At 70.9% G+C, this 56,245-nt stretch carries 52 protein-coding genes, 3 pseudogenes and 1 riboswitch (1 of these 56 cut by a window edge); of the genes and pseudogenes, 23 read left to right on the forward strand and 32 right to left on the reverse strand.

All coding sequences use genetic code 11. The features are described from left to right. Positions 1–249: 249 nt before the first annotated feature. Positions 250–1,281 carry a BMP family lipoprotein gene (locus AAW14_RS31130; protein WP_265567772.1) on the reverse strand — a complete coding sequence of 344 codons (1,032 nt, stop codon included), beginning with the start codon at positions 1,279–1,281 and terminating at the stop codon, positions 250–252. A 285-nt stretch (positions 1,282–1,566) separates the two neighbouring features. Next, on the reverse strand, positions 1,567–2,787 hold the full coding sequence (locus AAW14_RS31135; protein WP_265567773.1) for a M20 family metallopeptidase: 1,221 nt from the start codon (positions 2,785–2,787) through the stop codon (positions 1,567–1,569). Between the two features lie 447 nt (positions 2,788–3,234). On the opposite strand from AAW14_RS31135, the gene AAW14_RS31140 reads away from it, so the two are divergent. Continuing rightward, positions 3,235–3,900: a class I SAM-dependent DNA methyltransferase gene (locus AAW14_RS31140; protein WP_265567774.1), complete on the forward strand. Its 666-nt coding sequence runs from the start codon at positions 3,235–3,237 to the stop codon at positions 3,898–3,900. 32 nt (positions 3,901–3,932) lie between these two features. Here the strand turns inward: AAW14_RS31140 and AAW14_RS31145 are convergent, their stop codons facing one another. Genes AAW14_RS31145 through AAW14_RS31160 form a run of 4 tightly spaced genes read right to left on the reverse strand, consistent with a single transcriptional unit; the run spans position 3,933 to position 8,833 of the window. Beyond that, positions 3,933–5,105: a hypothetical protein gene (locus AAW14_RS31145; protein ID WP_265567775.1), complete on the reverse strand. Its 1,173-nt coding sequence runs from the start codon at positions 5,103–5,105 to the stop codon at positions 3,933–3,935. Between the two features lie 26 nt (positions 5,106–5,131). Continuing rightward, entirely contained in the window at positions 5,132–6,070 is a 939-nt protein-coding gene (locus AAW14_RS31150) for an N-acetylneuraminate synthase family protein (RefSeq protein WP_265567776.1), read from the reverse strand. 13 nt (positions 6,071–6,083) lie between these two features. Next, positions 6,084–7,448 carry an N-acylneuraminate cytidylyltransferase gene (locus AAW14_RS31155; RefSeq protein WP_265567777.1) on the reverse strand — a complete coding sequence of 455 codons (1,365 nt, stop codon included), beginning with the start codon at positions 7,446–7,448 and terminating at the stop codon, positions 6,084–6,086. A 41-nt stretch (positions 7,449–7,489) separates the two neighbouring features. Next, positions 7,490–8,833, reverse strand: a complete 1,344-nt coding sequence (locus AAW14_RS31160) for a DUF6716 putative glycosyltransferase (protein WP_265567778.1) — start codon at positions 8,831–8,833, stop codon at positions 7,490–7,492. A gap of 198 nt (positions 8,834–9,031) precedes the next feature. Here AAW14_RS31160 and AAW14_RS31165 point away from each other — a divergent pair, with 198 nt between their 5' ends. From AAW14_RS31165 to AAW14_RS31180, 4 genes are all read left to right on the forward strand, one after another. Beyond that, entirely contained in the window at positions 9,032–10,009 is a 978-nt protein-coding gene (locus tag AAW14_RS31165; RefSeq protein ID WP_265567779.1) for a glycosyltransferase family 2 protein, read from the forward strand. Next, a complete protein-coding gene (locus tag AAW14_RS31170) occupies positions 10,006–11,340 on the forward strand; it encodes a polysialyltransferase family glycosyltransferase (RefSeq protein WP_265567780.1) in 1,335 nt (444 codons plus the stop codon). Before AAW14_RS31165 ends, AAW14_RS31170 begins: the two co-directional genes overlap by 4 nt. After that, entirely contained in the window at positions 11,337–12,479 is a 1,143-nt protein-coding gene (locus tag AAW14_RS31175; protein ID WP_265567781.1) for an acyltransferase family protein, read from the forward strand. Before AAW14_RS31170 ends, AAW14_RS31175 begins: the two co-directional genes overlap by 4 nt. 95 nt (positions 12,480–12,574) lie before the next feature. Further along, a complete protein-coding gene (locus tag AAW14_RS31180) occupies positions 12,575–13,492 on the forward strand; it encodes a class I SAM-dependent methyltransferase (protein ID WP_265567782.1) in 918 nt (305 codons plus the stop codon). A gap of 34 nt (positions 13,493–13,526) precedes the next feature. On the opposite strand, the pseudogene AAW14_RS39895 reads toward AAW14_RS31180, so the two are convergent. Together AAW14_RS39895 and AAW14_RS31185 are read right to left on the reverse strand one after the other, a co-directional pair. After that, a pseudogene (locus AAW14_RS39895) lies at positions 13,527–13,652 on the reverse strand (leucine efflux protein LeuE); the annotation flags it as partial. A 42-nt stretch (positions 13,653–13,694) separates the two neighbouring features. Then, a complete protein-coding gene (locus tag AAW14_RS31185) occupies positions 13,695–15,275 on the reverse strand; it encodes an acyl-CoA mutase large subunit family protein (RefSeq protein ID WP_265567783.1) in 1,581 nt (526 codons plus the stop codon). A gap of 252 nt (positions 15,276–15,527) precedes the next feature. Here AAW14_RS31185 and AAW14_RS31190 point away from each other — a divergent pair, with 252 nt between their 5' ends. Further along, on the forward strand, positions 15,528–16,358 hold the full coding sequence (locus AAW14_RS31190) for a L,D-transpeptidase family protein (protein WP_265567784.1): 831 nt from the start codon (positions 15,528–15,530) through the stop codon (positions 16,356–16,358). Positions 16,359–16,627: 269 nt separating this feature from the next. On the opposite strand, the gene AAW14_RS31195 is transcribed toward AAW14_RS31190, so the two are convergent. From AAW14_RS31195 to AAW14_RS31215, 5 genes are all read right to left on the reverse strand, one after another. Further along, the gene (locus AAW14_RS31195) at positions 16,628–17,662 is read right to left on the reverse strand and encodes a hypothetical protein (RefSeq protein WP_265567785.1); all 1,035 of its coding nucleotides are present in this window, start codon (positions 17,660–17,662) and stop codon (positions 16,628–16,630) included. Further along, a complete protein-coding gene (locus AAW14_RS31200) occupies positions 17,662–18,336 on the reverse strand; it encodes an RNA polymerase sigma factor (RefSeq protein WP_265567786.1) in 675 nt (224 codons plus the stop codon). Before AAW14_RS31200 ends, AAW14_RS31195 begins: the two co-directional genes overlap by 1 nt. A 964-nt stretch (positions 18,337–19,300) precedes the next feature. Next, positions 19,301–20,104 (reverse strand): hypothetical protein, encoded by an 804-nt coding sequence (locus AAW14_RS31205; protein WP_265567787.1) that lies wholly within the window; start codon positions 20,102–20,104, stop codon positions 19,301–19,303. 86 nt (positions 20,105–20,190) lie between these two features. Further along, a complete protein-coding gene (locus tag AAW14_RS31210) occupies positions 20,191–20,823 on the reverse strand; it encodes an RNA polymerase sigma factor (RefSeq protein ID WP_265567788.1) in 633 nt (210 codons plus the stop codon). Positions 20,824–21,304: 481 nt separating this feature from the next. Continuing rightward, positions 21,305–21,709, reverse strand: coding sequence for a hypothetical protein (locus AAW14_RS31215; protein ID WP_265567789.1), 405 nt, complete (start codon positions 21,707–21,709; stop codon positions 21,305–21,307). A 167-nt stretch (positions 21,710–21,876) separates the two neighbouring features. On the opposite strand from AAW14_RS31215, the gene AAW14_RS31220 reads away from it, so the two are divergent. Continuing rightward, on the forward strand, positions 21,877–22,371 hold the full coding sequence (locus tag AAW14_RS31220) for a DUF1877 family protein (RefSeq protein ID WP_265567790.1): 495 nt from the start codon (positions 21,877–21,879) through the stop codon (positions 22,369–22,371). A gap of 106 nt (positions 22,372–22,477) precedes the next feature. Here AAW14_RS31220 and AAW14_RS31225 read toward each other — a convergent pair whose 3' ends face one another. Together AAW14_RS31225 and AAW14_RS31230 are read right to left on the reverse strand one after the other, a co-directional pair. Beyond that, entirely contained in the window at positions 22,478–23,068 is a 591-nt protein-coding gene (locus tag AAW14_RS31225) for a hypothetical protein (RefSeq protein ID WP_265567791.1), read from the reverse strand. A gap of 248 nt (positions 23,069–23,316) precedes the next feature. Further along, positions 23,317–24,933 (reverse strand): beta-N-acetylhexosaminidase, encoded by a 1,617-nt coding sequence (locus AAW14_RS31230; RefSeq protein WP_265567792.1) that lies wholly within the window; start codon positions 24,931–24,933, stop codon positions 23,317–23,319. A 308-nt stretch (positions 24,934–25,241) separates the two neighbouring features. Here AAW14_RS31230 and AAW14_RS31235 point away from each other — a divergent pair, with 308 nt between their 5' ends. The 5 genes from AAW14_RS31235 (at position 25,242) to AAW14_RS31255 (ending at position 29,427) form a co-directional block, all read left to right on the forward strand. After that, on the forward strand, positions 25,242–25,856 hold the full coding sequence (locus tag AAW14_RS31235) for a 2-oxo-4-hydroxy-4-carboxy-5-ureidoimidazoline decarboxylase (RefSeq protein ID WP_416223403.1): 615 nt from the start codon (positions 25,242–25,244) through the stop codon (positions 25,854–25,856). A gap of 167 nt (positions 25,857–26,023) precedes the next feature. Continuing rightward, the gene (sdhC, locus tag AAW14_RS31240; RefSeq protein ID WP_265567793.1) at positions 26,024–26,404 is read left to right on the forward strand and encodes a succinate dehydrogenase, cytochrome b556 subunit; all 381 of its coding nucleotides are present in this window, start codon (positions 26,024–26,026) and stop codon (positions 26,402–26,404) included. A 5-nt stretch (positions 26,405–26,409) separates the two neighbouring features. After that, complete coding sequence (locus AAW14_RS31245) at positions 26,410–26,892, forward strand: succinate dehydrogenase hydrophobic membrane anchor subunit (RefSeq protein WP_265567794.1); 483 nt, start codon at positions 26,410–26,412, stop codon at positions 26,890–26,892. 19 nt (positions 26,893–26,911) lie between these two features. Further along, positions 26,912–28,666: a succinate dehydrogenase flavoprotein subunit gene (sdhA, locus tag AAW14_RS31250; RefSeq protein ID WP_265567795.1), complete on the forward strand. Its 1,755-nt coding sequence runs from the start codon at positions 26,912–26,914 to the stop codon at positions 28,664–28,666. Continuing rightward, complete coding sequence (locus AAW14_RS31255) at positions 28,666–29,427, forward strand: succinate dehydrogenase iron-sulfur subunit (RefSeq protein ID WP_265567796.1); 762 nt, start codon at positions 28,666–28,668, stop codon at positions 29,425–29,427. The genes sdhA and AAW14_RS31255 overlap by 1 nt, the downstream gene beginning before the upstream one ends. A gap of 72 nt (positions 29,428–29,499) precedes the next feature. Here the strand turns inward: AAW14_RS31255 and AAW14_RS31260 are convergent, their stop codons facing one another. Then, positions 29,500–30,129: a Uma2 family endonuclease gene (locus AAW14_RS31260; RefSeq protein WP_265567797.1), complete on the reverse strand. Its 630-nt coding sequence runs from the start codon at positions 30,127–30,129 to the stop codon at positions 29,500–29,502. Between the two features lie 182 nt (positions 30,130–30,311). On the opposite strand from AAW14_RS31260, the gene AAW14_RS31265 reads away from it, so the two are divergent. The 3 genes from AAW14_RS31265 to AAW14_RS31275 are packed head-to-tail and all read left to right on the forward strand — an operon-like array spanning position 30,312 to position 32,022. Further along, on the forward strand, positions 30,312–30,719 hold the full coding sequence (locus AAW14_RS31265; RefSeq protein ID WP_265567798.1) for a hypothetical protein: 408 nt from the start codon (positions 30,312–30,314) through the stop codon (positions 30,717–30,719). A gap of 5 nt (positions 30,720–30,724) precedes the next feature. Next, complete coding sequence (locus AAW14_RS31270) at positions 30,725–31,210, forward strand: thiol-disulfide oxidoreductase DCC family protein (RefSeq protein ID WP_265567822.1); 486 nt, start codon at positions 30,725–30,727, stop codon at positions 31,208–31,210. 11 nt (positions 31,211–31,221) lie between these two features. Next, positions 31,222–32,022, forward strand: coding sequence for a TetR family transcriptional regulator (locus tag AAW14_RS31275; RefSeq protein WP_265567799.1), 801 nt, complete (start codon positions 31,222–31,224; stop codon positions 32,020–32,022). 9 nt (positions 32,023–32,031) lie between these two features. Here AAW14_RS31275 and AAW14_RS31280 read toward each other — a convergent pair whose 3' ends face one another. From AAW14_RS31280 to AAW14_RS31290, 3 genes are all read right to left on the reverse strand, one after another. Beyond that, positions 32,032–33,588, reverse strand: coding sequence for an ABC transporter substrate-binding protein (locus tag AAW14_RS31280; protein WP_265567800.1), 1,557 nt, complete (start codon positions 33,586–33,588; stop codon positions 32,032–32,034). Between the two features lie 153 nt (positions 33,589–33,741). After that, on the reverse strand, positions 33,742–34,005 hold the full coding sequence (locus AAW14_RS31285; RefSeq protein ID WP_416223404.1) for a hypothetical protein: 264 nt from the start codon (positions 34,003–34,005) through the stop codon (positions 33,742–33,744). Between the two features lie 65 nt (positions 34,006–34,070). Beyond that, positions 34,071–34,313, reverse strand: coding sequence for an SCO4848 family membrane protein (locus AAW14_RS31290; protein WP_265567801.1), 243 nt, complete (start codon positions 34,311–34,313; stop codon positions 34,071–34,073). Between the two features lie 88 nt (positions 34,314–34,401). Between AAW14_RS31290 and AAW14_RS31295 the strand changes: the two genes are divergently transcribed. Then, a complete protein-coding gene (locus tag AAW14_RS31295; RefSeq protein ID WP_416223405.1) occupies positions 34,402–35,613 on the forward strand; it encodes a D-alanyl-D-alanine carboxypeptidase family protein in 1,212 nt (403 codons plus the stop codon). Here the strand turns inward: AAW14_RS31295 and AAW14_RS31300 are convergent. Then, the gene (locus tag AAW14_RS31300) at positions 35,561–36,472 is read right to left on the reverse strand and encodes a YihY/virulence factor BrkB family protein (RefSeq protein WP_265567803.1); all 912 of its coding nucleotides are present in this window, start codon (positions 36,470–36,472) and stop codon (positions 35,561–35,563) included. The two genes, AAW14_RS31295 and AAW14_RS31300, sit on opposite strands and share 53 nt — an antisense overlap. Positions 36,473–36,613: 141 nt before the next feature. Here AAW14_RS31300 and AAW14_RS31305 point away from each other — a divergent pair, with 141 nt between their 5' ends. Further along, positions 36,614–37,393: an SDR family NAD(P)-dependent oxidoreductase gene (locus AAW14_RS31305; protein WP_265567804.1), complete on the forward strand. Its 780-nt coding sequence runs from the start codon at positions 36,614–36,616 to the stop codon at positions 37,391–37,393. A gap of 29 nt (positions 37,394–37,422) precedes the next feature. Here AAW14_RS31305 and AAW14_RS31310 read toward each other — a convergent pair whose 3' ends face one another. After that, positions 37,423–38,025, reverse strand: coding sequence for a 2'-5' RNA ligase family protein (locus AAW14_RS31310; RefSeq protein WP_265567805.1), 603 nt, complete (start codon positions 38,023–38,025; stop codon positions 37,423–37,425). Between the two features lie 155 nt (positions 38,026–38,180). Next, complete coding sequence (trpS, locus tag AAW14_RS31315; RefSeq protein ID WP_265567806.1) at positions 38,181–39,194, reverse strand: tryptophan--tRNA ligase; 1,014 nt, start codon at positions 39,192–39,194, stop codon at positions 38,181–38,183. A 155-nt stretch (positions 39,195–39,349) separates the two neighbouring features. On the opposite strand from trpS, the gene AAW14_RS31320 reads away from it, so the two are divergent. Next, a complete protein-coding gene (locus tag AAW14_RS31320; RefSeq protein WP_265567823.1) occupies positions 39,350–39,970 on the forward strand; it encodes a hypothetical protein in 621 nt (206 codons plus the stop codon). 31 nt (positions 39,971–40,001) lie between these two features. Here AAW14_RS31320 and AAW14_RS31325 read toward each other — a convergent pair whose 3' ends face one another. Beyond that, positions 40,002–41,450: a glycine hydroxymethyltransferase gene (locus AAW14_RS31325; RefSeq protein WP_265567807.1), complete on the reverse strand. Its 1,449-nt coding sequence runs from the start codon at positions 41,448–41,450 to the stop codon at positions 40,002–40,004. A 35-nt stretch (positions 41,451–41,485) separates the two neighbouring features. Continuing rightward, positions 41,486–41,579, reverse strand: a riboswitch (ZMP/ZTP riboswitch). A 123-nt stretch (positions 41,580–41,702) separates the two neighbouring features. Here AAW14_RS31325 and rocD point away from each other — a divergent pair. Continuing rightward, on the forward strand, positions 41,703–42,908 hold the full coding sequence (gene rocD, locus AAW14_RS31330; RefSeq protein WP_265567808.1) for an ornithine--oxo-acid transaminase: 1,206 nt from the start codon (positions 41,703–41,705) through the stop codon (positions 42,906–42,908). An 8-nt stretch (positions 42,909–42,916) separates the two neighbouring features. Here rocD and AAW14_RS31335 read toward each other — a convergent pair whose 3' ends face one another. After that, a complete protein-coding gene (locus tag AAW14_RS31335; RefSeq protein ID WP_265567809.1) occupies positions 42,917–44,101 on the reverse strand; it encodes a glutathionylspermidine synthase family protein in 1,185 nt (394 codons plus the stop codon). Between the two features lie 6 nt (positions 44,102–44,107). Beyond that, a complete protein-coding gene (locus tag AAW14_RS31340; protein WP_265567810.1) occupies positions 44,108–44,464 on the reverse strand; it encodes a hypothetical protein in 357 nt (118 codons plus the stop codon). A gap of 156 nt (positions 44,465–44,620) precedes the next feature. Here AAW14_RS31340 and AAW14_RS31345 point away from each other — a divergent pair, with 156 nt between their 5' ends. Then, positions 44,621–45,442, forward strand: a complete 822-nt coding sequence (locus AAW14_RS31345) for a hypothetical protein (protein WP_265567824.1) — start codon at positions 44,621–44,623, stop codon at positions 45,440–45,442. Between the two features lie 15 nt (positions 45,443–45,457). Here the strand turns inward: AAW14_RS31345 and AAW14_RS31350 are convergent. Continuing rightward, a pseudogene (locus AAW14_RS31350) lies at positions 45,458–45,765 on the reverse strand (PLP-dependent aminotransferase family protein); the annotation flags it as partial. Between the two features lie 26 nt (positions 45,766–45,791). Between AAW14_RS31350 and AAW14_RS31355 the strand changes: the two are divergent. Continuing rightward, a pseudogene (locus AAW14_RS31355) lies at positions 45,792–46,507 on the forward strand (isocitrate lyase/PEP mutase family protein). On the opposite strand, the gene AAW14_RS31360 reads toward AAW14_RS31355, so the two are convergent. The 5 genes from AAW14_RS31360 to AAW14_RS31380 form a co-directional block, all read right to left on the reverse strand. After that, entirely contained in the window at positions 46,508–47,464 is a 957-nt protein-coding gene (locus tag AAW14_RS31360) for an ABC transporter substrate-binding protein (protein ID WP_265567811.1), read from the reverse strand. It lies immediately after the preceding pseudogene. Position 47,465: 1 nt separating this feature from the next. Then, positions 47,466–49,403 (reverse strand): ABC transporter permease, encoded by a 1,938-nt coding sequence (locus tag AAW14_RS31365; protein WP_265567812.1) that lies wholly within the window; start codon positions 49,401–49,403, stop codon positions 47,466–47,468. Further along, a complete protein-coding gene (locus AAW14_RS31370; protein ID WP_265567813.1) occupies positions 49,403–50,491 on the reverse strand; it encodes a quaternary amine ABC transporter ATP-binding protein in 1,089 nt (362 codons plus the stop codon). The genes AAW14_RS31365 and AAW14_RS31370 overlap by 1 nt, the downstream gene beginning before the upstream one ends. Further along, positions 50,491–52,017 carry a GMC family oxidoreductase gene (locus AAW14_RS31375; RefSeq protein ID WP_265567814.1) on the reverse strand — a complete coding sequence of 509 codons (1,527 nt, stop codon included), beginning with the start codon at positions 52,015–52,017 and terminating at the stop codon, positions 50,491–50,493. Before AAW14_RS31375 ends, AAW14_RS31370 begins: the two co-directional genes overlap by 1 nt. 79 nt (positions 52,018–52,096) lie before the next feature. Continuing rightward, a complete protein-coding gene (locus AAW14_RS31380) occupies positions 52,097–53,617 on the reverse strand; it encodes an aldehyde dehydrogenase family protein (RefSeq protein WP_265567815.1) in 1,521 nt (506 codons plus the stop codon). Between the two features lie 214 nt (positions 53,618–53,831). On the opposite strand from AAW14_RS31380, the gene AAW14_RS31385 reads away from it, so the two are divergent. After that, positions 53,832–54,614 (forward strand): hypothetical protein, encoded by a 783-nt coding sequence (locus AAW14_RS31385; protein ID WP_265567816.1) that lies wholly within the window; start codon positions 53,832–53,834, stop codon positions 54,612–54,614. A 112-nt stretch (positions 54,615–54,726) separates the two neighbouring features. Here AAW14_RS31385 and AAW14_RS31390 read toward each other — a convergent pair whose 3' ends face one another. Beyond that, positions 54,727–55,659: a LysR family transcriptional regulator gene (locus tag AAW14_RS31390; RefSeq protein WP_265567817.1), complete on the reverse strand. Its 933-nt coding sequence runs from the start codon at positions 55,657–55,659 to the stop codon at positions 54,727–54,729. Between the two features lie 93 nt (positions 55,660–55,752). Between AAW14_RS31390 and AAW14_RS31395 the strand changes: the two genes are divergently transcribed. After that, positions 55,753–56,245, forward strand: partial view of an MFS transporter gene (locus AAW14_RS31395; RefSeq protein WP_265567818.1) — the 5' end (the start) only. Its footprint extends 923 nt past the window's final position; only the first 493 of its 1,416 coding nucleotides appear in the window; the start codon lies at positions 55,753–55,755; its stop codon lies off the right edge, out of view.

Below are 56,245 nucleotides of genomic sequence, written 5' to 3' on the forward strand. Positions count from 1 at the left end.
GCCCCCGACCGGTTCTCCCGGTCGGGGGCGCCCCTGCGTGCTCGACGTGGTCGTCCAGGCCGACGGCTTCACTTGGTGACCGCCGGAGCGACGGCGGTGGGGGCGACGCCGGTGAGCCGGTCCGACGGTGTCGCTCCGGGCTCGGCCGACCCGACGACATCACCTCTCGCCCCGCCGACCCGACGACATCACCCGATCCCCGTCGGCCGACCCGACGACATCACCCCTCGCCCGGCCGCCCCGACGGCGTCACTTCGTGTTGACCGCGATCTTGCCCGCGATGATGTCCTGCTTGGCCTTCTCGACCGCCGCCACGACGTCCTTCATCGCCTGGTACTTCGGGTTGGAGTCCGCGAAGCCGACGCCGCCCGACTTGAGGTCACCGCGCTGCTCGCCGGTCAGCGGCTTGCCCTCGACGACCGACTTGACCAGTTCGTACACCGCGCCGCCGACGTTCTTCAGGGCCGAGCCGAGGATGTAGTCCTTGTAGGCCGCAAGCGCGCTCTGCTGGTACTGGTCCGAGTCGACGCCGATCGCCCACACCTTGTGCGCGGCGGCCGCCTGGATCACTCCCTGACCGGACAGTCCGGCCGCGTGGTAGATCACGTCGGCACCTGCTGCGATCTGGCCGTTCGTCGCCTCCTTGCCCTTGTCGGGGCTGGAGAAGCCGCCCTCCTGGGGCGTCTGGGTCAGGTACTGAGACTCGATCTTGATCTTGGGGTCGACGGACCGGGCGCCCTGGTCGAAGCCGGCCTCGAACTTGTGGATGAGCGGGATGTCCACACCGCCGATGAAGCCGATGTGGTTCTTCTTCGTCGTCTTGGCCGCGGCGACACCCGCCAGGTACGAGGACTGCTCCTCGTGGAAGACCAGGTCGGCGACGTTGCTCGCCTGGACCGTGTTGTCGTCGATGATGCCGAAGGTGATCTTCGGGTACTTGGCCGCGACCTCCTTGACGGCGGGCGCGTAGACGAAGCCGACGCCGATGATCGGGTTGTAGCCGGACTTCGCCAACTGCTCCAGACGCTGCACCTTGTCGGCGTCGGACTCGTTGTCCTGCGGCTCGACGTCACGGCCGCCGATCTTGAACTCCTTCTCGGCCCTCTGGAAGCCGGAGAAGGCGGCGTCGTTGAAGGACTGGTCGCCCTTGCCGCCGATGTCGTACGCCAGGCCGATGCCCTTGCCCGTGTAGCCGGACGAACTCTTGTCCGAGCCGCCGGCGGACTCCGTGCTGGACTTGCCGCACCCGACGGCCGCGAGGGCGATGACCGTGACGGCCACCGCAGCTTGGGAGAATCTCGTCCTCCGAGAGATCAGACGCACAGCAGTACCCCTTCATCCCCACGGCACCGTCACCGGTCCGTATCCCCAATGCGCCGCCACCGCAGCGATTCGGCGCACAGTAACGCGCGTAGACGGGGAGGGGAACGGGGTTCCTCGCGGCCGTTATCGATTCGTGCCGCCACCCGGTTACTTTTGCCCGCCGCCCATGACGACGGGGTAACACAAGCGGACGAAGGGGTACCGAACGGGGCACCCCTTCCGGCCAACCCCGCGCCGCCCGGGCTATCGTTCCGCGTCGAGCAGCGCCGCCGCCGTGAACAGCTCCACGCCGACCGTGATGGCGTGCTCGTCCACGTCGAAGTCGCCTTGGTGGAGGTCACGGACGCCGCGCTCACCCGGTCGGCGGACACCGAGGCGGGCCATGGCGCCGGGCACGTGCTCCAGGTACCAGGAGAAGTCCTCGCCACCGAGGCTCTGTTCGGTGTCCTCGACGGAGTCGGCCCCGCGGCGCGCGGTCATGGCGTCGTGCAGCAGCTCGGTGACGACGAGGTCGTTGACGACGGGCGGCACGCCGCGGATGTAGTTGATCTCCGACTTCGCCCGGTACAGGTTCGCGATCTCGTCGATCGCCGCGTGCACGAGGTCGGGCGCCTGCCGCCAGGCGTCCAGGTCCAGGCAGCGTACGGTCCCGGAGAGTTCGGCGTGCTGCGGGATGACATTGGGTGCGTGCCCGGACTCGATACGCCCCCAGGTGACCCCGAGCCCGCTGCGCGCGTCGATGCGGCGCGCGACCAGTGCCGGCACCTCGGTGGCGACGCGCGCGGCGGCCGTGACGAGGTCGGTGGTGAGGTGGGGGCGCGCGGTGTGGCCGCCCGGGCCGTTGAGCGCGACCTCCAGCCGGTCGCAGGCGGAGGTGATGGGACCGTGCCGCAGCCCGATACGCCCCGCGTCGACCTTCGGGTCGCAGTGCACGGCGATGATCCGCCCTACGCCGTCGAGGACACCGGACTCGATGGCATCGGCGGCACCGCCCGGGAGGATCTCCTCGGCCGGCTGGAAGATCAGCCGCACCGGCTGCGGCAGCCGTCCCTCACGATGCAGCTCGGCGAGGACAAGCCCGGCGCCGAGGACGACCGTGGTGTGCACGTCGTGGCCGCAGGCGTGGGCCCGGTCGGGCACGGTGGAGCGGTAGGGGCAGTCCGTCTTGGTGTCCGGGATGGGGAGCGCATCGATGTCGGCGCGCAGCGCGAGCATGGGGCGTACGCCGTCCCCGTCGCCGATGTCGCAGAGAAGCCCGGTGCCGCTGTCGAGCACGCGTGGAGCGAGTCCCGCCTGCTCGAGGCGCGCCTTGATCGCCGCGGTCGTACGGAACTCCTGGTTGCCCAGTTCCGGGTGCATGTGCACGTCGCGGCGGAAGGCGACGAGTTCGGCGCGCAGCGCCTCGGGCAGCGCGCCGGGGAGCGCCGCTTCCCCGGGGTTGTCGGCCTCGGACTCTCGGGACATCAATTGGTTCACCCTTTGAAGGGTAAGGCGATCGGGCGGCCAATCTCCCGCCGATCAACAAAACTTCAGCCCGTCAGGGGAGAAAAGTTGGCCGCACGCCGCATAGCGGGCAGTGGAGGTGGGTAAACTCGCCCGTTTTCGGGTCGACGGGATCTTGAGGCAGTCGCGAGCGCTTCCGCCGGGGTCACCGCGGAGCCCTCCGCGCGCCGCCGAGGCACCCGGTGATCCCTGCACGGGACCGCTGCCGTGTCCGAGGGCCCCGCCGTGGCAACGCCCGGAGGTCCCGGGCCATTCCCGTGCCCCACGGATACCACGCCGCACCGCCGCCGTGGGCCCGGCGCGTCACCCGGCCCGCCCGGCCGCCCCGGCCGACGCTCATATGGCGCACGGATGAACCCTTGGAAGCCGCCCCCGTCCCGCTCGCCCGGACGGGTAACGTGCGCGAGCGTGAACGCCGAGGACCCGGACTTCATACGTACCGCCAGGGCGTCGTACGACGCCCTGGCCACCGACTACGCCGCGCACGTCCCCGACGGCCTGGCGACCCGCCCCGTGGACCGCGCCCTGGTCACCGCCTTCGCGGACCTGGTGCGGGCGAACGGCACCGCACCCGTCGCCGACCTCGGCTGCGGCACCGGCCACGTCACGGCGAGACTGCACGAACTCGGCGTACCGGTGTTCGGTGTGGACCTGTCCCCGCGGATGGTTGCCCTGGCCCGCCGCACGTACCTCGAACTCCGTTTCCACGTCGGCACGATGACGGCCCTGGATCTGCCGCCGGAGACGCTGGGCGGCATCGCGGCGCTGCACTCGGTCGTCCATGTGCCGCGAGAGCATCTGCCCGCGCTGTTCCAGGAGTTCCACCGGGTCCTGGTCCCGGGCGGACACGCTCTCCTGGCCTTCGGGACCGGCGACGACGACCATCTGCACATGGCGGAACGCTTCGGGCACGAGATCGCCCTGGACCACCACTGGCACAGCACGGCGACGGTCGGCTCGCTCCTCGAGGGGGCGGGCCTGCATCTCGTCGCCCGGACGCTGCTGGAGCCGGAGGGGAACGGGAAACGGCAGCGGGCGGTGCTGCTGGCCCGCAAACCGGCGAAGGAGGACTGAGAGGACTGAGAAGGAGGACTGGGGCGGCCGGGCTATCCCGGCGCCGCCGACGGCAGCCGGTCCACGTCCCGTGCGGTGCCCGTCACCCCGGAGAGGAAGCCCTGGGCCCGTGGTGAGGCATGGTCCGTCAGCCAGGCCGGGTCGATGTCGCAGACCGCGACACGGACCTCCGTGCCGGCCAGCGCCAGAGGGAGGGTGTGGACGACGGTGGAGGGGAAGCTGAGGATCGTACGGCCGATCGGACCACGCCGGGCGATCAGTTCCAGGGGCAGGTCCGGACGCACCACCTCCAGGCCGGTCCGGGCCGCCAGATGGCGGAGTTTCTCCGGGCTTTCGCGGCGGTGGGCGAAGTAGCGCAGCGCTCCGTGCGCCCTGGCGAGTGACCGGACCGCCTCCAGATAGCGCTCGCCGTCCACCACTCCCGTCTCGACCAGCGAGGTGCCCACCAGGTCCGCGCCCGTCCTCAGGCGCGGCGGGCCGAAGCGGGAGCGGGTCCAGGCGAAGTCGTTGGCCGTGACCGTTATGCCCTCCGGGACCTCGTCGATCGGCATCGACGAGAAGACCTCGACCGACCGCCGCTCACCCGGTGTCAGCCGTCGGCGCGCCCACGAGGACACGGGGGCGAAGAGCAGGTCACGGGGCCCGGGGCGGCCGCCTTTGCGGTGCCAGCGCACCAGGCGTTCGCCGCGGGCCAGCTGGGCGACGAACTCCATCGTCGCCGTGCCGTCGTCCACCACCACCAGCTCACGGGCCCGGGTGATCGTCAGCAGCAGCTGGACGTAGCGGGAGAAAGGGTCGCCCATCACCACCCGGTGGGCCCGGCGCAGCAGCGGGGCGAGGCCGCCGACCGTCTGGAAGGGCGCGGCCGTCCCGCCCCGTGCCTCCTCCCAGCGGACCGCATAGCCCTCGTCGCGGGCCAGTTCCGCCATGCGGCGCAGTTGGCCGCGGGTCATCGGGTCGGTGGGGGACAGCACCACGAAGGTGAGCCCCTCGGGCGCCGCACGCCCCGCACCGTCCGCCGCCGCACGCCCCGCACCGGATCGCCGGCCACCCTGCGCGGGAATCGCCGCCACGCGCGCGGGCGCAACGCTCTCCGTGCCGCGGAGGGCGTGCGTGTGCGCCCACTCCAGCACGTTCAGGAGCTGTACCGGGCTCTCGACGAAGGCGAGCGTGTGGTGGCCGGCTGATCCGGCGCGGGGGCTCATCGGCGTACGACCGTCCCGTAAGGCGCTCAGACCGAAACCGGCTCACCGGCGGCTGCGGCGATCTCCGCCTCGGCGACCACGCCGGCCACTCGGCGCAGCTTCTTCATCGGGCCGAGCTCGGAGTCGTAGACCTTCTTCACACCGTCGCCCAGCGACGCCTCGATGGTGCGGATGTCACGGACGAGGCGCTGCAGGCCCCCCGGCTCCACCGACGCGGCCTGGTCTGAGCCCCACATGGCGCGGTCGAGGGTGATGTGGCGCTCGACGAAGGTCGCCCCGAGCGCGACCGCGGCGAGGGTGGTCTGCAGACCGGTCTCGTGGCCGGAGTAGCCGATCGGGACGTTCGGGTACTCCATCTCCAGCGTGTTGATCACACGCAGGTTCAGCTCCCCGGCCTTAGCCGGGTACGTCGACGTGGCGTGGCACAGGAGGATGTTCTCCGAACCGAGGACCTCGACCGCGTGGCGGATCTGCTTCGGGGTCGACATGCCGGTGGACAGGATGATCGTGCGTCCGGTGGCACGCAGCGCGCGCAGCAGCTCGTCGTCGGTCAGGGAGGCGGAGGCCACCTTGTGCGCCGGGACGTCGAACTTCTCCAGGAATGCGACCGCCTCGGTGTCCCACGGGGACGCGAACCAGTCGATGCCCTTGGTCCTGCAGTACTCGTCGATCTGGCGGTACTCGTCCTCGCCGAACTCCACGCGGTGGCGGTAGTCGATGTAGGTCATCCGGCCCCAGGGGGTGTCTCGCTCGATGTCCCACTGGTCGCGCGGGGTGCAGATCTCGGGGGTGCGCTTCTGGAACTTGACGGCGTCGCAGCCGGCCTCGGCGGCCACGTCGATCAGCTTGAAGGCATTCTCCAGCTCACCGTTGTGGTTGATGCCGATCTCGCCGCAGATGTAGACGGGCTGACCGGGACCGGCGGTACGTGTACCGAACTGACGCAGACGGGAGTTGGTGCTCATGGGAGGGGATTCCTTAACTGTCGAGGGAGTCGAGAGAGGGGCCGAGGATCCAGCTGGCGATCTCTCGGATCGCGCCGTCACCGCCGGGGACGGTGGTGACCGCGCGTGCGGCGCCGCGCACGACGTCGTGGGCGCTGGCGACCGCCACGGGCCAGCCGACGAGGCCGAAGCACGGGAGGTCGTTGACGTCGTTGCCGACGTAGAGCACGCGCTCAGGCGCGATGCCCTGCTCCTCGCACCACTGCTTCAGCGCGAGGTCCTTCCGGTCGATGCCGTGCAGGACCGGGATCCGCAGCTTCCGGGCTCTGGCGGCGACGACCGGGTTCTGCTCCGTGGACAGGATGAGCATCGTCAGGCCGCTCCTGCGCAGCGCGGCGATGCCGAGGCCGTCCCCGCGGTGCACGGAGACGAACTCGCGTCCGTCGGAGTCGATCAGCACCCTGTCGTCGGTCTGGGTGCCGTCGAAGTCGAGTACGACCGCGTCGATGTCCGCACGGGTCGGGAGGTGGGTGGGAGGAAAATCTGCGGGGGTGCCGGGCCTCGACGCGTCGAAGAGGGGTGCGAGGGCGCGGGCGCGGGCCAGGTCGTGCGGGTCGTCGATCTCCAGCACCCGGGCCGGGTCGGTGCGCACGACTTCGGTACGGCCGAAGAAGCGGTGGCGGTGCTTACGCAGCCCGGCCGCGTCCATGGCGTAGGCGGCGCCGGTCTCCAGCAGGTCCTGGGGACGGTCCTGACGACGCGGCCGGAACGACTTGTCGTGGTTGACGCCGTAACCGCCGTCCGTGGCCGTGGGGTCGGCGACACGGGTGCCGCCTGAGCCGGCCTGCGGCCGGGGGGTCCCCCATGTCGCGTCGCTCGCCTCGCCGGTGCGCTGCGCTCCGATGACCGGCGCGGGCTCGTCCGCCGCGTCGCGCCAGACGAAACCGTGGAAGGGCGCCACGGTCAGAGCCGTGTCCGCGCCGTTCTCGACGACCGCCGCGGCCACCCCGTCCACGTCCTCGCGGACCAGGAACGGGCTGGTGCACTGGACCAGCAGCACCACGTCCACCGGCGCGCCGTGCAGCGCCTCGTGGGTGTCCAGGGCGTGCAGCACCGCGGCCTCGGAAGTGGCGGTGTCGCCGGCGATGGCGGCGGGGCGCAGCACGACCTCGGCACCGGCCTCACGGGCGGCAGCGGCGATCGCCTGGTCGTCGGTGGAGACCACGACATCGGTGACGAGCCGCGCGGCCCGGCACTCGCGCACCGCACGGGCGACCAGCGGCACCCCGCCGACCGGGGCGAGGTTCTTCGCGGGCACGCCCTTGGAGCCGCCGCGCGCGGGGATCACCGCGAGCACACGGCGCACGGAGTCCGCCTGCCGGGCTTCCGGGTTGGACATGGGATGCACTCCTTGGGGTCCTTGGCCTGGGGTCCGCTCGCTCACAGCTCCCCCATCCGCCGGATCACGGGCGCCACGCGCTGCACTCCGTGGCGGTAGGCGCCGCGGGCCGCACGGCGGACGATCTGGCGCACCGGGCCGGCCGCCTTGTCGGCGGAGGGCGCGCCGGGCAGCGGGCTGCCGTCCGGGGCGAGGTGGTGACGGGCGAGGACGCCGGGCAGATAGCCGGGCGCGGTGACGGGGGTGTAGTAGGGCTTGAGCGGCGGGAGTTCGCCGGTGGCGAGAAGCTCGGTGATGCGCCGGCGCGCCTCGTCGAAGGCCGTCGCGTACGAGCCGTCGGGGGCGACGCCCTGCCGGGCCACCCACTCGGCGTCCGGTGTGGGCACGTGCCCGGCGTCGAGCTGGTCCCAGGAGGCGAGGCAGCCGGAGCCGACGAAGTGGTGGTTGCCGAGGGCCTCGCGCACCCCGAGGTCGGTCAGGACGACGGTGGGGATACGACGGTGCAGGGATTCCAGGGCGGCCGTCGAACTGACGGTGACCAGCAGGTCGGCTTCGTCGAGGACCTCGCCCATGTTCCCGTAGACCAGGCGGAAGTTGGCCGGCAGGCCCTGCTTCCGGACCAGCTTCTGGTAAGGCAGCTCCTCGATGTGCGTGGTGTGCTCGCCGGGCTTGGAGCGGAGCTTGAGCAGCACCTCGCGCCCGGGGTGCCTGCGCGCGTGCCGGATCAGCCGGTCCAGCAGGTAGGCGCGGTCGGTGCGGCTCTCCGGCACGGACGGTTGCGCGGCGAAGACGACCGTGCAGGGGTCCTTCTTCTCGTAGGGGGCGCCGCCGAGGAAGGGCAGCGCGACTTCGGTCACCGACGAGGCGTCGGCGCCCACCCCCTCGTACACGGCCCGGAAACGCTCGGCGTCCTGGCGGGAGTTGGCGAGGACGAGGTCCGCCCCGTGCCGCAGCAGCAGGCCGTCGGCGAGCTTCTCGTAGACGACGCCGACATAGCCGGTGACGACCACGGGCCGCCGCGTGCGTCCCTGCCAGGCGTGGGCGAGCCCGTGCAGTATCGCCTGGACCCCGCCGCCGACGAGGGCGAGCACGAGGACGTCGTACGTCTCCTTCGACATCTCGCGCAGGAACTCGACTGCGGTGACCTCGCGGAGGGAGTGCGCGCGGACGCCGACCTCTTCGAGCTGGCGGGCGGTGGGGGTGGCACGGCCCCGCAGGAGGAAGCCGTCGAGCCGAATGCCCGAATCCGCCGCTTCGGGCGATTCGCCGGACTCCGTGAATTCCGTCGGCGAAATACGGTTCGCGGTGAGCGCACCCCATTTCCACCGGGTATCGGAATCGGCTAGGACGGCAACCCGCAGGGGCTTCACGCTACTTACTGGCACACCGAAGACGCTAGGAAGCGATTCCGATGCCCGGCCCAACCGGAATGCAACAAAGGGTTAACAGCACTTCGCCGAACGGCGAATCGAGCCGGGAAACGCATGCGAAACAGCTGGGTTCACTATTCCGCCACGCTTCGTTCACCGCGCATCAAGCCGACGGTCAAGACGAATGCCGGGCCTCCGCCTAACGTCACTCGTGTGGTCAAGCTCTCCGTCATCGTGCCGTTCTACAACGTGCAGCAATACGCGCCCGACACCCTGAAGAGCCTGCGTGCGAACGCGCGCGGGGACTTCGAATTCATTCTCGTCGACGACTGCTCGCGCGACGAGACCCCGGACATTCTCGCGCGCGCGGAGCGCGAGCTGCCAGGCGCGGTGTATGTCCGGCACGAGAAGAACGGAGGACTGGCGACCGCACGCAACACCGGGATCGACAAGGCGCGCGGCGAGTACCTCACGTTCCTGGACGGGGACGACTGGCTCGCACCCGGCTATTACCCCCAACTCCTCTCCGCCATCGAGGAGTTGGGGTGCGACTTCGTGCGCACCGACCACGTCCAGTGCACCGCGCGGACCCGCGCCGTCCACCGGGTGCCGCACGGCCGGCGCGGCGTGGTGATGAACCCGCGCGACGCGATCCTGCCCGCCAGCCGCTCCACCTCCGTCGACTACGCGTACGCATGGGCGGGCATCTATCACCGCCGGCTGATCGACCGCGGTCTTCTTCACTTCACCGACGGGCTGCGCACGGCCGAGGACCGGCCGTGGATCTGGAAGCTGCACCGGGAGGCCGAATCCTTCGCCGCGGTGGGGCTCATGGGGGTCTTCTACCGACGCGGCGTCGCCTCCTCGCTCACCCAGATCGGCGATGTACGACAACTGGACTTCATTCGTGCGTTCGATCAGGTCGTGGCGGAAACCGCCGAGGACCGGGACGCGGCCGAACTCCTCCCCAAAGCCGTCCGCACCTATTGCGCGATCATTTCTCATCATCTGGGATCCATCGAAAGGTTCGAACCGGCGGTGGCACGGAAACTGAAGTCGATGAGTGCTGTCGCACTGCGGCGCATGCCGAAGGAACTGCTCGAGGACGCCCTCGAGTCCATGGACATCGACCGGGCCTCCCGGCTGCGCCGCCTGCGCCGCCGTCCGGTCTCCGCGGGGGTGGCCGCGTGACGACTCAGATCTTCCTTGCCTCGACGCTGTACGGCACGGCGACCCTGGCCGCGGCGCTGGACAGCGAGTGCTTCGCGCCCGCCGACCGACGCATACTCCTCGTGTCCAACAACGCGGCGACGCCCGAGACCACGCCCGCCCTGGACGAGATGCCCGGCTTCGAGCATCTGCGCGGCCGGTTCGACGAGGTGATCTCCTGGAACGAGACCATCACCCCCTTCCACCCGGGCGGCTGGGCTCCGCGTCCGGACGACGCCCCGCTGTGGGAGCGGCACCTCAGGCTCGCCTGGGACCTCGGCGACGACGACATCGAGCTGGCCGTCGAGTCGATCCAGGTCAATCCCGCGCTCGGGGTCTGCCAGATCTTCACCGGGGCGCCCGTCACCGTGTACGCGGACGGCCTGATGAGCTACGGCCCCACCCGCAACAAGATCGACCCGCTGGTCGGCACCCGGGTGGACCGTCTGCTCCACCTCGACCTGGTGCCGGGCCTCACACCGCTGCTGCTCACCGAGTTCGGCGTGGAGCCGGAGATCGTGCCCACGGACGCGTTCGCCAAGGTGCTCGCGGAGCTCGAGGACACCGGCGGCACATTGCCGTCCGTCGACGCCCCCGCGGTGCTGCTCGGCCAGTACCTCTCGGCGCTCGACATCCTCACCGCCGAGGCGGAGGAAAAGCTCCACGTACGGATGCTGAAGGGCGCGGTCGCGCTCGGCCACACCCACGTGGTGTTCAAGCCGCATCCGACGGCCCCGGCCCGCTGGTCGCGCATATTGGAGAAGGAGGCGCAGAAGCTCGGCGCCGATCTGACGGTGCTCGACACCCCCGTCCTCGCCGAGGTCCTCTATCAGCGCATGCGTCCGGCGCTGGTCGTGGGCTGCTTCTCCACCGCCCTGCTCACCGCGTCCGCGCTCTACGGCCTCCCGGTCGCCCGTATCGGCACCGAGGCCCTGTTGGACCATCTGACCCCGTTCGAGAACAGCAACCGCGTCCCCGTCACGATCGTGGACGCGCTGCTGCCCGAACTGACGGCCCGCAAGGCCGTCACCGACCAGCGCCCCGGCATGGACGTCGAGGGCCTCAACGCACTCGTCCGGGCGGTGGGCTTCGCGATGCAGCCGAAGATCTATCCGAGCCTGCGCCCGGACGCGGAGGACTATCTGATGAAGCATCTGAGTCCGGGGACCTGGCGGTACTTCAAACGGCGCCGCCTCACCTCGCTGGCCCTGCCGGGCGGGATCCCCGTCCAGCTCGCATTCATCCCGCGCAACGCGACCGTCCGCAGGGTCGCCCGCCGGGCCCGGTCCCTCAAGCGCGCCACGCTCGGATGACCGCCGCGAGCACGGAGCTCCCGAAGCTCGCACCGGGAGTCGGCACCCCTCGCACCCCGCCCGAGGCGCGCGACAATCGCCCCGCGCCCCGGCTCCGCGCCCTCGACGGGCTGCGCCTGGTCTGCGCCCTGATGGTCGCCGCCTACCACTACGGCGGCCGGGACGGCGAGGTCGCCCGTGCCTGGGGGGCCTCCCCGAGGGTGCAGTTCCCGACCACGCACACCTGGTTCGCGTTCGGCTGTCTGGGCGTCGAGACCTTCTTCGTGATCAGCGGCTTCGTGATCTGCATGAGCGGCTGGGGCCGCCCCCTGAAGGCGTTCGTGATCTCACGGGCGGCGAGGCTGCTGCCCGCCTACTGGGCGGCCGTGCTCCTGGTGGCGGCCGTCTTCGCGCTGCCCTGGGTCCCGTACAAGGGGACGTCCTTCAGCGAATTCCTGGTCAATCTGACGATGCTGCAGACCCCGCTCGGCGTGAACCGGGTCCTCGGCGTGTGCTGGACCCTGTGGGCGGAGGTCCGCTTCTACGCGCTGTTCGCGCTGTGCGTCGTCATGCCGGGTGCGAGCCGCCGGCGCGTCCTGATGTTCTGCGGCGGCTGGATGCTCGTCTCGTCCATCGCGGCGACCGCGCACCAGCCGTTCCTCGACGCGGTGCTGATGCCGGGCTACGCGTCGTTGTTCATCGGCGGTATCGGCCTCTATCTGCTTCACCGCGACCGCCGCGACGCGGCGGCCTGGTTCGTGGTCGTCCTCAGCTGGCTGATCAGCCAGCACTTCGCGGTCGCCCGGCTCTGGCACCCGGTGAACCCGCACTTCTTCTCCTACCGCCCGCAGTACGGGATCATCCTCGCCGTCACGTTCGGCTTCGTCGCCGTGGGTGCCGTCGCCCTCGGCGCCTTCGGCTGGGCGAACTGGCGCTGGCTGACCGTCGCCGGGGCCCTGACGTACCCGTTCTACCTCGTGCACGAGCATCTGGGCTGGATCGTGATCGCCGTCCTGCACCGCCGGCTCGGCCTGCCCTCGTACGCCACCGTCGCCCTGACCGTCGGGGTGATGCTCCTGCTCGCCTGGGTCCTGTACAGCTTCGTCGAACAGCGCCTGGCACCCGTGCTGAAACGGCTGCTCACCGCCCCCACACCCTGAACCCAGGGGCCTGCCCCGCACCCGGGCCGGACCCCTCCCCATCCCCCCACAGGCCAGATCGTCCCCGCAACCGCAGAAAAGAGTGACCCTTCCTCATGACTGCCGCGCACGACACCGTCCGGACCCCGTACGAACTGGCCGACGTCCCCGGCTGGTTCCCCCACCTCGACCAGGTCCTCTTCGACTGGTTCCTCACCCGTCAGGAAACCCATGACATGCGGGGTGACCTGCTGGAGGTCGGGGTGTACATGGGCAAGTCGGCCATATTCCTCGGCCGTCACCTCCAGGAGAGCGAGGCGTACACGGTCTGCGACCTGTTCGAGGGCGAGGCCCCGGACGGGGCCAACCGGGCCGAGACGGCCAAGTCCTACGCGGAGCTGACACGGGAGGCTTTCGAGAGGAACTACCTCTCCTTCCACGACAGGCTGCCGCGAGTCCTCCAGGGCCCCAGCTCCCTGGTCCCGGCCCATGTGGCCTCGCGCTCCTGCCGGTTTGTGCATGTGGACGGCTCACATCTGTACGAGCACGTGCGCGACGACATAGGCGCGGCGTGCGAGGCCCTGCGGCCCGGCGGCATCGTCGCCCTCGACGACTTCCGTTCGGAGCACACACCGGGTGTCTCCATAGCCGCCTGGGAGGCCGTGCTCAACCGGGGTCTGAACCCGGTCTGCCTGAGCGGCCAGAAGCTCTACGGCACCTGGGACGACCCGAAGGACCTCCAGGAGGACCTGCTGGAGATGGTGCGGGAGCGCACGGACTGCTCGCTGAGCGTGCAGGACGCGGCGGGCCACCGGATCATACGGCTGAAGGGCAGAGGGATGGCGGCGCCGGAGTTTCCGCGCTCGCGGCACGTCAGGCCGGTGGCGCCCGAGCCGGAGCCGTCGGCGGAACGGATGCACGCACCCGCCGCCTCCCCGCGCGCCAGACTGGCCCGCCGACTCGCCGTGGACCTGCTGCCGCCCGTCGTCACCCGCGGCGTGAGAGCGGTGCGAAGCCGCAGGCGTACCGGCTGAGCGGCGCCGCTACGGACCCGGCGGGCGCCCACGGCTACGTGCCGGCCGGCGACAGCTTCACCGCGAAGCCCGGGAAGAGGACGCCCGCGGCCGAGGTGGCTCCCGCCGACATCCGCTTGCGTCGGCGGAAAGCCGCCGCGAGACGCGTACCGCTGCATATCGGAGTCCGCCCCCGATCACCCATTCGGAGGAATCACCCAGCTCAGAACGCATCCGACGGCACGTACGTCCCCCAAACCTCCCTCAGCGCGTTGCACACCTCGCCCACCGTCGCGCGGGCCTTGAGGGCGTCCTTCATCGGGTACAGGACGTTGTCCGTGCCCTCCGCCGCCTTCTTCAGGTCCGCGAGCGCCGCGTCCACCGCAGCCTGGTCCCGCTCCGCGCGCAGCCCGGCGAGGCGTTCGGCCTGCTGGGCCTCGATCGCCGGGTCGACGCGGAGGGGCTCGTAGGGCTCCTCCTCATCGAGCTGGAAGCGGTTGACGCCGACGACGACGCGCTCGCTCGCGTCCGTCTCCTGCGCGATCCGGTACGCGTTGCGTTCGATCTCGCTCTTCTGGAAGCCGTGCTCGATCGCGGAGACCGCGCCGCCGAGGTCCTCGACCTTGTGCATCAGCTCCAGCGCCGCCGCCTCCACGTCGTCGGTCATCTTCTCGATGACGTACGAGCCCGCGAACGGATCCACCGTCGCCGTCACATCCGTCTCGTACGCCAGCACCTGCTGCGTCCGCAGGGCCAGCCGCGCGCTCTTGTCCGTGGGCAGGGCGATCGCCTCGTCGAAGGAGTTCGTGTGCAGCGACTGCGTGCCGCCCAGGACCGCCCCCAGGCCCTGCACCGCCACCCGTACCAGGTTCACCTCCGGCTGCTGCGCGGTCAGCTGCACCCCCGCCGTCTGCGTGTGGAACCGCAGCATCATCGACTTCGGGTTCCTGGCCCCGAACTCCTCCTTCATCACCCGGGACCAGATACGGCGGGCCGCACGGAACTTGGCGACCTCCTCCAGGATCGTCGTGCGCGCCACGAAGAAGAACGACAGACGCGGCGCGAAGTCGTCCACGTCCATCCCCGCCGCGACCGCCGTCCGTACGTACTCGATCCCGTCGGCCAGTGTGAAGGCGATCTCCTGCGCGGGCGAGGCCCCCGCCTCGGCCATGTGATAACCGGAGATGGAGATCGTGTTCCACTTCGGGATCTCCGCCCTGCAGTACTTGAAGATGTCGGCGATCAGACGCAGGGACGGCTTCGGCGGGAAGATGTACGTGCCGCGGGCGATGTACTCCTTCAGCACATCGTTCTGGATCGTGCCGGTCAGCCTGTCCGCGGGCACCCCCTGCTCCTCTGCCACCAGTTGGTACAGCAGAAGCAGCAACGCCGCCGGAGCGTTGATCGTCATCGACGTCGAGACCTTGTCCAGCGGGATCCCGCCGAACAGCACCCGCATGTCGTCCACGGAGTCGATCGCCACACCCACCTTGCCGACCTCGCCGTGCGCGATCGGCGCATCCGAGTCGTGCCCCATCTGCGTGGGCAGATCGAACGCCACCGACAGGCCCATCGTGCCGTTCGCGATCAACTGCTTGTACCGCGCGTTCGACTCCACCGCCGTACCGAAACCGGCGTACTGACGCATCGTCCAGGGTCGGCCCGTGTACATCGACGGATACACCCCGCGGGTGAACGGAAACGCCCCTGGCTCACCCAGCTTCTCCGCCGGATCCCAGCCCTGCAGAGCCTCCGGCCCGTACACCGGCTCGATGGGCAGTCCGGACTCCGACTCGCGCGCCATGGTGTGTGCCTCCGCGTTGCTTCGTTACTCGGCCTGGTGACGTGGCTCGGTACCGGCTTGGCGCCGGCTTGGTTACTCGCCAGTACAGACGATCCTCGCGACGGACTGTAGCGGCGACCGTGCTCCCGGTGGAGGGCGGCAGGCTGGGACCTTGCTCACAACCATGCCCCTTGGTTCGCCGGCGGTCACGCGCGGGGAGCATCTCGGGGACACGACCGGACTTCGGGGATCAGTGAGACGCCGGGGGTGGGGATGCGTACGACGAAGATGGGGAGATCGCTGGCCGTAGTCGCAGGAGCCGCCGCGCTCGCCGCGGTCACCGGCTGCACGGCGCAGCCCGTGAACGGGAACGGCGGGAACGGGAAGCATCGTTCGCCGCTGCACATCGAGGTCCCGCACACGCCTTCCGGCGACGGCACGCCGAGCGCCGCGCCCGCTCCGGCGTCCTCCGCCGCCGTGCTGTGGGCGCGCGGGGACTCCGACGCGGGCGTGCGGGAGCTGCAGGCACGGCTGCGCCAGGTCGGCTGGCTGTTCGACGGTCCGACGGGGACGTACGACGACCTGACGGAGAACGCCGTCAAGGGCTTTCAGGGCAAGCGGGGGCTGCCGCAGACGGGGCAGGTCGACTCCGCCACCTGGCAGCGGCTGCTGAGGATGACGCACACGCCCGGCAAGTGGGAGCTCTATCTGATGGGCGGGCAGCCTGCCGCGGCTCCCGACCCGCGCTGTATGACGGGCCGGGTGCTGTGCATCAGCAAGACGAGCCGGACGCTCCGCTGGATGATCGACGGCCGGACGGTCTCGACGATGGCGGTCCGGTTCGGCGCGCAGTACACGCCCACCCGCGACGGCGTGTTCAGCGTCTACTGGAAGTCGCGCCACCATGTGTCGACGCTCTACCACTCGCCCATGCCCTACGCGATGTTCTTCAGCGGCGGTCAGGCGGTGCACTACTCGTACGACTTCGCCGCGCGGGGATACGCCGGAGGCTCGCACGGATGCGTCAACGTGCGGGACGAGGAAGCGATCGCGGCACTGTTCTCCCAGGTGAGAAACGGCGACAAGGTCGTCGTCTACTGGTGAGAGGGGCCGAGGGAGAGGTGCGGGGCGCGGGCGGGACCGGGGGAACGTGTCCCGCCCGCGCCGATGTGCACCGAGCCGTGGGTACGGGGGGAACCCCGGCTCTGTGCGACGGCCGATGACCAGTCGGCTCACTCATTACTGCGCCGCGGCGGCCGAAAGTGTCACACCCGTTCCGAAGAAAATTCAAAAACTTACGAATTGGCAGGTCAGGGGCTTGGAGGCGACGACACGGCGAGCGCCGCCGTCGGGGTCGGCGCCCCTGGGACGGGCTAGAAGGCGGGGGTTGCGTTCCGCGGCGGGAGCGGGGCCAGGGCCTGGGGGGTGACCGTCGGGACGATGCCCACGTCGTTGCCGCCCGGCGCTATGTGGCTCTCGCCGTCGCCGCCGCCCTGCTCGCCACCGGTGCCGCCACGGCCGCCGTCGCTGCCGCCCTTGTCACCGCCGCCGCCGGCGTCCCCGCCCCGGCCGTAGCCGTGGTCGCCTCCGGTCGTACGGATCCAGCCGTCCAGGACTCCCTTGCAGAACGTCTTCACCCGGCTGCTGCCCCCGGCCGCGTCCTCCATGTCGCGCAGCCGCTCGGCGCCGACGTCCTTGCCCGCGGTCATGGCGCGGCACGACGAGCGCATGGCGGCCCACCACTCCTGGGTGCGGCCCGCGGCCCGGTCGCCGGTGGTGCCCGGGCTCGCGGTCGCGCCGGCTCCGTCGCCCGCCTCCGTCTGCGGGGAACCGCCCGGCGTGGGCGCGCCGGATGTGCCTCCGGGCGCCGGCAACGGGGAGATGCCGCTGTCCGGTCCGCCGGGCGTGGGAGAGAGCAGCGGCTGCTGCGGCGTCTGGGCGGCCGACACGGACGCGGCAGGGCCAGGGCCGCCGCCGAACGGCGTCGGCAGGACTCCGGTTCCGGCCGCCACCGCGACTCCGCCGATCATCCCGGCGGCCACCGAGGCGGCCAGCACCAGGCGCACGGGGCGACCCCAGCGGGCCTTCTTCCGGCCCCGTCCGGGACGTCCGAGGCGTACCAGCCCGGCGTCGGCGGACTGGGCGACCGGGTGCGGGGGGACGGACCGGCGAAGCGTCTGCCCCTCGGCGTTCCGGTCCGCGCGTACGGCCCGGAAAGCGGCCAACGCGTCGGCCTCGCCCGGCAGTTCCGCGCTGGTCGGCGGGGGTGTGACGGCAAGTGAGGCCAGGGCTTCGGTGAGTGCGGCTGCCCGCGCACGAGTGTCGTCGTCGACGGCGTCCAGCGGCTTTCCACGCAGCAGACGCTCCGCCGCGTCACTGTCCAGCCACCTGTACTGCTCGTCGGCCATCACATGTCCTTCTGCGTCCGCGAACGCATATGCGTCACACCGGCGGACGACACCGCGCGTCTGCGCGCGTCTCTCTGGGGAGGCATGGCGCCGAGCACGCCGGCCGATTCCGCATCCGTCTCCGAACCCGCGCCGAGCAGCTCCGCGAGCCGCTTCAGACCGCGGTGCGCCGCGGTGCGAACGGCTCCGGGGCGCTTGCCGAGCGTCTCTGCGGCGGTCTTGGCGTCGAGACCCACCACAACGCGCAGCACCACGGCTTCCGCCTGGTCCTGCGGAAGCTGGGCGATGAGGGAGAGTGTACGGCCCGTGGCCAGGGCCTCGATGGCCTCCCCCGCCGTGTCCGACTCGGCCGCCTTGCCGGTCAGTTCCGTCTCGTCGCCACCGATCGCCGGGCGGCGCCCGCGCATCCGTATGTGGTCGAGCGCGCGGTTGCGCGCGATCCGGGCCGCCCAGCCGCGGAACCGGTCCGCGTCGCCGCTGAACCGCTCCAGGTCGCGGGCTATCTGCAGCCACGCCTCGGAGGTGACGTCCTCCGCGTCCGGTTCGCCCACCAGCGTCCGCACATATCCGAGCAGACGTGGATGCACCGCGCGGTACACGGTCCGGAACGCGGTCTCGTCCCCGTCCTGTGCCGCAAGCACCGCGGTCGTCAGCTCCGCGTCGTCCCCCAGCACCCCGTACTGCCCCTCTGTGCGCCCGAGCCGGCGCCGCTCTCGCGGACCGGGTTCTCGATGTCGTGATTCCTCATCGTTGATTGCGGTCTGAGGCCGCTCGTGTTCTGCGGCGGTTGCATCACCCGTTTTGCTGATCGTCCGCGTCGGCGCGAAAGGCACGTTACGGCTTGAAACCGGTCTGCGTCCACGTCTGCACAACGTGCAACCAAGCCGTGACGCGGCGAGGTGTGACAGAAAACGCATCCACGGCGCTGTAGAGGGTACGGGCCGCCGCGCGGCCCGTGCCGCGCGACGGCCGGGGCCTCTCCTGTGGGGGGTGGCGGCCCCGGTCGTTGCTCAGGCGGCGAACTCATGGGTCCCGTGGGGTATTTGCGGGCGCGGGCAGGAGCCGAGTGGGGCTCGGTCCTCCCGGTGAGGAGAGGTGTTCTTCACTTCCGCCCTCCGCCGGTCGACGGGGCGGTTTTCCCTTTCCCGGCCGCGACACCACGGGGTGGCTTGTCTGTTCCCGGCCACGAGGCGACGCGGTGGCCATCCCTCCCCAGCCGCGAGACCACCAGGGCCGCCTTTCCCCTCCCGGCCGCCCACGGAGGTGGCTATCCCCTACCCGGCCACCAGGCCTCAGGGTGGCTTGTCTGTTCACGGCCACCAGGCGACGCGGTGGCTATCCCTCCCCAGCCGCGAGACCACGAGGGCCGCCTTTCCCCTCCCGGCCGCCAGGCCACGAAGTGGCTTGCCATTTCCCGGCCGCCGAGCCACGGAAGTGGCTTCCCTCCCCAGCCGCCGAGCCACGGAGACATGCTCGTCCCGCTGGTCGGCCGACGGGGATGCTCACTTCTTTACCGTCCGCCGGTGGACGCAGTTGCCGACTCGCTCACGCCCCACCGGCGGCCCGAGTCGCCAACACCCTCCCGCCCCCCGCCAGTCCGCGGAGGCGCGCGCCCGGAGCGCTCGTCGGCCGAGGACGCTACTTGCCCTTCCCGCCGCTTCCCTTGCCTGCGCCCCCCTGGCCACCGGACGTGCTGCCGCGGCCGTCGGAACCCTGGGAGGAGCCGTCGGACTTGGCGGACTTCTCGCCGGTCTTCGCGGCATCCTTGTCGGAGTTTCCGGTGCCGTCAGTAGCCGCGCTGTGGCTCGGCGTGCTCCGCTCCGTGGCCCGCGCCAACTGCTCGGAGCAGTACGCGACAACCTTGTCCTCGCCGTGGGCGGCCGAGACGAGCCAATGCCAGGCCGTCGAGTCCAGCGCCTTCCCGCGGCTCTTCACCTGCTCGTAGGCGCGGCAGTGGGCCTCGGCGTCCTGAGCGGTGGCCGGGTGGTCCGGCCGCCCTGAACCGGCGGAGGACTGCGACGACTCACCGCGCGGCCGGTGCGGCGCGACCGTCGACGGGTGGGCGTCACCCCGGCCGTCACCGTTGTCCGACGACGAGCCGGCCGAGCCGATCGCCGCGACGGCGACACCGCCCAGGGTGAGGCTCGCGAACAGCACGCCGAGCGTCGTCTTCACGGGGCGGCCGACGCGCCGCTCCTCACGGACCCGCCAGTCGTCCCGGCGCCGGGTGCGGGCCCGGTGCGCGCCCGAGTCCCGGGCGACACGGAACGCGGCCACGGCCCGCTGCTCGGCATCGGCGTCGCTGTGGCCCCCGCGCAGGGCGGTGGCCAGCAGCATCTCCAGCCCGGCGTCGTCGAGTGCGTCCCAAGGGCCGGACAGGGCGCCGTCAGGGTGCGCACGTCGACGGCCACGTACTCCGTCGCCGCTCAGCCGTTCACCCATGTCCGATTCCGTTCCTGTCCGACCCGTTCGATTCGTCCGGCCTTGCGACCCCGTATGCCTGTCCGCAGGTCTGCCGCCGCCGTCGTTCATTTCGACTCCCCCAGCGTTCGAGAAGCCTCATCCGTCACACCTTCGTCCTCCGCGCCCTCGACGCCCAGCCGGTGGGCGAGGCGCTTGAGGCCCCGGTGCGCGGCGGTTCGCACCGCGCCGGGACGCTTGCCGAGGACGCGCGCGGCGGCGGGGCCGTCCAGGCCGACGACGACGCGCAGCAGCACGGCCTCGGCCTGGTCCCGTGGCAACTCGCGGACCAGTTCCAGGGCCCGCTCGGTGGAGAGGGACTCCATGGCCTCGTCGTGCGTGGCGTGCGGCCCGGGCAGGTCCAGCAGGTCCTGTTCCAGGGCCGACGACCGAGGCCGCACCCGCTGGCGGCGCAGGTGGTCGAGCGCCCGGTGCCGGGCGATGGTCGCGGTCCAGCCGCGGAAACCGGCCCCGTCCCCCTTGAACCGCCCGAGGTCCCGGGCTATCTCCAGCCAGGCGTCGGACGCCACGTCCTCGGCGTCGTCGCCGACGAGACTGCGCAGATAGCCGAGCAGACCCGGCTGCACGATCCGGTAGGCGACCGCGAACGCGGCCTCGTCACCGTCCTGGGCCCGCGCGACTGCCGCGCCCAATTCCCCGTCGTACGCCTGTACGCGCCGGGGTTGCCGTCGCTGGCCCAAGACTGTCCTCGTTCGCACCGGGTTCGTGGCAGGTCCGCACCGACCGACACGCTTCGGTCGTGTCGACGCCCTGTGGTGATCAGCGTCTGGGCTCACAGAAGTGTCACAACGAATCCCGCGGGTTTACACGGACCGCTGGGCCGTAACGGCTCACTCGCCGGAAGCGGACGGTCCCGGACGGCCCGACACTCCATGGACACGCCGCGGATGCGGGTCGGCGCCGTCGCGGCCAGGTGACGTTTCACGGGGGCCGTGCGCTGGGGGAGTTGTCCGCCCCGGCCAAGGCGCGGACACCCATCCGGGCCGGACGAGGAAGTCGCACCCCTCTCCCCCGAGCTCTCCGTGCCGCCCCCTTACTCCCCCCAAGTGGCACGGGGAGATTCCGGCCGGCCGGGACCTCACCCACTGCCCGAGGTCCCGGCCGGGCCTCTGCGCAGAAGGCTCGACGGCGAGCGCTCGACGCGGCTCATGGAACGCACGATCACGGCCCCTGGTAGGCGCTTCCGCCGACCGTCGCGTCCCGGCACAGCAGTCGCAGCGACCCCTGATCGGCGAAGCAGCGGCGGGCCTCGTCGATGGGGTCCCACAGGCGGCCGTCCGGGGTGCGGACCCAGTGATCGCCGCCCGCCGTCCACCACTCCGCACCGGTCTGACGGACGATCACCTCACCCGCGTACGCCCCGAAACCGCGCAGCACGCTCTGCACAGCCGCGTAGGGCGTCCCCTCGCGCCGCAGGTCGTCGATCATCCGGTCGACGCGCCACAGGCTCTGCGCCGAGTAGTCGAGGCACAGTCGCGCTCCCTCCCGCATCGTCGCCACCGTGTCCGCCGCCCACCGCACCGGCTTCGCCGCGGCCTGTGGTCTGGTCTCCTGCTGTGTCGTCACATTGGGAAGAGCGAGGTCAGCGGGCGATCCGTCACGCGGTTCCGCGGGTTTCCGGCAACCGGTGCAGGACCGCCCCACCTCGCCCGCACGACGGTCACAGGATCTTCCCGGGTCCGGGGATCCGCCGCGGAGTGATACTTCGACGGCCCCGCGCGCTCCTGTCTGTGATGAGCATGTACTTGCATCTGCGCGCGGTGCCGCCCCCGGCACTGCGCAACAGCGTGCGCTGGCTGCAACGACTGTTCGAGGACGACCGGAACACCGTCCGGGACCGAATCGGCCGGCATCGTGAGGAGGTGCTCGACGAGCAGTACCTCGCCCAGGAGCTTCTCTACGCCGGCGCTCCCCCGCACCGCACGGAGGACCGGCCTCGGACCCAGGTGGTGCTCGGTGGCCAGCCGGTGTTCCATCCCGATCGGGACAAGCCGCCGTTCCTGCTGCTCACGGCGGCCCAGGCCAAACGGGTCGCCGCATTCCTGACCTCGGCCGACTTCGAGGCGCTGTGGCGCCCCGCCCGCGTCGAACTGCTCTCCTGCCACGGCGGGTACGCCGTGGAGCCCGAGGCACGCGACACCTTCGCGGCGGCGCACCGGGACTTGACGGAGTTCTACGTCCAGACGGCCAAGTACGGGGACGCGGTGGTGAAGTGGCTTCTGGCATGAACCGTGACGCCACGCAAGCGCGAGGGAACACGAGAGCCGGGCACGCCCGCGTGGGGACCAGGGACGCTCCCGTCCCGCCGGCCCGCCCTGTCCCGGCCGACGCCCCTCAGCCTCGTCCGCGCGCCCGCCGCGACACCACGGCCCGCAGCACCCGGCGGCCCTCGGTCGACACCTCGAGGGCGTGGCGCAACCCGCCCACGCCGTGGCCCGTGACGAGCTCCAGGACGGCGACCTGACGACGCAGTTCGGCGGCGACGAGCGGCGGAATGCCGTCCGTACGGCCCTCCCGGCAGGCCGTCACCTCGGAGTCTCCGTCGTCGTCGGCTGGGTCGAGGAGCCGGTGGACCTGGAGCGCGGCGACCGAGCAGCCGTCGGCCCACCGGCGCAGGGCGTCGGCGGACGGCTCCTCGGGAACCGCCTCGAGCATGCGGCGGGCGAGCCGCGCGGCCTCGGCCTCGAAGGCACACTCCGGGTCGCCCGCGTCGGCGGCGTCGCCCTTCACGTGTGCCTCGCCCAGTTCGGCCCGCGCCTTCGCGAGCCGCTCCTGCCACTCCTGGCCCTCGGCGAGGCTCGCCCACAGCGGCCGAAGGATGTCGTCGTCGCCTCCGAGGAGCGGGACGCATCGATCCAAACAAGCCAGTCCGCTTGCCGCGAGCGCACGCTCATCGGCTCGTGCGATCAGGTCCACCAGGCTCATCACGCCTCCTCGAAACGCCTCGACGGGGCGCCTCATCTCTACGGAGCCCGCACTTCCCCTTACTGCGTGCAACTGACCGCGAGTGTCACAGGCGTACCACACCGAGTCGATCGGGCACGGCGAAAAAGAGATTTTCGGCCAGCTGCGTTCCCGGCTCCCCTGCGGACGAGGGGCAGGGAACGCGCCGGGCCCCCGCTCCCGGAATACCGCAATCCGGAGAACGGGGGCCCACCGCACCGGTCAGGGGCTCACCCCAGCCGGCCCGCCAGTTGCTGGAACTGCGCCCAGGACAGCGCCGGGGTCCGCGAGTCCCACAACTTCTGGACCGTCGCCCGCAGGGGCATCCGGATCCCTGCTGCCACCTGGTCCTGGGTCTGCGCGCCGGCTCGGTCGCTCCACACGGCGAACACACCGCCGAGTATCTGCCCGTCGTACCGCGCGGGCACCGCCGTCGTGCCCCGTACCACGCGCGGGGTCCACTGCTCGTAGATCCGCCGGCCGGTGGGGTAGACGAAGGTCTGGGGCTGGCCGAGCACGTAGTAGAGGTACTCGTCGTTGTAGTTGATCACGTCGCGCCCCGTGCCCAGGTAGTCGACCGGCTGGCGGGCGCCGATCTCCTTGCCGGTCCAGTACGCGACCTCGAGGTCCTTGGCCGGCTGGACCCCGCTCGCCCGGTAGAAGCCGTCGTTCCAGGCGCGCATCGTCCGGCCGTGCGACCGCACCACGTTGGCGCGGTCGTTCATCCAGCCGGTCGCCAGGTCCGCGATACCGGCGCTCGCCCCGTACTTCCGCCTCGCCGCGGCGGCCAGCTGCGGGTACGAGGCGGCCGGGTTGCGCACCGCCAGCGCCTGGTACTCGTCGCCGCCGAGGTGCCAGTACGAGCCGGGGAACACACCCGCGTACTCGTTGAGGAGGTCGTCCACGATCTTCGCGGCCGCGGGCCTGGAGATGTCGATCGCCCCACGTGTGGGGACGCCGGAGGCGTTGCGCAGCTGGAGGTCGGGGTGGGCCGCGATCACCGCGCCGAGGTGACCGGGGGAGTCGATCTCGGGGACGATCGTGATGTGCCGGCTCGCGGCCAGGTCGACGATGTTCTTGACCTCGGCCTTGCTGAGGTGCTGCTTGGACACGATCTCCGGGTGCGTGCCGGACTCGATGCGGAAGCCCTGGTCGTCGGAGAAGTGCAGACCGAGTTCGTTGTACTTCAGGTCGCCGAGCTCCCGTATTCGGTCCTCGATCCAGCCTGCCGTGTAGTACTTGCGGGCGATGTCGAGCATGAACCCGCGCCGCGGCTTGGCCGGCGCGTCCCGGACGACGCCCTCGGGGGCCGTGCCGCCGCCGTGCACCTCCTGTTTGAGGGTGCGGGTGCCGTAGAAGACGCCTGCCTCGCCCGGACCGGTGATCTTGACCAGTCCGTTCTGGACGGTCATCGTGTACGACTCCTGGTCCCCGCTCCCGGCCAGGCCCAGCTCGACGTCGCCGCCGCGGGCGCCGCTCCGGCCTCCGTAACCCATCCCCAGCTCTCCGGCCAGCAGCCTGCCCTCGCCGGCGAGACGGTCGTCGTCGACGACCACGCGCGCACCGGAGGCGGGCCGCCAGCCCGGACCGCGCGCCGGGCCGAACTCCCGGACGGCGGGAATGGTGCGGGGCGCCTGCGACATGGGGTAGCTGCTGGTCCGCCGCGGCGACGCGGCGGACGTGCCCACGGAGGACCCGGCCCCGGGCGGCGGGCCGCCGCCGGACGGCCACAGCGCCACGGTCGTCGCGACCGCGCCCGCGGCCACCACCACTCCGGCACCCAGCAGCAACCTCTTGCGCCCGCCGGGCGTCATTCCCTCGGGGGTCCGGCGCCTCGCGCCGGTCATCACGCCACACCCCGCTCCACGCACGCGTACGGCCATTCCATGCCCGTACGCCTTCCTGCTGCCTCACGCACCACACCCGTACGTATTCGCTCGAGTATTCGTTCGACTTCAGATCGCACGTCACTCACCTCCACACGCCTGGCCCCCTGCCCCCTCACGAACCTACGACGACCACCCGCTCCGTTCGTCCACAAGACGCCCCAAAACTCTCCCATTCGGGTGAAAATCGGGCAGTGGCTGGACGGTTGCCCGATCGCCGTCGGTAACGTGGCGGCGCATATCCCACACGCTCCCCTGCCGACCCGCACGTGACGTTGCCCAACCTCACGTGCGCCACCCGCCGAGGACCCACGCTGCCTGCGCACCGTCTCCCCCAACTCCCCGGCTCCACCGCCCTACCGGCGCAACACCGCAGCACGACCCCCGCGGGCCTGGAGCGGTTCAACTCCCTGCCCGCCGACGATGTCCGGCACGCCCTTCTGGCCTGCTGCCGCAGCCTGCGCTGGGCCCATCGCGTCGCCGAGCACCGCCCCTACCCGGATCTGGAGTCCCTGCTCGCCGCGGCCGACGAGGCGGCGTACGACCTCACACCTGCCGACCTCGCCGAAGCCCTGGCCGGCGAGTCGCTCACCCTGCTCCCCGACGGCACGTACTCCGCCGCCCACACCGCCCTGAGCGCCGCCCACGCCGCCTACGAGAGCCGGTTCGGGCACGTGTTCGTCATCTGTCTGGACGAGGTGGCACCGCAGGAGGAGCTCGACCAGGTGCTCGCGGCGATCCGGTCACGATTGACAAACGATCCGGAGGAGGAGCGTCCGCTGGCGGCGGAGGAACTGCGCCGTCTGGCACGTGGAAGGCTGACGCGACTGCTGCGGGAACCGGCAGGACAAGCTCCCGCTCCGGTGGCCGCCCCCGCCGAATAGCCCGTCCGTGCTCGTTTGATTGCCAGTTTGATCACATAGGCAGGGCCGCCGTAAGCGTTCCGACGACACGTCGCTACGATGCTGGGGGCCGGTGGACCGTACCCGGCCGGGCCCGACCGACACAGAAGCCGGCGCGGCCCTAGTCCCCGCTCCCGGAGGGTTCTTCCGTGCCGGCTGGAACGCTGTACCGCGGCCGGGAAGGAATGTGGTCCTGGGTGGCTCATCGAGTCACCGGCGTCCTCATCTTCTTCTTCCTGTTCGTACACGTGCTGGACACCGCTCTCGTCCGTGTCTCCCCCGAGGCCTACGACAAGGTCGTGGCCACGTACAAGACGCCGATCGTCGCGTGCCTGGAGTACGGCCTCGTCGCCGCCATCCTCTTCCACGCGCTCAACGGCCTCCGCGTCATCGCCGTCGACTTCTGGTCGAAGGGCCCGCGCTACCAGAAGCAGATGCTCTGGAGCGTCGTCGGCATCTGGATCGTGCTGATGCTCGGGGCCATCTACCCCGTCCTCGGCCACGCCGCTCGTGAACTGTTCGGGAGCTGACGCGCATGTCCACGACTGAAACCACCGCCTCCGGCATCGGCCCCGTCGAGGGCGCCGCGCTGTACGACGCCGACAACCCGGCGCCGGTCATCGAGCCGCCGCGCAAGCGGACGCAGAGGACCCCGAAGTCGACCCGCGGCAACTTCGAGATGTACGGCTGGCTGTTCATGCGCCTGTCCGGCATCGTGCTGGTCGTCCTGGTCATCGGCCACCTGCTGATCCAGCTCGTCCTGGACGGCGGCGTCTCCAAGATCGGCTTCGCCTTCGTGGCCGGCCGCTGGGCCTCCCCGTGGTGGCAGGTCTGGGACCTCGCCATGCTGTGGCTCGCCATGCTGCACGGCGCCAACGGTCTGCGTACCGTCATCAACGACTACGCGGAGCGGGCGAACACGCGCCTGTGGCTGAAGGGCCTGCTGTACACCGCCACGGTGTTCACCATCCTGCTGGGCACGCTGGTGATCTTCACCTTCGACCCGAACATCCGCTAGGCACGGGGCTGCGAGAATCATGAAGATCCACAAGTACGACACCGTCATCGTCGGCGCCGGTGGTGCCGGCATGCGCGCCGCGATCGAGGCGACGAAGCGCAGCCGCACCGCCGTGCTGACGAAGCTCTACCCGACCCGCTCCCACACGGGCGCCGCGCAGGGCGGCATGGCCGCCGCGCTGGCCAACGTGGAGGAGGACAACTGGGAGTGGCACACCTTCGACACGGTCAAGGGCGGTGACTACCTGGTCGACCAGGACGCCGCCGAGATCCTGGCGAAGGAGGCCATCGACGCCGTCCTCGACCTGGAGAAGATGGGCCTGCCGTTCAACCGGACGCCGGGCGGGACGATCGACCAGCGCCGTTTCGGCGGTCACTCCCGCAACCACGGCGAGGCCCCGGTCCGCCGCTCCTGCTATGCGGCCGACCGGACCGGCCACATGATCCTCCAGACGCTGTACCAGAACTGCGTCAAGGAGGGCGTGGAGTTCTTCAACGAGTTCTACGTCCTCGACCAGCTGATCACCGAGGTCGACGGCGTCAAGAAGTCGGCCGGTGTGGTGGCGTACGAGCTGGCCACCGGCGAGCTGCACATCTTCCAGGCGAAGGCCGTGATCTACGCGTCCGGCGGCTGCGGCAAGTTCTTCAAGGTGACGTCGAACGCGCACACGCTGACGGGCGACGGCCAGGCGGCGGTGTACCGGCGCGGTCTGCCGCTGGAGGACATGGAGTTCTTCCAGTTCCACCCGACCGGCATCTGGCGCATGGGCATCCTCCTGACCGAGGGTGCGCGCGGCGAGGGCGGCATCCTCCGCAACAAGGACGGCGAGCGCTTCATGGAGAAGTACGCGCCGGTGATGAAGGACCTGGCGTCCCGTGACGTCGTGTCCCGCTCCATCTACACGGAGATCCGCGAGGGCCGGGGCTGCGGTCCCGAGGGCGACCACGTGTACCTGGACCTCACCCACCTGCCGCCGGAGCAGCTCGACGCCAAGCTGCCGGACATCACCGAGTTCGCGCGCACGTACCTGGGCATCGAGCCGTACACGGACCCGATTCCGATCCAGCCGACCGCGCACTACGCGATGGGCGGCATCCCGACGAACGTCGAGGGCGAGGTCCTGGCGGACAACACCACGATCGTGCCCGGCCTGTACGCGGCCGGCGAGGTCGCGTGCGTGTCCGTCCACGGCGCCAACCGCCTCGGCACCAACTCGCTGCTGGACATCAACGTCTTCGGCCGGCGCGCGGGCATCGCCGCCGCCGAGTACTCGCACACGGCGGAGTACGTCGAACTGCCGGAGAACCCCGAGCAGTTCGTGGTCGAGCAGATCGAGCGACTGCGGTCGTCGACGGGCAGCGAGCGCGTGGCGAACCTGCGTCGCGAGCTGCAGGAGACCATGGACGCGAACGTCATGGTGTTCCGCACCGAGCAGACGATCAAGACGGCGGTCGAGAAGATCGCCGAGCTCAGGGAGCGCTACAAGAACGTGGCGATCCAGGACAAGGGCAAGCGGTTCAACACGGACCTCCTCGAGGCCATCGAGCTGGGCAACCTGCTGGACCTCGCCGAAGTCATGGCGGTGTCGGCCCTGGCCCGCAAGGAGTCCCGCGGCGGCCACTACCGCGAGGACTACCCGAACCGCGACGACGTCAACTTCATGCGCCACACGATGGCGTACCACGAGGTGGGCGCCGACGGCACCGAGTCCATCCGTCTCGACTACAAGCCGGTCGTCCAGACCCGCTACCAGCCGATGGAGCGTAAGTACTGATGGCTACCCCTGTTCTGGACAAGGCCGAGGCGGAGTCCGCGGCCTCCCCGTACATCACCGTCACCTTCCGGATCCGCCGCTTCAACCCGGAGGTCTCGGCGGAGGCGACCTGGGAAGACTTCCAGCTGGAGATCGACCCGAAGGAGCGCGTCCTCGACGGTCTGCACAAGATCAAGTGGGATCTGGACGGCACGCTGACGTTCCGCCGCTCCTGCGCGCACGGCATCTGCGGCTCGGACGCCATGCGGATCAACGGCAAGAACCGCCTTGCCTGCAAGACGCTGATCAAGGACATCAACCCCGAGAAGCCGATCACGATCGAGGCCATAAAGGGCCTCACGGTCCTGAAGGACCTGGTCGTGGACATGGATCCGTTCTTCCAGGCGTACCGGGACGTGATGCCATTCCTGATCTCGCACGACAAGAACGAGCCGACGCGCGAGCGTCTGCAGTCGGCGGAGGACCGGGAGCGCTTCGACGACACGACCAAGTGCATCCTGTGCGCCGCCTGCACGTCGTCGTGCCCGGTGTTCTGGAACGACGGCCAGTACTTCGGTCCGGCGGCGATCGTGAATGCCCACCGCTTCATCTTCGACAGCCGTGACGACGCGGCTGAGCAGCGCCTGGAGATCCTGAACGACAAGGACGGCGTGTGGCGCTGCCGTACGACGTTCAACTGCACGGACGCCTGCCCGCGTGGCATCGAGGTGACGAAGGCGATCCAGGAGGTGAAGCGGGCGCTGATCACGCGCCGCTTCTGACCTTCGCGGTCCCGCAGATGAGTGGGCCCCGCTCCGGTTACGTACCGGAGCGGGGCCCACTCGCGTTCGCCCTCAGGAACGACCCGGGCGCTGGTCGACGGCCGTCAGGTCGATCTCGATGCCGAAGGGGACGGAGACCTTCAGCCGGTCGTGGAAGATGCCGGTGAGGCCGTAGGACTTGGTGGCGGGGTCGAGTTCGTAGACGTAGACGACCGGGAGCCCCTTGTTGTCGTCGTCCTGCTCGACCCGCCAGAAGTGCCGTACGCCGGCCGCCGCGTACTTGCGGGGCTTGACCTCGCGGTCGCGTTCGCGGGAGTCGGGGGAGACTACTTCTACCGCGAGGATGACGTCCTCGGGTTCGTACCAGGTCTGGCCAGGGCCCGTGTTCGCCTCCACCGGAAACACCAGGACGTCCGGCTCGGGCCGGTTCTTGGTGTCCAGCTTGATCGTCATTTCTCGCATGACGTCGAGATGGTCCGGGGCCTGCTCCAGGAGTGAGTTCTCCAGCAGACGCACACAGCGTCCGTGAAAGGCGGTCTGCGGACTCATGAAGACGAGGCTCCCGTCGATCAACTCCGTGTGCGGCGGGAGGCCCGGAATCCGGTCGAGGTCGTCCGCGGCCCAACCCTCCGCAGGCGGGATCGGCCAGCGGTACGCCGACTCCTCGTCCCGTTGCAGATCTTCCTCGGGTGCGGCGCTCATCAGTGCTCCCATGCGACGGAGTCTCGCCTGTCGGTTCAGCCTACCGAGGAGGGTTCCGAGCCGCTTCACCTCAACGAGTGATCACATCATCGGCTTGCGCCACCTTGAGTTGAACACGTTCAAAAGTAGGGCTACAGTCATCTGCAACAGCGTTTTGAACGCGTTCAAGAAGGGGTGGGGACATGGACCTCACGGTCATCGCCTATGTCATCTATCTGCTGGCCAGCATCGCCCTGACCGTCTGGGTGGCCCGCACACTCAGCCGGAACGGCCGGATCTTCCTGTCCGACGTGCTGCGCGGGAACGAGCAGCTCGCCGACGCCGTCAACCACCTTCTGGTGGTCGGCTTCTACCTCGTGAACCTCGGCTTCGTCGCGCTGTACCTGAACGGCGGCGGCACCATCGCCGACACCCGCGGCATCTTCGAGGCCCTGTCGACCAAGCTCGGCGTGGTGCTGCTGGTGCTCGGCGTGATGCACCTGGGCAACGTCTACGTGCTCAACAAGATCCGGCGGCGCGGAGTGATGGAGCGGGAACAGGTGCCGCCCGTCACGCCGCAGGACTGGGTCGCGCCCTCCGCCGGGGCGTGAGCACGATGTCGGCCACGGAGGTCCGGGACGCCGCGCGCGTCCCGGTCCGCGGGCTCACCGTCCTGTACGACGCCGAGTGCTCCCTGTGCGCCTTCCTGCGCGACTGGCTCGGGCGGCAGCCACAGCTGGTGCCGCTGGAGCTGCTGCCGGCCGCCTCGGCACAGGCTCGCCGGCGCTTCCCCGGCCTGGACCACGGCGCCACGCTCGAGGAGATCACCGTCGTCGGCGACTCCGGTCAGGTCTACCGGGGCGCCGCCGCCTGGGTCGTCACACTGTGGGCCCTGCGCGAGCACCGTGCCCTCGCCCACCGGCTGAGCACTCCGGCGGGCGCCACGCTCGCCAGGGGCGCGGTGCTTGCGGCGGCCAAGTGGCGCGGGGCGCAGGGGGGCGGGAAGGCCCACCGGCGTGGTGACGGGTGGACGTACGACCCGCGATGGGGGTGGACGTACAGCGCACCCGGGTGCGACGGCGGCGCCTGCGCGACTCGTTAGGCTCTCTGTCCGTGCCCGTGAAGAACGACAGCCCCGCAGACGGCGGTACGCCCACCAAGTCCGAACAAACCCGCGCGCTGATCCTGGAGACCGCGATGCGGCTCTTCCAGGAGCGCGGCTACGACAGGACGACGATGCGGGCGATCGCCAAGGAGGCCGGGGTCTCCGTCGGCAACGCGTACTACTACTTCGATGGCAAGGAACATCTGATCCAGGGCTTCTACGACCGGATCGCCGCCGAGCACCGGGTGGCGGTCCGGGAAGTCCTGGCCCGGGAGACCGATCTGGAGGCGCGGCTCGCGGGCGTACTGAGGGCATGGCTGGACATCGCCACGCCGTACCACGAGTTCGCGGTGCAGTTCTTCAAGAATGCCGCCGACCCGGACAGCCCGCTCAGCCCCTTCTCCCCGGAGTCGGAGCATGCGCGTCTGGAGGCCATCGGCGTCCACCGCGAGGTACTGGCCGGGTCCAGGGCGAAGGTGCCGGAGGAACTGCGGGATGTACTGCCGGAGTTGATGTGGCTCGCCCAGATGGGGCTCGTCCTGTACTGGATCTTCGACCGGACCGAGGGGCGCGAGCGCAGCTACCGGCTCGCCGAGCGCGGCGCCCGCCTCACCGCGCGGGGTGTCTCACTGGCCCGGTTCCGGGTGCTGCGACCGCTGGTCCACGAGGTGCACGAACTCTTCACGGACTTCCTGCCCGGAATGACGAAGGCACTGCCCGATCCCGCGGGCAGCACCAGGGCGCCCGCCGCCGACGAGCGCCCCGAGCACCCGGACGGGCACGCCGGGGACCCGGACGGGCGCCCCTGAGGCCGTACGTCAGATCCAGCCCAGCAGCCAGAGGCGGAATACGCCGGTGCCGTCCGACAGGTACTGTCCGCCGCCGACGTCCACGCTGCTGACCACGTACTCCTTGCGCTGCCACAGCGGGATCAGCGGGACGTCTCGTGCCACGATCCCCTGCATCTCCCGGAAGTCGCCCGCGGCCCGGCTGCGGTCCGAGTAGCGCTGGCTGTCCAGGATCAGCTGGTCGACCGCCCTGTCACCGTAGCCGTTCTTCATGCTGTTGCCGGTGCCGACGAGCGGGGCGCCGAAGGTGTCCGGATCCGGGAAGTCGGCGACCCAGCCGACGGCGTACGCGTCGAACTCGCCCCTCGCGTAACGCTTCTGGAAGTCGGTCCACTCGTACCCCTTGACGTCCACCGTGAACAGCCCGCTCGCCTCCAGCTGCCGCTTCAGCTCCGCGGCTTCCTCGGCCGCGGCGCCGCGGCCCTTGGCGTAGCCGTAGGTGAAGTGGACGGGCGCATGGACGCCCGCCTCGGTGAGCAGGGCGCGGGCGTTGGTGGCGTCGGGCCTGGGATAGGCGTCGAAGAACGAGGTGGTGTGCCCGGTGATGCCCGCCGGGATGAGTGAGTACAGCGGGTCGGTCGTGTCCTCGTACACCTTGCTGACCAGCTCCTCGCGGTTGATCAGCGTGGCGACGGCCTGGCGGACGCGACGGTCGTGCAGCGGCGAGCGGGCGGCGGTGTTGAGGACCAGGTTGCGGATCTCGGCGCTGTCGGTCTCGCTGACGCGCTGGTTGGGGTCGCTCGGCGACAGACCGGCGAGCACGGCGGGCGGCAGCTGGCGCGTGGCGACGTCGACCTCCTTGTCCTTCCAGGCCTTCTGCAGGGCGGCGGGGTCGGCGTAGTAGCGCAGCACGACGGGCCGGCCGGTGTTCTTGACGTCGCCCTGGTAGTGCGTGTTGCGCGCGAGGACGGCCTCCTTGTCCTTCGTGTACGCCGTCAGGACGTACGGCCCGGTGCCATCGGCTCCGGAGTCGGTGCGCAGCGCGCTGCGCGGGTACCTGGTGCGGTCCACGATCGAGCCGGCGCCGGTGGCCGCCTTGAACGGGAAGGTCGCGTCCGGCGAGGACAGATGGAAGGTGACAGTGAGCCCCTTGGCGTCCACCGAGGCGAGGGTGGCGAGCAGGGTCGCGGGCCCGACGTCGGAGTTGATGCGCTTGACCCGCTCGAAGGAGTACTTGACGTCCTCGGCCGTCATGGTGCGTCCGCTGGGGAACGCGAGGCCCTTGCGGAGGGTGCAGCGGTACGTCCGCAGGTCCGTCCCCACGAAGCCACAGCTCTCGGCGGCATCCGGCACGGGTTCGACGCCGTCGGGTTCGAAGGTCAGCAACGACTGGAAGACATTGCTGAACAGCGCCCAGGATCCGGCGTCGTACGCCCCCGCCGGATCCAGCGACGTGACGGCGTCCGTCGTCCCCACCGTGATCGTCCTGTTGGAGTTCTCCTTGGCCGGGATCAACTGCCACCCGCCCACCCCCACGCCCGCAAGCACCAGCACAGTCGCGAGAATCCGCATGCGAACCGATCGCATCGGCGCCCCTCCCCAGGCCCTCAGCGAATGCCACTCCCCTGTGGTGCGGATCACCTAACCACACGCGTTTCAGCCGAGGGAAGAGAGATTTGCCGAGACGAGAAAGAACTTACCGACTGGTTGTTTCGAGGTGGTTTCGGCGCCGTCGAGAAGTCACGTCTGCCGCGACGCCGGCTCCACGAGGAACCCGGGCCGGGCCAGGATTCGCTGGAGCCAGGAGGGGGTTCCGGCATGCTCGGCGGCCAGGGCCGCGACCGTCAGCACCGGCCCGGCGACGAGGAGCGCCTCGCCCGCGCGGCGGGCGAGGCCCGGCCCGCGGGTCGTGTCACGGACCAGCGGCCTGCACGCGTACCCGTGCAGGCCGCTGCGCGGCCGGAGGGCCAGACGGCCAGACGGATGGACGGCCAGAACGGTCAACGCCTGGACGGTGAGCGCACTTTGCGTCTCCCCGTCTCCCCGTCTCCCCGTCTCCCCGTCTCCCGCTATGAGATTTGCCGCAGCGCGCGCAGTCCGCGCAACCCGATGACGCCGATGACAGTCCCCAAGACAAAGGAGACGACGGCGAGCGTCAGATGCACCCAGAAGTACGCCGTTGGGTTCCCCGCATGATCGAACGCGAGTCCGCTGCCGTCCTTCCATAGGTTTTTGACGAAAGTGACCCAAATGACCCAGCTCCACACCCCGAAGGCGAGCAGGAACCAGGAGATGGGGCGACTGAGCTTCATGGGTTCAGTATCGCCTTTCTCCCGGAGTCGTTCGCTCCGGGGTGGGGAGCCCCGCTCGGGGCACCGCCTGCCGCTCGTCTCCGCCGCCGTGGTGTCCTTTTCCCTCGCCGCACCCGTGACCGCGGTCGCGGTTCCGCAGAGCCCCGCCGTATCGCCGTCCGCCACGCCCCCGGCCGCGATGTCGACGGTCGGCGGCGGGCTGCTGGGCAGACCGGGCACTCAGGTGAACCTCGGCAGCGGCACGGCGGTGCTGCCGAAGGACGTCACCGCGCGCTCCTGGATCGTCGCCGACGCCGAGTCGGGTGATGTCCTGGCCGCCCACAACGCGCACTGGCGGATGCCCCCGGCGAGCACCCTGAAGATGCTGTTCGCCGACACCGTCCTGCCCAGGTTCCCGAGCAGCGAGCAGCACAAGGTGGTCCCCGCCGACCTGACGGGCATGGGCGCCGGGTCCAGCCTGGTCGGGATCAAGGAGGGCGAGACCTACACGGTCCACGACCTGTGGCTCGGCGTCTTCCTGCGCTCCGGCAACGACGCCGTGCACGTGCTCTCCGCGATGAACCGGGGCGTCGAACAGACCGTCAAGGACATGCAGGCGCACGCCGAGGAGCTCCAGGCCCTGGACACGCACGTGGTAAGCCCCGACGGCTACGACTCCGACGGGCAGGTCTCCTCGGCGTACGACCTGACGCTGTTCGCCCGCTCCGGGCTGCAGAAGAAGGACTTCCGGGAGTACTGCTCGACGGTACGGGCGCAGTTCCCGGGCGAGACCACGGAGAAGAAGGGCAAGAAGACCCGTGCGTCCTTCGAGATACAGAACACCAACCGGCTGCTGGCCGGGGACAGCGACATCACTCCGTACCGGGGGATCGCGGGCGTGAAGAACGGCAACACCACCAACGCGGGCGCGACCTTCACCGGCGTCGCCGAGCGCAACGGCAGGGTGCTGCTGGTCACGGTCATGAACCCGGAGAAGAAGGAGCACAACGAGGTCTACAAGGAGGCCGCGCGGCTGCTCGACTGGGGCTTCGGCGCGGCCGGCAAGGTGAAGCCGGTGGGCGAGCTCGTCGCCCCCAGGGGCGCGGGGGCGGGCGGGCAGGCCGGCGCGAATCCGTCCGCCACGGGTGCGGGCAAGGCGTCCGCCAGGCCGGGGACCGCCTCGGCGAGGGGAGGCTCCAGCGGCGTGGGAGTGGCGATCGGCGTCGCCGGCGGCGTTGTGGCGCTGCTCGCCGTGGGCGTGTTCCTGGTCAACCGCCGCTGGCCGCTGCCTGATCTGGTGCGCCGTCGGACGCGTCCGTGACCTCGTCGGTTCCGTTGCTCTGCGTCGCCGTCCAGGCGGCGCAGAACAGCACGAGTTTCGTGGTGAAGTTGATCCACAGGAGCAGCGCGACCGGCACGCCGAAGGCGCCGTACATGCTCTTCGAGGCGACGCCCTGGATATAGCCGCTGAGCAGCAGCTTGAGCAGTTCGAAGCCGACCGCGCCGATCAGGGCGGCGGTCAGCAGGCGGCGCTGCGGGGGTTCCACCCCGGGCAGCAACGTGAGGACGTACAGCAGCACCAGGAAGTCGGCGAGGACGGCGACGGCGAAGGCGGCGACCCGCAGCAGGACGCTCCCCCAGCCGCCCTTGTCGAGGCCGAGTTGCCCGGCCACCCAGTCGACCAGCGCGGAGGCGACGGTGGACGTGGCGATGGTGATGAGGATCGCGCCGCCCAGGCCGACGAGTACGACGGCGTCCTTGGCCACGCGCAGCACCGGGTTCTGATCGCTGTCCGGCAGTTCCCACACCGCGCGCAGGCAGTCCCGCGTCTGGCCGACCCAGCCGATGCCGGTCAACAGCAGCGCGGCGCCGGCGATGAGACCGACGGTACCCGCGTTCTGGACCAGGCCGTGGATGTCGAGCTGACCGGAGATGCCGGGGAACTGCTCGGCGATCTTGTGCTGCAACTCGTTCTGCTGGGAGTCGCTGAGCGTCGCGGCGCCGATCGCGGCGGAGACGGTGAGCAGCGGGAAGAGCGCCACGAAGCTGATGAACGTCATGGCGGCGGCGAGCCGGGTCCACTTCACCCGGTCGAGGCGCTCGTACGAACGCCAGGCGTGGGTGGCCATGAGACGCCCGACCAACGGCCCGATCCCGGGGAGCTTCTTCAGCCAGTCCATGATCCGAGTCTCCCCTCGAGATCCCCCGTCCGATCCTGTGCGGAACACCGAGTGCCCGCGCTCGCCCATTTCAGTGAGGAGCCGCAGGAAGGCGAGGACATTATTGGGTTATGCCCGTTTTGCGGCGCTACGGTCATGGCCATGCCTGCCCACAAGGACGCCCTCGGCACTCCCCAGTCCCTGCTGATCCTCGGCGGCACGTCCGAGATCGCGCTGGCCACCGCACGCCGGCTCATCACCCGGCGCGCCCGTACCGTATGGCTGGCCGGGCGCCCCTCCCCCGAGCTGGAGAGGGCCGCCGAGCACCTGCGCTCGCTCGGGGCCGACACCCGTACCGTCGCCTTCGACGCCCTGGACCCCGAGAGCCATGAGACCGCGCTCGGCAAGGTGTTCGCGGAGGGCGACATCGACCTGGTGCTCCTCGCGTTCGGCATGCTCGGCAACCAGGCGACCGACGAACGCGACCCGGTGGCCGCGGCACGTGTCGCGGGGACCAACTACACGGGAGCGGTCTCGGCGGGCCTGGTGTGCGCCGGTGCGCTGCAGGCGCAGGGCCACGGCTCACTCGTGGTGCTGTCGTCGGTCGCCGGTGAACGCGCCCGCCGCTCCGACTTCATCTACGGCTCCAGCAAGGCCGGGCTGGATGCGTTCGCGCAAGGCCTGGGCGACGCGCTGTACGGCACCGGTGTGCACGTCATGGTCGTACGCCCCGCGTCCGTCCGCGGACACGCGCCCACGGCGGCCATCGGGGTCACAGGGACAGAGGGGCCGGCGGCCACCACGCCGGAGGCGGTCGCCACCGCGATCGAGCTGGGGCTGCGGAGACAGTCGGAGGTGGTGTGGGTGCCCGGCGCGCTGCGGGTCGTCATGGCGGCCGTCCGGCATCTGCCGCGTGCCGTGTTCCGACGGCTGCACCTCTAGGCGGGGCGCTCCCCGACTGCGGGACCGCGTCAGCTGCAGGCCGTCTGGGGTTGGTCGCGCCGTTCCCCGCGGTCCTCGCGGGACGCGTTCGCCTGCGGCGGCACCACCGAGTTGCCGAAGGGGAACTCGCGGAGCTTGCGCCAGATGCCGTCCGCGCCCTGCTCGTACAGCGCGAAGCCCGTGCACGGCCACTCGGCCTCGTAGCCGGCGAGCTCCTCGAACGCCCGGTCCATCGCCGCCTCGTCGATGCCGTGCGCCACGGTGACATGCGGGTGGTAGGGGAAGAGCAGCTCGCGCGCCACCGGCCCGGAGGCGTCGCGGACCTGCTTCTGCAGCCATCCGCACACCTCGGCACCCTCGACGACCTGTACGTACACCACGGGCGACAGGGGCCGGAACGTGCCCGTTCCGGACAGCCGCATCGGGAAGGGGCGGCCGGCCGCCGCGACCTCGGCGAGGTGCGCCTCGATCGCGGGCAGCTCGGAAGCGTCGACCTCCGTCGGCGGCAGCAGGGTGACATGCGTGGGGATGCACGGAGCCGCGGCGTCGCCGAAGCCCTCGCGCAGCTCCTGGAGCTGGCTGCCGTGAGGCTCCGGGACCGCGATCGACACACCGATCGTTACGGTCCCCACGTCGTCTCCTGTCCTCGTGCTGTTGTCTGTGGCGGCAGGGGGTCGCTGCCGCTGCGGTGTTCGGCTTTCGACTGTACGGCCAGGCCCGTCCCCTCGGGCAGGCGCAGACCGAGTGGAGTGCAGCACTCCACGGCGCGTCGGGGCTCCGGGGCGGGTCAGTGCTTGGCGGGCAGGAACCCCACCCTGTCGTACGCCTGGGAGAGGGTCTCCGCGGCGACGGCGCGCGCCTTCTCCGCGCCCTTGGCCAGGATCGAGTCGAGCGTCTCCGGGTCGTCGAGGTACTGCCGGGTGCGCTCCCGGAAGGGCGTCACGAAGTCGACCATGACCTCGGCGAGGTCCGTCTTGAGCGCACCGTAGCCCTTGCCCGCGTACTTCTGCTCCAGTTCCGCGACACCCGTACCGGTGAGGGTCGAGTAGATGGTCAGCAGATTGCTGATGCCCGGCTTCAGCTCGACGTCGTACCGGATGACGGTGTCCGTGTCCGTGACGGCGCTCTTGACCTTCTTGGCGGTGGTCTTCGGCTCGTCGAGCAGGTTGATCAGGCCCTTCGGCGTGGAGGCCGACTTGCTCATCTTGATCGACGGGTCCTGCAGGTCGTAGATCTTCGCCGTCTCCTTGAGGATGTACGGCCGCGGGACCGTGAAGGTCTGGCCGAAGCGGGCGTTGAAGCGCTCGGCGAGATCACGGGTCAGCTCGATGTGCTGGCGCTGGTCCTCGCCGACCGGGACCTCGTTGGCCTGGTAGAGCAGGATGTCGGCGACCTGGAGGATCGGGTACGTGAACAGGCCGACGCTCGCGCGGTCGGCGCCCTGCTTCGCGGACTTGTCCTTGAACTGCGTCATGCGGCTCGCCTCACCGAAGCCGGTGAGACAGTTCATGATCCAGGCGAGCTGGGCGTGCTCGGGGACATGGCTCTGGACGAAGAGCGTGCACCGCTCCGGGTCGAGCCCGGCCGCGAGCAGCTGGGCGGCGGCCAGGCGGGTGTTGGCGCGCAGGTCCTCCGGGTCCTGGGGGACCGTGATCGCGTGCAGGTCGACGACCATGTAGAACGCGTCGTGGGTCTCCTGCAGGGCCACCCACTGGCGGACGGCGCCGAGGTAGTTGCCGAGGTGGAACGAGCCGGCGGTGGGCTGGATTCCGGAGAGCACGCGAGGACGATCAGAGGCCATGTTCACCATTCTCTCAGGTTCCTGGGGACGGTCCGGAACTGATGGGCAACAGCTCCGGCCCGAATCGTCCCCGGCGGTGTAACAACAATGAGGGCAGAACGAGGAAGGGGGGCCGCGTGCGCGGGCTGGGCAGGCTGGTGGCGGCACTGGTGGTGATGGTCGCGGCGCTGACGGGGGTGGCGGTGGCCACCGCCCCGGCGCGGGCCGTGAGCAGGGACATACCGGATCTGGCGCTCGTCGTGGCGGAACGCACGGTGACGCTCCGCTCGGGGGACCGGGAGTTCGCGCTGCTGTGGCAGCTGCTGGGGCCGACCGGTACGGGGACCGAGCGGGTACCGGAGGCATGGACTCAGGGCCGGTATCCGCCGGTGCGGGCCACCGTGGTGTGGGGGCTGACCGGGATCGGGGGGTGGCCGTACACGCGGCGAACGCCCCGGGGCGACGTGGCCATCGAGCGGCAGGACCAGGTGGTCGTGGCGGCGGACGGCACGGTGTGGGTTCGGTCGGATCCGGCACCGGATGTCGTCGACGGCGAGGTGCGGTGGCGTCGGGTGCCGCGCGCCGTTTTCGAGCAGCTGGACAAGGGCGGGGTGTTCGGGCCCGCGCCCGCCGCCGAGGACGGTTCCTCGGACGTCCTGCGCTGGGGGGCCGTGGGACTCGGGGCGGGAGTGGCCCTGGGGGTCGGCGGCACGCTTGCCGTACTGCGCCGCGCGGCGGCTCGGCGAGGGGCCGGGCCGCCGCGGCAGGAGCTCATCGATCTTGGAGAGCTCGGGTGACCGATGTCGTCGGGCACCCGTGGTGATCAAGTCACCCGAGGTCGATCTCCGGGTACAGGGGGAAGCCCGATACGAGGTCCGAGGCGCGGTGGGCGATCTCGTCCGCGATCTTCCGGTCCAGGACGTGCTGCGCCTTGGACGCGGTGCCCTTGCCGGTCGTGCCGGGGACCGTGGTCGTCAGGACGCGGTCGATCAGGGCGGCGATCTCGTCCATCTCCGCCGTGCCCAGGCCACGGGTGGTGAGCGCGGGCGTGCCGATGCGGATGCCGGAGGTGTACCAGGCGCCGTTCGGGTCGGCCGGGATGGCGTTGCGGTTGGTGACGATGCCCGACTCCAGCAGGGCCGCCTCCGCCTGGCGGCCGGTGAGGCCGTAGGAGGAGGCCACGTCGATCAGGTTCAGGTGGTTGTCGGTGCCGCCCGTGACGAGCGTGGCGCCGCGGCGCATCAGGCCCTCGGCGAGCGCGCGGGAGTTGTCGACGATCCGCTGGGCGTAGTCGCGGAAGGAGTCCTGCCGGGCCTCCGCCAGCGCCACCGCCTTCGCGGCCATCACGTGCGGCAGCGGGCCGCCGAGCACCATCGGACAGCCGCGGTCGACCTGGTCCCTGAGGGAGTCGTCGCACAGGACCATGCCGCCGCGGGGGCCGCGCAGCGACTTGTGGGTGGTGGTCGTCACGATCTGGGCGTGCGGTACCGGGTCGAGGTCGCCGGTCAGGACCTTGCCCGCGACCAGGCCCGCGAAGTGGGCCATGTCGACCATGAGCGTCGCGCCGACCTCGTCGGCGATCTCGCGCATGATCCGGAAGTTCACCAGACGCGGGTAGGCCGAGTAGCCCGCCACGATGATCAGCGGCTGGAACTCGCGGGCGGAGGCGCGCAGGGCCTCGTAGTCGATGAGGCCGGTGGCCGGGTCGGTGCCGTAGGAGCGCTGGTCGAACATCTTGCCGGAGATGTTCGGGCGGAAGCCGTGGGTGAGGTGACCGCCCGCGTCCAGGGACATGCCGAGCATGCGCTGGTTGCCGAAGGCTCGGCGCAGCTCGGCCCAGTCCTCCTCGGAGAGGTCGTTGACCTGGCGGACGCCCGCCTTCTCCAGGGCGGGGGCCTCGACGCGCTGGGCGAGGACCGCCCAGAAGGCGACGAGGTTGGCGTCGATGCCGGAGTGCGGCTGGACGTAGGCGTGGCGGGCGCCGAAGAGCTCCTTGGCGTGCTCGGCGGCGAGCGACTCGACCGTGTCGACGTTGCGGCAGCCGGCGTAGAAGCGGCGGCCGATGGTGCCCTCGGCGTACTTGTCGCTGAACCAGTTGCCCATCGCAAGGAGCGTGGCCGGGGAGGCGTAGTTCTCGGAGGCGATCAGCTTGAGCATCTCGCGCTGATCGGCGACCTCCTGGCCGATGGCGTCGGCGACGCGCGGCTCGACGGCACGGATCACGTCGAGGGCGGCGCGGAAGGCGGTGGACTCGGTGGAGCGGGGCTGCTCTGGCATGGTGGGGACCTCCGGACAGCGTGCGTTCGGCGTTCACGGTTGGCCCAGGCGCACGGCACACGATCGCTTGACTCCGGGCCGCTCCCCGATGGTCGGTCCCATCCCAGCGCGCCAGTCACGGCCCGTCGATCAGCCTACCGGGCGGCTCGGGCGGCCCGGCTCCGACGTCCACCATGCGAGCGAGGATAGGAACGACAGGAACGAGGCCAGGGAGGGCAACAGACGCCGGACCATGGCCGGAAGGGAGCCTCCGTGAGCACCACCGACAGCCTCGTCGCCGCGGCCGAGGCCCACAGCGCGCCCACGTACCGGCCCCTGCCGGTCGTCGTGGCCGCCGCGGACGGGGCGTGGATGACGGACGTGGAGGGGCGCCGCTACCTCGATCTGCTGGCTGGCTACTCGGCGCTGAACTTCGGCCACGGCAACCGGCGGCTGCTGGATGCCGCCAAAGCACAGCTGGAGCGGGTGACGCTGACCTCGCGCGCGTTCCACCACGACCGGTTCGCCGACTTCTGCGCGCAGCTGGCCGAGTTGTGCGGCATGGAGATGGTGCTGCCCATGAACACGGGCGCCGAGGCGGTGGAGACCGCGGTGAAGACCGCCCGCAAGTGGGGCTACCGGGTCAAGGGCGTGCCCGCCGGGATGGCCAAGATCGTGGTCGCGGGCAACAACTTCCACGGCCGTACGACGACGATCATCAGCTTCTCCACCGACACGGAGGCGCGCGCGGACTTCGGCCCGTACACGCCGGGCTTCGAGATCGTGCCGTACGGGGACCTGACCGCGATGCGCTCGGCGCTGACCGAGAACACGGTGGCGGTGCTGCTGGAGCCGATCCAGGGCGAGGCGGGGGTGGTGGTGCCGCCGGCCGGCTATCTGCCCGCGGTGCGAAAGCTGACCCGGGAGCGGAACGTGCTCTTCGTCGCCGACGAGATCCAGTCCGGGCTCGGCCGCACGGGACGCACCTTCGCGTGCGAGCACGAGGGCGTCGTACCGGACGTCTACGTCCTCGGGAAGGCGCTCGGCGGCGGGATCGTGCCGGTGTCGGCGGTGGTGTCGAGCGCCGAGGTGCTCGGGGTGTTCCGGCCGGGCGAGCACGGGTCGACCTTCGGCGGGAACCCACTGGCCTGCGCGGTGGCGCTCGAGGTCATGGCCATGCTGCGGTCCGGCGAGTACCAGGCGCGAGCGGCCGAGCTCGGCGATCATCTGCACCGCGAGCTGGCCGCGCTGACCGGCACGGGCCGGGTGACCCAGGTGCGCGGGCGCGGGCTGTGGGCGGGCGTGGACGTCCACCCCAGGTACGGGACGGGGCGGGAGATCTGCGAGAAGCTGATGGACCGTGGTGTTCTGGTGAAGGACACCCGCCGGTCCACCATCCGGATCGCCCCGCCGCTCGTCATCGCCAAGGAGGACCTGGACTGGGGGATCGCCCAGCTGCGCGGTGTCCTCGGCCCCTGACGGCGGGCTCAGAGGATCACATGCGGCAGGAAGCGGGCGTACTCGTCCGTGACCGGTCCGGACGACTCTCGGATGCCGAGCCCCGCAGCCTCGTCGGCGACCACCCAGGTGCCCAGGACGACGTGCTGGCCGTCGAAGGCCGGCAGGGGCGCCAACTCCTGGTAGCAGCAGGCCCCTTCACGCACGACCGGCCCGGTGCCCGGCTCGTGGAGCGTCACGCCCGCACCCTCGCGGCCGAGGAGCGGCTTGGCGGCGTAGCCCGTGGTGTGTGCCAGCTCCCGCGGCCCGTCGAGGTAGGCCGGGAGCAGGTTGGGGTGGCCCGGGTACAGCTCCCAGAGGATCGCGAGGAGCGCCTTGTTGCTGAGCAGCATCTTCCAGGCGGGCTCGATCCACAGCGTGCTTCCCGTGCCGCCGCCGTTGTCGAGGGTGTCGAGGACATGGCCGGCGAAGCGGTCGGTGGTGAGCCACTCCCAGGGGTAGAGCTTGAAGCAGTTGCGGATGAAGCGCAGCCGGTTGTCGACGAAGCGCTCCGAGAGCGGATCCCAGCCGATCTCCTCCATGGCGAGCCAGTCGGTGTCGAGTCCGGCCTGCTCCGCGGTCTCCTTCAGATAGGCGACCGTCATCAGGTCCTCGCCCAGTTCGTCGGCGGAGGAGTGCGCGAAGTGGAGCGGGCTGCCGGGCGGCAGGAGGGCGGCCTGCTTCCGCCAGGCGGCGACCAGCCGCTCGTGGAGGGAGTTCCACTGATCGGCGCCCGGGAAGCGGTCCTCCATCCAGAACCACTGGGGTGAGGCGGCCTCGACCAGGGACGTGGGCGTGTCTGCGTTGTACTCCAGGAGCTTGGCCGGGCCCGTGCCGTCGTAGCGCAGGTCGAACCGCCCGTAGACGGACGGGAGTTCGGCGCGGCGGTGCCAGGCCTCGGTGACCGCCCGTATCACGCGCGGGTCGGTGATGCCGAGGTCGGCGAAGCGGTCACCGGTGACGATGTGTCCGGCCGCGGCCAGGCACATGGCGTGCAGTTCCTCGACGACCTCCTCCAGCGCCTCCACCTCGGGAAGCGTGAAGACGTAGTACGCGCTCTCGTCCCAGTAGGGGCGCAGGGAGTCGTCGGGATGACGGGTGAGCGGGTAGACGAGGCCCTGTGCCTCCACGAGCCGCTGCCAGTCGGGGCGGGGCTCGGTCCTTCGGCGTTCCACGGCCGCTCAGCCGCCCGAGCTGCCGTGGCCGCCGCCGAAGCCGCCGCGCTCGACCCCGCCGTGGCGGCCGCCGTGGCGGCCGCTCGACCCGCCCGAGCTCCTGCCGGGCCCGGTGAAGGAGCCGCCGCTGACGAAGCCGCTCTTCCTCCTGCCGCCGTAGTACCAGCCGCTGTGGACCGACGTCGTGCCGGACGTGCAGTTCTTGTCGGCGACGACCTTGTAGCCCAGGGCGGCGGTGTAGCTGTCGCGGTCGACGCAGCGCCTGTCCGGGTCCGAGGAGCAGGCGGTGAGGGCGGCGGCGAGGAGTCCCACTCCGCCCAGGACGACCGTGCCCGAGCGCAGTTGCCGTTGTGCGTCCGCCATCTTCGTGTTCCCCCGTCGAGTAGGACGTCGTTTGGGTGAGAATTCGTTGAACCGTTGGTGAGACTGTGCGGCGATCAGACTAGAGACCGTCGTTCCGCCCTTCCCGCCTGCCCCCGGGTTTCCGCCCTCCCCTACAGTCACTGCGTGTTCTTTGGAATGGTGTGCGCGCTCGGGGCAGCGGTCTGTTTCGGTACGGCGACGGTGCTGCAGGCGGTCGCGGCCCGCGCCGCGGGCACGGGCGAGGGAGGGGACGCCGCGCTGCTGCTGCGGGCGGTCCGCCAGTGGCGTTATCTCGCGGGGCTCGCGCTGGACGGGCTCGGGTTCCTGCTGCAGATCGCGGCGCTGCGGTCCATTCCGATCTACGCGGTGGGAGCCGCGCTCGCGTCCAGCCTGGCGGTGACGGCGGTGGTGGCGGCCCGGCTGCTGCGGGTGCGGCTGAGCGGGAGCGAATGGGCCGCGGTGGCGGTGGTGTGCGCGGGGCTGGCGATGCTGGGGCTGGCGTCCGGAGCGGAGGGGAGCCGGGGCGGGTCCACGACGCTGAAGTACGTGATGCTGGCGACGGCGGTCGCCGTGCTGCTGCTCGGGCTCGTCGCGGGACGGCTGCCGGAGCGCGGGCGGGCCCTGATGCTGGGGCTGGGCGCCGGGTTCGGGTTCGGGGTGGTCGAGGTGGCGGTCCGGCTGATCGACGGGCTCTCGCCGTCGGTGCTGCTCACCAATCCGGCGACGTACGCGCTGGTGCTGGGCGGAGGTGCCGCGTTTCTGTTGCTGACGACCGCTCTGCAACGCGGATCGGTGACGACGGCGACGGCCGGGCTGGTGATCGGGGAGACGATCGGGCCCGCCCTGGTGGGGGTGGTCTGGCTCGGCGACCGCACGCGGGAGGGGCTGGCCTGGCTGGCGGTGCTGGGCTTCCTGGTCGCGGTGGCGGGGGCGCTGGCGCTGGCACGGTTCGGGGAGGCTCCGGCGGCGGAGGGGTGAGCGGCCGCCCATCCGTCAGGGCAGCGCCCTGATCAAGGCCTCCAGAGCACCCGACCACGCATGGTCCGGCGGGGTGCCGTACCCCACGACCAGGGCGTCCAGCGGCTCCGTGACGGCGTCCGGGTGGCGGTAGCGGGACAGACCGTGGACGGCCAGGCCCTGCCAGGCGGCCGCCTGCACCACCGACTCTTCGGTACCGGGCCGCAGACGCAGCACCGCGTGCAGGCCGGCCGCGGTACCCGTGGCGCGGACGTCGGGGGCGCGGGCCGCGAGGGCCCGGACCAGTCGTCGCACCGCCGCCGGTAGCGCAGCCGGGTCGCGCGTCGGGGGGTTACACGCCACGGGCAAAATCGACAACTTCCGGGCCCTGCACCGCGGCCGTCTGCCGGGCGAACCGCTCGTCCTGCCCGGCCCCTGGGACGTGGCGAGCGCACGGGCGTGCGCGGACGCCGGGTTCCCGGCGCTCGCCACGCCCGGCGCCGGGATCGCCGCCTCGCTCGGGTACGCCGACGGGGCGACGCCCGTCGGCGAGATGTTCGCGGCGGTCACACGGATCGTCCGGTCCGTCGACGTGCCGGTGTCGGCGGACCTGGAGGACAGGTACGGGCTCGCGCCGAAGGAACTGGTGGAACGGCTGCTGGAGACCGGGGCCGTGGGCTGCAACCTCGAGGACTCGCACGGGGGTGTCCTCGAGGACCCGCACAGGCACGCCGACCGGCTCGCCGAGGTGCGGGCCGCGGCCGGCGACCGGCTCTTCCTCAACACGCGCGTCGACACGTTCGCGCACGGGGACGGGAACCCCGAACGGGCCATCGAGCGGGCCGCGTTGTACGTCGCCGCGGGCGCCGACTGCATCTATCCCATCGGCGCCCGCGGCGACGTACTGCCGTTGCCGCCGGCCGGCATCCAGGGGTCCCTCAACGCGTTCGCCCGGCTCGACGGGTGGGGCCCTCCCCCGCCGAGCTCGGTGAACTCGGAGCCACCCGCGTCACGTTCGGGCCCTGGTTGCTGCGCCGGGCGACGGCGGCACTGGGTGAGATCGCCGCGCACCTGACGCAGGGGTGATCAGTGCAGCCACGCCTTCCACGTGGCGGTGTGGCTGTCCACCCACTTCTTCGCGGCCTGGTCCGGAGTCAGCTTCTGGTCGGCGATCATCAGGGAGACCTCGTTCTGGTCCTCCGTCGTCCACCGGAACTTCTTCAGGAAGGCCGCCGCCTTGCCGCCGCTCTTCGCGAAGTTCGCGTTGAGGTACTTCTGCAACGGCGTGTGCGGGTACGCGCAGGCGACCTTCGCCGCGTCCGCGTCGCAGCCCTCCTTGTACGGCGGCAGCTTCACCTCGGTCATCGGGACCTTCTTGAAGAGCCACTGCGGCACGTACCAGTAGGTGAGGAAGGGCTTCTTCTCCTTGGCGAACTGCCTCATCTGCGTGATCTGCGCCGCCTCGGAACCCGCGAACACCACCTGGTAGTTCAGCTTCAGGTTGTTCACCAGCGCCTTGTCGTTGGTGACGTACGACGGCGAGCCGTCCATCAGCTGGCCCTTGCCGCCGCTCTCGGCGGTGCGGAACAGGCTCGCGTACTTGTCGAGGTTCCGCCAGTCCGTGATGTCCGGATGCTGCCGGGCGAGGTACGTCGGGACGAACCAGCCGATGTGACCGGTGACCCCGAGACCGCCCGCGCGGGCGATCGTCTTCTTGTCCTCCACATACCGCTTCTCCTGGTCGGGGTGGCCCCAGTCCTCCAGGATCGCGTCGACCCGACCCTGGCTGAGCGCGTCCCAGGCGGGGATCTCGTCGACCTGGACGGTGTCGACGCGGTAGCCGAGCTCGTGCTGGAGGATGTACTGGGCGACGGCCACATTCGACTGTGCGCCCACCCACGACTGCACCGAGAGGGTCACGGTCTTCGAGCCCCGTGCGTTCGCGAACGGCGAGGCCTGCTTGGTCATGTCCGCGGCTCCGCAGCCGGTCGTCAGACCCAGCACGGCCAGGGCGGTGATGATCTTCGTGCGCGTACGAGGCATGTCACGCTCCCTTCTTCGCGCGCCGCTCGGTCGGCTGAGTCACCCGGTCGAGCATCAGGCCGAGGCAGACGATCGCCGCGCCGGCCACCAGTCCGGTCGCCAGGTCGCCCTGCGCGAGGCCGAAGACGACGTTGTAGCCGAGCGCACCGCCGCCGACCAGGCCGCCGATGATGACGACGGCGAGGACCAGGACCACGCCCTGGTTGACGGCGAGCAGCAACGCCGGGCGCGCCAGCGGTAGCTGGACCTGGCGCAGTTGCTGGACGGTCGTCCCGCCGAGCGAGCGCGCCGACTCCAGGGCGGCCGCGTCGACCTGGCGCAGGCCCTGGGCGGTGATGCGGACGACGGCCGGGAGCGCGTACACGATCGCCGCCACGGCGGCGGGTGCGCGGCCGACACCGAAGAGCGCGACCACCGGGATCAGGTACACGAACTGCGGCATCGTCTGGAAGACGTCCAGGACGGGGCGAAGCAGCCGTTCGCAGCGGTCGCTGCGGGCGGCCGCGATCCCGGTCGCGACACCGAGGACAAGGGTGACGGCGACGGCCGCCAGCACCTGGGACAGCGTGTCCAGGGACGGCTTCCAAACGCCGAGCACGCCGGTGGCGGCCATCGCGAGGACCGCGGTGAGGGCGGTGCGCCAGGTGCCGATCAGCCAGGCCAGCGCGGCGACGACGAGCAGCACCGCCCACCAGGGCAGCCACTGCAGGCCGCCGCGGACCGGGTCGAGGATCCAGGTCGTGAAGTGACCTGCCCAGTCGGCGGTGCCGCCCACATAGGGGACTCCCGAGTAGAGATGGGCGGTCATCCAGTCGACGGCCCGGTTCACCGGCTCGGCGATGCGCACGGTCCAGGAGTCCGGCCAGCCGAGGAGTCCGGCCGGCCGCGCGGCCAGGGCTACGGCGACGGTCGCGGCGGCGGCGTACGCCCACCCCGCGCGGCCGCCGTCCCGCACGCCCTCCCCCGCGGCGCCCGTGACCCGGTCGAGGACGACCGCGAGCAGCACGATGGGAATGCCGGCGGCGAGCGCGGCGCCCACGTCGACGGAGGCGAGCGCCTGGTAGACGCGGTCACCGAGGCCGCCCGCGCCGATCACGGAGGCGATGACGGCCATGGACAGCGCCATCATGATCGTCTGATTGAGGCCCAGGAGCAGTTCCTTGCGGGCCAGCGGGAGGCGGGCGGTGAACAGGCGCTGGCGGGCGGTGGTGCCGAGCGACTCGACCGCTTCGAGGACCTCCCCGTCGGCGCCTCGCAGGCCCAGCGCCGTCAGGCGGGCCATCGGCGGTGCCGCATAGATGACGGTGGCGAGGACCGCGGCCGGCACACCGATGCCGAAGACCAGGACGACGGGCAGGAGATACGCGAACGCCGGGAGCACCTGCATGGTGTCGAGGACGGGGCGCAGGGCACGGAACGTACGGTCGGACAGGCCCGCGGCGAGACCGAGCAGCGCGCCGAGCACGACCGAGAAGAGCACCGCGACCACCATGAGCGCAAGCGTCTGCATGGTGGGTACCCACATGCCGAGCAGACCGCAGGCGAGGATCGCGGCCGCCGTGCCGGCGGCGAGGCGTACGCCCGCGATGCGCCAGGCCAGCAGCCCGGCGGCGGCCGTCACACCCGCCCAGCCCGCGGCGAGCAGGACGAGGTAGACGGCACGGACGGACAGGACGACGGCGTTGCTGATGTAACCGAAGAAATACAGGAAGAGCGGGTGGCTGTCCCGGTTGTTGATGATCCAGTCACTGGCCGTGGACAGCGGCTTGGTGAGGTCGACGGTGAGCGCCTGCGGCCAGCTGCCGCTGGCCCAGCGGGCGTCCGCCAGGGGTACGAGGACCGCCGCGAGGGCCGCGAGCACCAGCAGCTTGCCCACGGCACGGTGCCTGAGCAGGGCGGGCAGCACGGTACGGGGCGCGGGGGCGGTGAGCGTGGCCATCACGCCGCCCCCTTGGGGTGCTGCCTTCCGGCCACGACACCGAGCAGCCCTTCGTGGTCGACGACTCCCAGGCAGCGGCCCCCGTCCATGACTCGGGCCGGGGAACCGGTGCGGGCGACCGCCTCGATCGCCTCCGACACCGTCGCGTCAGGGGACACCGCCGGGCCGTCCTCCGTCTCCTCGGCGGACGGGGTGCGCATGGCCGAGCGGACGGTCATGACCTGTTCGCGCGGGACGTCCCGGACGAACTCGCGGACGTAGTCGTCGGCCGGGGAGCCCACGATGTCCTCGGGGGTGCCCAGCTGCACGATACGGCCGTCGCGCATGAGGGCGATGCGGTCGCCGAGCTTGAGGGCCTCGCTGAGGTCGTGGGTGATGAAGACCATCGTGCGGCCCTCCTCGCGGTGCAGCCGGATCACCTCGTCCTGCATGTCGCGCCGGATCAGCGGGTCGAGCGCGCTGAACGGCTCGTCGAACAGGAGCACTTCGGGGTCGACGGCGAGCGCGCGGGCCAGCCCGACGCGCTGCCGCTGACCGCCCGACAGCTGGCCGGGGCGCCGCTGCTCCATGCCCTCGAGGCCGACCTTGGCGACGAACTCGGCGGCCCGCTTGCGGCGTTCGGCCCGGCCGACGCCCTGGATCTCCAGGCCGTACGCCACGTTGTCGAGGACCGTGCGGTGCGGCAGCAGGCCGAAGTGCTGGAAGACCATCGCGGCCCGGTGGCGCCGCAGTTCGCGCAGCCTGGACCTGTCCATGGCACGCACGTCCTCGCCGTCGATGGCGATCGTGCCGGCGGTCGGCTCGATCAGCCGGGTCAGACAGCGCACGAGCGTGGACTTGCCGGAGCCGGACAGGCCCATGACGACGAAGACCTCGCCCTTGCGGACGTCGAAGCTCACATCACGGACGGCGGCCGTGCAGCCGGTGCGCTCGCGCAGTTCGGCGGGGCTCAGCGTGCCGAGCTCCGGGTCCGCCGGAACGCGGTCCGACTTCGCACCGAAGACCTTCCACAGGCCGTCGACGGAGAAGACGGGGGTGCCCGCGGAGTCGTCGGTGGGGGGCTTACGGGTGGGAGTCGTGAGTGCCATCAGGCCTCACCTCCGATCAGGTCTGCGGTCTTCTCCCCGACCATCAAGACCCCGATCATCGGGTTGACGGCGGGCATGGTCGGGAATACGGAGGCGTCGGCGATGCGGATGCCGTCGAGGCCTCGGATGCGCAACTGCGGGTCGACGACGGCCTGTTCATCGGTCTCGGCACCCATGCGGCAGGTGCCTGCCGGGTGGTACACGGTGTGGGCCACCTGGCGCGCGTACGCGCTCAGCTCCTCGTCGCCGGTGAGGTCGGGGCCGGGGCACACCTCCCGCTTGAGCCAGCCGGCCAGCGGTTCGGTCCTGGCGACCTCGCGGGCGATCCTGATGCCGTCGACGAGGGTGCGGCCGTCGTAGTCGTCCTCGTCGGTGAAGTACCGGAAGTCGAGGGCGGGCTTCTCGTCCGGGTCGGCGCTCTTCAGATACAGCCGCCCCCGGCTCTTCGGCTTGGGGATGTTGGGGGTCATCGAGACCCCGAACTCCGGCCGCTCGTAGCCGATGCGCTCCGGATTGTCCGTGAAGGGAACCTGGTAGAAGTGGAACATCAGGTCGGGGCCCGCGTGGTCGGGGTCGCGGCGCACGAACAGTCCGGCGTCGCTGTCCATCGCGGAGTTCTCCGGGATCGGGCCGTTCGTCTCCCACACGATCACCGACTCGGGGTGATCGAGGAGGTTCTCGCCGACGCCCGGCAGATCGTGCACGACGGGTATGCCGAGCTTCTCCAGGTCCGCCTTCGGGCCGATGCCGGAGTGCAGCAGCAGCCGCGGGGAGTCCACGGCGCCGGCGCACAGCACGACCTCGCGCCGGGCCCGTACGAGGATCTCCTCGCCGTCCTTGGTGCGCACGTGCACCCCCTCGGCGCGCGTGCCGTCGAGCTCCAGCCGGTAGGCCCAGGTCTCCAGGAGGATGTGCAGGTTGGGGCGCTCGTCCAGCACGGGGTGCAGATACGCCACCGACGCGCTGGAGCGCTTGTTGTTCTCGGGGTGGTAGGCCAGGTCGAAGAAGCCGACGCCCTCGGTGAACGGCTTCCTGTTGAAGCCCTCGACGCGCGGGACGCCGAGTGCCGTCCGGGCCGCGTCCACGAAGTCGCGGGCGATCGCGTTCCGGTCCTTCTCGTCGACCGGGACGATGTTGTTGAGGAGCCGGGCGTAGTACGCCTCCATCGGGACGGCGCCCCAGCCCTCGGCGCCGGCCGCCTCCCACTCGTCCCAGTCGGACGGCAGCGGCTTGAACGCGATCAGCGTGTTGTGCGAGGAGCAGCCGCCGAGCACCCGGGCGCGGCTGTGCCGGATGTGCGAATTGCCGCGCGGCTGCTGGGTGGTCGGGTAGTCGTAGTCCAGTTCGCCGCCGAGCAGGCCCGTCCAGCGGCGCAGGGTGAGGACGTCGTCGCGGCCGACGTCGCTCGGGCCGCCCTCGATGACGGCGACTGTGACGTCAGGATTCTCGGTGAGGCGGGAGGCGATGACGGAGCCCGCCGTGCCGCCACCGATGACGACATAGTCGTAGGTCTGGTTGTCGGACATGCAGTGCTGCTCCTCGGGGGTCGTACGAAGGTGCTGCGCTTGAGGGGGCGCGGGGTGGGGGGACCGGGGGACGGGGTGCTCAGCCGGCGAACCAGCGGACCGCGCGCGGCGCGAGGTTCTGGTAGACGTGCTTGGCCTCGCGGTACTCGGCGAGTCCCGAGGGGCCGAGTTCACGGCCGATGCCGCTCTTGCCGAAGCCGCCCCACTCCGCCTGCGGCAGGTAGGGGTGGAAGTCGTTGATCCACACGGTGCCGTGGCGCAGTCGGCCGGCGACTCGGCGCGCGCGGCCGGCGTCGGCGGTCCAGACGCCGCCGGCGAGGCCGTACTCCGTGTCGTTGGCGAGCGCGACGGCCTCGTCCTCCGTGCGGAAGGTCTCCACGGTCAGGACGGGCCCGAAGACCTCTTCCCGTACGACCTTCATCTCCCGGTGGCACTGGTCGAGGACGGTCGGCTCGTAGAAGTACCCGTCGGCCGGCCTGGACCTGGACGGCTCGGGGCGCTTGCCGCCGCAGCGCAGTACGGCGCCCTCGGCGAGCGCGGACGCGACGTACGCCTCGGTCCTGGCGCGCTGCTGCGCGGAGACGAGCGGGCCGCACTCGACGTCCTTCTCGGTACCGCGGCCCAGACGGATCCGGCCCGCCCGGCGGGCGAGTTCGGCGACGAAGCGCTCGCGGACGGACGCCTCGATGATGAGGCGGGAGCCCGCCGAGCAGACCTGGCCGCTGTGGATGAAGGCGGCGTTGAGGGCCTGGTCGACGGCGGTGTCGAAGCCGTCGTCGGTGGCACAGGCGTCGGCGAAGACGACGTTGGGGTTCTTGCCGCCGAGTTCGAGGGCGACCTTCTTGACGCCCGCGGCGGCGGCCTGCGCGACCTTCGTGCCGCTGACGAGTCCGCCGGTGAAGGAGACCAGGTCGACGCCCGGGTGTGCGCCCAGCCGGGCGCCGACCGTGTGACCGGGCCCGGTCACCACGTTGGCGACGCCGTCGGGCAGTCCGGCCTCGACGAGCAGTTCGACGAGCGCGATCGTGGTCATCGGGGTGATCTCGCTGGGCTTGACCACGAAGGTGTTGCCCGCCGCGAGAGCCGGGGCTATCTTCCAACTCGCCTGCAGCAGCGGGTAGTTCCAGGGAGTGATCAGGGCGCACACCCCGACCGGCTCCTGCACGACGACGCTGTGGACGTCGGGCGAGCCGGCATCGACGACACGGCCTGCGCCCTCGGCGACGACGAGGTCGGCGAAGTAGCGGAAGGCGTCGGCGACACAGTCGACGTCGATCCGGCCCTCCTCGACCGTCTTGCCCGCGTCCCGGCTCTCCAGGAGGCCGAGCTCTTCGCGATCGCGTACGAGGAGGTCGGCGACACGATGCAGCAGTGCGGCACGCTCGGCGACGGACGTGTGCGGCCACGCCCCCTCGTCGAAGGCGCGGCGAGCGGCGGCGACAGCCGCGTCGGCGTCGCGTTCGTCACCCTCCGCCACCAGGGCGAACGGCTCGGCATCCGCGGGATCGAGGATCTCGCGCGTCACGCCGGAGAGGGCGGTGCGCCACTTTCCGGCCAGGTGAATGGTTTCTGCTGCCTGCCGTTCCTGATGTCCGGCCATGATCGGTGTTGCCTTCCGTTCCTGTGCGGTGCCCCTGTGTTACACAGATGTCACTCTGAGGGACCGGAAGCGCATGCCCCCGAGTTGCGAATGCATGCACGCCGAGCATCGAAAGTGCGCCGCGTCACTAAAAATGCGGTCGAAAAGGGTGAAAAGTACGCTGAGGGTGACCGTCCGTGGGGGGTGCAGCAGTGACCGCCCATGGAGGTGACCCATGTCCCGAACCCAGGGCTTCGCGATCGCGACGTGCACGGCGACGGCGGCCGCGGCAGTGACACTCTTGTCGTCGCCCCCGGCGGGCGGCCTCGCCCCGGCCCAGCCCGGCGGCGGCCCGAGCGCACAGCAGCTGGCCGCGCAGGCGCGGGCGAGTCTGCAGAAGGCGAAATCGGTCCACCTCGGATACACGGACCTCGGCGCACAGGCGACGTCGAGCCGCTCCCTGCCGACGTCCATGGACCTCTCGCTCGACCAGGGCGGCAACTGCACCGGCACCCTGACCCTGGGAGGGCACGGCGGCAGTGTCCAGCTCCTCAAACGGGGCACCGATGTGTGGCTGAAGCCGGACGCGGCGTTCTGGAAGGCCAAGTTCGCCGGTCGGCAGGGCAAGGCGGCGGCCTCGTCCTTCAAGAACCGCTACATCCACGGCACCACGGCCAACGGGATGCTGAGCGGCATCGCGAGCACCTGCGACCTCAAGGCCCTCCAGCAGGTCGCCACCGGCGGGCCGGCCCTGCCGCCCTCCCTCAAGAAGGGCGCCCGGACGACGCTGGGCGGCACACCGGTGATTCCGCTGTCCTTCCGGAAGAACGGCCTGACGTCGACGCTGTACGTCACGGCGGACCCGGCGCACCGTCTGTACCGCGCTGCGCAGCGGGGCCCGGGCACCAACCTGACCCTGACCTTCACGCACTACGACGAGCCGGTGGTGCTCAAGACCCCGCCCGCAAACCAGTCGGTGGACGTCTCGAAGGTCCAGGGCCTGCCGGGAAGGGGCTGACGGGACCGGCGGAAGACGCTCGGCGAAAGACGGTCGGCGAAAGACGGGTCGGCGAAAGACGGGTCGGCGAAAGACGGTCGGCGGAGGACGCGGCCCGGGGAGCGCGAGACGGTCAGCGCGCCCCGGCGCTCGCCGACCACTGCAGCGTCAGGTCCCGTACGCAGCCGCGCAGCCAGGCGTGAGCCGGATCGGCGTCGTGGCGCGGATGCCAGGCCATCCCCAGACTCAGCGGCGGAAGCGGCAGCGGCACCTCGAACGTCATCAGGCCCAGCTCGGCCGCCAGTGGCACACTCAAGGAGCCGATCAGGCCCACGAGGCCGGTGTCGCGGATCACGAAGAGCGAGGCGGGGTAGCTTCCGACCGTTCCCACCACCCGCCGCTCCAGCCCCAGTTCGGCCAGGGCGGCGTCAACCGGCCCTTGCATTCTGCCCCGGCGCGAGACGATCAGGTGATCGCCCTCCGTGGCGAACCGTTCGGGCGTCAACTCCCCTTCGAGCAAAGGGTGTCCGGCGCGTACCACCCCCACCATGCGGTCCTCGCGGAGGGGCTCGACGTGCACCTCGGGCGCCGTGGAGTCCACCACCCCGACCTCCAGGTCGGCGGTCCCCTGACGCAGGAACGGCGCGTCCACGTGGCTTTCGGTGAGGAAGCGGATGCGGATGCCGGGCGCCTCGGCCGCGGCACGGGCGAAGAGGGCCGCACCGTAAGCGGCGGCCGTCGCGTCGTGGCCGAGGAGGGTGAAAGTCCGGCTGACGGTCCTGAGGTCCGCGTCACGGCCGGGCGCGAACAGGGCACGGGCCCGCTCCACCACGGCACTCACCTCGGCGCGCACGGCCAGCGCGTGCGGGGTCGGCACCATCCCGCGTCCGGCGCGCACGAGGACAGGGTCGCCCAGCGCCTTGCGGATCCGGCCCAGGGTGCGGCTCATCGCCGGCTCGGAGAGATGGAGCCGACGGGCGGCGCCCTGAACGCTCTCCTCCTCGAGCAGTACGTCCAGCGCGAGCAGCAGATTGAGGTCGAGCCCGGCCGATTGCGTCACACGCATTCATTCCTTGCAGAGATTGCACTGGAAAGCAGGTCATTGCCGAGCCTACGGTGACAGGGCATCCCACACCCCACCGAGCTCCCGGGAGGAGCCGTGGCCTCGCACGCCCTGAAACGCTCGACCCTGCTGACCCTGTGCGCCTGCGTCCTGGTCGCCCAGAGCATGGTCGCCGCCATCAACCTGCTGATCCCGCAGCTGAGTTCGTCGTCCCTGCACCCCTCGCACAGCGAGATCCTGTGGACGGTCGATGCGTACGTCATCGTCTTCGCCGGACTCCTCATCCCGGCGGGCGCGCTCGGCGACCGGTGGGGGCGCAAGGGCGCCCTGCTCGGCGGGCTCGCCCTCTTCGCCATGGGCGCCGCCACCAGCGCGCTGGCACCGGATGCCGCCGTCCTCATCGCGGGCCGCGGCGTGTCGGGCGCAGGCGCCGCGCTGATCACGCCCGCAACGATGTCGCTCCTCGTACAGCTGGCCCCTCCGCGGGACCGGCCGCGCGCCATGGCCTCCTGGACCCTCGCAATCGGCCTCGGCGGGCTCGGCGGCAACCTCGGCGGCGGACTGGTCGGCCAGTTCCTGTCCTGGCGCG

This window comes from Streptomyces hygroscopicus (assembly GCF_026168105.1).
Taxonomy (GTDB): Bacteria; Actinomycetota; Actinomycetes; order Streptomycetales; family Streptomycetaceae; genus Streptomyces; species Streptomyces hygroscopicus_D.

Bases quoted from the DNA above. Each gene is read 5' to 3' on its own strand.
- AAW14_RS31135 (WP_265567773.1), bottom strand. From the start codon at position 2,787: ATGTCCCGAGAGTCCGAGGCCGACAACCCCGGGGAAGCGGCGCTCCCC.
- AAW14_RS31145 (WP_265567775.1), bottom strand. From the start codon at position 5,105: ATGAGCCCCCGCGCCGGATCAGCCGGCCACCACACGCTCGCCTTCGTC.
- AAW14_RS31150 (WP_265567776.1), bottom strand. From the start codon at position 6,070: ATGAGCACCAACTCCCGTCTGCGTCAGTTCGGTACACGTACCGCCGGT.
- AAW14_RS31155 (WP_265567777.1), bottom strand. From the start codon at position 7,448: ATGTCCAACCCGGAAGCCCGGCAGGCGGACTCCGTGCGCCGTGTGCTC.
- AAW14_RS31175 (WP_265567781.1), top strand. From the start codon at position 11,337: ATGACCGCCGCGAGCACGGAGCTCCCGAAGCTCGCACCGGGAGTCGGC.
- AAW14_RS31180 (WP_265567782.1), top strand. From the start codon at position 12,575: ATGACTGCCGCGCACGACACCGTCCGGACCCCGTACGAACTGGCCGAC.
- AAW14_RS31185 (WP_265567783.1), bottom strand. From the start codon at position 15,275: ATGGCGCGCGAGTCGGAGTCCGGACTGCCCATCGAGCCGGTGTACGGG.
- AAW14_RS31190 (WP_265567784.1), top strand. From the start codon at position 15,528: ATGCGTACGACGAAGATGGGGAGATCGCTGGCCGTAGTCGCAGGAGCC.
- AAW14_RS31195 (WP_265567785.1), bottom strand. From the start codon at position 17,662: ATGGCCGACGAGCAGTACAGGTGGCTGGACAGTGACGCGGCGGAGCGT.
- AAW14_RS31205 (WP_265567787.1), bottom strand. From the start codon at position 20,104: ATGGGTGAACGGCTGAGCGGCGACGGAGTACGTGGCCGTCGACGTGCG.
- AAW14_RS31220 (WP_265567790.1), top strand. From the start codon at position 21,877: ATGAGCATGTACTTGCATCTGCGCGCGGTGCCGCCCCCGGCACTGCGC.
- AAW14_RS31225 (WP_265567791.1), bottom strand. From the start codon at position 23,068: ATGAGCCTGGTGGACCTGATCGCACGAGCCGATGAGCGTGCGCTCGCG.
- AAW14_RS31230 (WP_265567792.1), bottom strand. From the start codon at position 24,933: ATGACCGGCGCGAGGCGCCGGACCCCCGAGGGAATGACGCCCGGCGGG.
- AAW14_RS31245 (WP_265567794.1), top strand. From the start codon at position 26,410: ATGTCCACGACTGAAACCACCGCCTCCGGCATCGGCCCCGTCGAGGGC.
- sdhA (WP_265567795.1), top strand. From the start codon at position 26,912: ATGAAGATCCACAAGTACGACACCGTCATCGTCGGCGCCGGTGGTGCC.
- AAW14_RS31255 (WP_265567796.1), top strand. From the start codon at position 28,666: ATGGCTACCCCTGTTCTGGACAAGGCCGAGGCGGAGTCCGCGGCCTCC.
- AAW14_RS31260 (WP_265567797.1), bottom strand. From the start codon at position 30,129: ATGAGCGCCGCACCCGAGGAAGATCTGCAACGGGACGAGGAGTCGGCG.
- AAW14_RS31265 (WP_265567798.1), top strand. From the start codon at position 30,312: ATGGACCTCACGGTCATCGCCTATGTCATCTATCTGCTGGCCAGCATC.
- AAW14_RS31270 (WP_265567822.1), top strand. From the start codon at position 30,725: ATGTCGGCCACGGAGGTCCGGGACGCCGCGCGCGTCCCGGTCCGCGGG.
- AAW14_RS31280 (WP_265567800.1), bottom strand. From the start codon at position 33,588: ATGCGATCGGTTCGCATGCGGATTCTCGCGACTGTGCTGGTGCTTGCG.
- AAW14_RS31290 (WP_265567801.1), bottom strand. From the start codon at position 34,313: ATGAAGCTCAGTCGCCCCATCTCCTGGTTCCTGCTCGCCTTCGGGGTG.
- AAW14_RS31300 (WP_265567803.1), bottom strand. From the start codon at position 36,472: ATGGACTGGCTGAAGAAGCTCCCCGGGATCGGGCCGTTGGTCGGGCGT.
- AAW14_RS31305 (WP_265567804.1), top strand. From the start codon at position 36,614: ATGCCTGCCCACAAGGACGCCCTCGGCACTCCCCAGTCCCTGCTGATC.
- trpS (WP_265567806.1), bottom strand. From the start codon at position 39,194: ATGGCCTCTGATCGTCCTCGCGTGCTCTCCGGAATCCAGCCCACCGCC.
- AAW14_RS31320 (WP_265567823.1), top strand. From the start codon at position 39,350: ATGGTCGCGGCGCTGACGGGGGTGGCGGTGGCCACCGCCCCGGCGCGG.
- AAW14_RS31325 (WP_265567807.1), bottom strand. From the start codon at position 41,450: ATGCCAGAGCAGCCCCGCTCCACCGAGTCCACCGCCTTCCGCGCCGCC.
- AAW14_RS31340 (WP_265567810.1), bottom strand. From the start codon at position 44,464: ATGGCGGACGCACAACGGCAACTGCGCTCGGGCACGGTCGTCCTGGGC.
- AAW14_RS31345 (WP_265567824.1), top strand. From the start codon at position 44,621: ATGGTGTGCGCGCTCGGGGCAGCGGTCTGTTTCGGTACGGCGACGGTG.
- AAW14_RS31360 (WP_265567811.1), bottom strand. From the start codon at position 47,464: ATGCCTCGTACGCGCACGAAGATCATCACCGCCCTGGCCGTGCTGGGT.
- AAW14_RS31365 (WP_265567812.1), bottom strand. From the start codon at position 49,403: ATGGCCACGCTCACCGCCCCCGCGCCCCGTACCGTGCTGCCCGCCCTG.
- AAW14_RS31370 (WP_265567813.1), bottom strand. From the start codon at position 50,491: ATGGCACTCACGACTCCCACCCGTAAGCCCCCCACCGACGACTCCGCG.
- AAW14_RS31375 (WP_265567814.1), bottom strand. From the start codon at position 52,017: ATGTCCGACAACCAGACCTACGACTATGTCGTCATCGGTGGCGGCACG.
- AAW14_RS31380 (WP_265567815.1), bottom strand. From the start codon at position 53,617: ATGGCCGGACATCAGGAACGGCAGGCAGCAGAAACCATTCACCTGGCC.
- AAW14_RS31385 (WP_265567816.1), top strand. From the start codon at position 53,832: ATGTCCCGAACCCAGGGCTTCGCGATCGCGACGTGCACGGCGACGGCG.
- AAW14_RS31390 (WP_265567817.1), bottom strand. From the start codon at position 55,659: ATGCGTGTGACGCAATCGGCCGGGCTCGACCTCAATCTGCTGCTCGCG.